Annotated in this window: 52 protein-coding genes (2 of these 52 cut by a window edge); 34 read left to right on the top strand and 18 right to left on the bottom strand. The window is 72.3% G+C overall.

All coding sequences use genetic code 11. The features are described 5' to 3' along the window. The 3 genes in view from ACIBK9_RS29515 to ACIBK9_RS29505 are tightly spaced (at most 10 nt apart) and all read right to left on the bottom strand, a layout consistent with a single transcriptional unit that may run on beyond the window. A protein-coding gene (locus tag ACIBK9_RS29515) for an AraC family ligand binding domain-containing protein (RefSeq protein WP_397162146.1) crosses the window boundary here: on the bottom strand, positions 1-147 show its 5' end (the start). The gene continues 717 nt to the left of window position 1, outside the view; 147 of the gene's 864 nt are visible here — the first part of the coding sequence; the start codon lies at positions 145-147; the stop codon falls past the left edge of the window. Beyond that, positions 144-1,877: a protein kinase gene (locus ACIBK9_RS29510; RefSeq protein ID WP_397162145.1), complete on the bottom strand. Its 1,734-nt coding sequence runs from the start codon at positions 1,875-1,877 to the stop codon at positions 144-146. The genes ACIBK9_RS29515 and ACIBK9_RS29510 overlap by 4 nt, the downstream gene beginning before the upstream one ends. Before the next feature lie 10 nt (positions 1,878-1,887). Continuing rightward, a complete protein-coding gene (locus ACIBK9_RS29505; protein ID WP_397162144.1) occupies positions 1,888-3,711 on the bottom strand; it encodes a serine/threonine-protein kinase in 1,824 nt (607 codons plus the stop codon). Positions 3,712-3,997: 286 nt separating this feature from the next. Here ACIBK9_RS29505 and ACIBK9_RS29500 point away from each other — a divergent pair, with 286 nt between their 5' ends. Next, the gene (locus tag ACIBK9_RS29500) at positions 3,998-4,888 is read left to right on the top strand and encodes a chorismate mutase (RefSeq protein WP_397162143.1); all 891 of its coding nucleotides are present in this window, start codon (positions 3,998-4,000) and stop codon (positions 4,886-4,888) included. Positions 4,889-5,109: 221 nt separating this feature from the next. On the opposite strand, the gene ACIBK9_RS29495 is transcribed toward ACIBK9_RS29500, so the two are convergent. Next, positions 5,110-6,282, bottom strand: coding sequence for an SGNH/GDSL hydrolase family protein (locus tag ACIBK9_RS29495; RefSeq protein WP_397162142.1), 1,173 nt, complete (start codon positions 6,280-6,282; stop codon positions 5,110-5,112). 153 nt (positions 6,283-6,435) lie between these two features. Beyond that, entirely contained in the window at positions 6,436-7,800 is a 1,365-nt protein-coding gene (locus ACIBK9_RS29490; RefSeq protein ID WP_397162141.1) for an amino acid permease, read from the bottom strand. A 169-nt stretch (positions 7,801-7,969) separates the two neighbouring features. On the opposite strand from ACIBK9_RS29490, the gene dnaE reads away from it, so the two are divergent. Both dnaE and ACIBK9_RS29480 read left to right on the top strand, forming a co-directional pair. Then, the gene (gene dnaE / locus ACIBK9_RS29485; RefSeq protein WP_397162140.1) at positions 7,970-11,497 is read left to right on the top strand and encodes a DNA polymerase III subunit alpha; all 3,528 of its coding nucleotides are present in this window, start codon (positions 7,970-7,972) and stop codon (positions 11,495-11,497) included. A 150-nt stretch (positions 11,498-11,647) separates the two neighbouring features. Then, positions 11,648-13,018 carry an amidase gene (locus tag ACIBK9_RS29480; protein WP_397162139.1) on the top strand — a complete coding sequence of 457 codons (1,371 nt, stop codon included), beginning with the start codon at positions 11,648-11,650 and terminating at the stop codon, positions 13,016-13,018. Here the strand turns inward: ACIBK9_RS29480 and ACIBK9_RS29475 are convergent. After that, entirely contained in the window at positions 13,015-13,419 is a 405-nt protein-coding gene (locus ACIBK9_RS29475) for a hypothetical protein (protein WP_397162138.1), read from the bottom strand. The two genes, ACIBK9_RS29480 and ACIBK9_RS29475, sit on opposite strands and share 4 nt — an antisense overlap. Before the next feature lie 171 nt (positions 13,420-13,590). Between ACIBK9_RS29475 and murA the strand changes: the two genes are divergently transcribed. Both murA and ACIBK9_RS29465 read left to right on the top strand, forming a co-directional pair. Further along, positions 13,591-14,901 (top strand): UDP-N-acetylglucosamine 1-carboxyvinyltransferase, encoded by a 1,311-nt coding sequence (murA, locus tag ACIBK9_RS29470; protein WP_397162137.1) that lies wholly within the window; start codon positions 13,591-13,593, stop codon positions 14,899-14,901. A gap of 52 nt (positions 14,902-14,953) precedes the next feature. Then, positions 14,954-17,179, top strand: coding sequence for a transglycosylase domain-containing protein (locus ACIBK9_RS29465; protein ID WP_397162136.1), 2,226 nt, complete (start codon positions 14,954-14,956; stop codon positions 17,177-17,179). Positions 17,180-17,195: 16 nt separating this feature from the next. Here ACIBK9_RS29465 and ybaK read toward each other — a convergent pair whose 3' ends face one another. Both ybaK and ACIBK9_RS29455 read right to left on the bottom strand, forming a co-directional pair. After that, positions 17,196-17,651: a Cys-tRNA(Pro) deacylase gene (gene ybaK, locus ACIBK9_RS29460; protein ID WP_358294295.1), complete on the bottom strand. Its 456-nt coding sequence runs from the start codon at positions 17,649-17,651 to the stop codon at positions 17,196-17,198. Between the two features lie 62 nt (positions 17,652-17,713). After that, entirely contained in the window at positions 17,714-18,451 is a 738-nt protein-coding gene (locus ACIBK9_RS29455) for a helix-turn-helix domain-containing protein (RefSeq protein WP_387666485.1), read from the bottom strand. A gap of 55 nt (positions 18,452-18,506) precedes the next feature. On the opposite strand from ACIBK9_RS29455, the gene ACIBK9_RS29450 reads away from it, so the two are divergent. Beyond that, on the top strand, positions 18,507-19,628 hold the full coding sequence (locus tag ACIBK9_RS29450) for an MFS transporter (RefSeq protein ID WP_397162135.1): 1,122 nt from the start codon (positions 18,507-18,509) through the stop codon (positions 19,626-19,628). Positions 19,629-19,630: 2 nt separating this feature from the next. On the opposite strand, the gene ACIBK9_RS29445 is transcribed toward ACIBK9_RS29450, so the two are convergent. The 3 genes from ACIBK9_RS29445 to ACIBK9_RS29435 all read right to left on the bottom strand — a co-directional run bounded on the left by ACIBK9_RS29445 (position 19,631) and on the right by ACIBK9_RS29435 (position 22,586). Then, complete coding sequence (locus tag ACIBK9_RS29445) at positions 19,631-21,250, bottom strand: trypsin-like peptidase domain-containing protein (RefSeq protein WP_397162134.1); 1,620 nt, start codon at positions 21,248-21,250, stop codon at positions 19,631-19,633. A gap of 91 nt (positions 21,251-21,341) precedes the next feature. Beyond that, positions 21,342-22,343, bottom strand: coding sequence for a non-homologous end-joining DNA ligase (gene ligD, locus ACIBK9_RS29440; protein ID WP_352358387.1), 1,002 nt, complete (start codon positions 22,341-22,343; stop codon positions 21,342-21,344). Between the two features lie 48 nt (positions 22,344-22,391). Then, positions 22,392-22,586: a hypothetical protein gene (locus ACIBK9_RS29435; RefSeq protein WP_387666495.1), complete on the bottom strand. Its 195-nt coding sequence runs from the start codon at positions 22,584-22,586 to the stop codon at positions 22,392-22,394. Positions 22,587-22,953: 367 nt separating this feature from the next. On the opposite strand from ACIBK9_RS29435, the gene hisD reads away from it, so the two are divergent. The 9 genes from hisD to hisF are packed head-to-tail and all read left to right on the top strand — an operon-like array spanning position 22,954 to position 28,955. Further along, on the top strand, positions 22,954-24,270 hold the full coding sequence (gene hisD, locus ACIBK9_RS29430; protein WP_397162133.1) for a histidinol dehydrogenase: 1,317 nt from the start codon (positions 22,954-22,956) through the stop codon (positions 24,268-24,270). After that, the gene (locus ACIBK9_RS29425) at positions 24,267-25,352 is read left to right on the top strand and encodes a histidinol-phosphate transaminase (protein WP_358293894.1); all 1,086 of its coding nucleotides are present in this window, start codon (positions 24,267-24,269) and stop codon (positions 25,350-25,352) included. Before hisD ends, ACIBK9_RS29425 begins: the two co-directional genes overlap by 4 nt. Continuing rightward, positions 25,349-25,942 (top strand): imidazoleglycerol-phosphate dehydratase HisB, encoded by a 594-nt coding sequence (gene hisB, locus ACIBK9_RS29420; protein ID WP_352326348.1) that lies wholly within the window; start codon positions 25,349-25,351, stop codon positions 25,940-25,942. Before ACIBK9_RS29425 ends, hisB begins: the two co-directional genes overlap by 4 nt. Next, a complete protein-coding gene (locus tag ACIBK9_RS29415; protein ID WP_358293892.1) occupies positions 25,939-26,094 on the top strand; it encodes a hypothetical protein in 156 nt (51 codons plus the stop codon). The genes hisB and ACIBK9_RS29415 overlap by 4 nt, the downstream gene beginning before the upstream one ends. Then, entirely contained in the window at positions 26,091-26,726 is a 636-nt protein-coding gene (gene hisH / locus ACIBK9_RS29410; protein ID WP_387666505.1) for an imidazole glycerol phosphate synthase subunit HisH, read from the top strand. The genes ACIBK9_RS29415 and hisH overlap by 4 nt, the downstream gene beginning before the upstream one ends. After that, entirely contained in the window at positions 26,723-27,052 is a 330-nt protein-coding gene (locus ACIBK9_RS29405; RefSeq protein ID WP_358293888.1) for a hypothetical protein, read from the top strand. Before hisH ends, ACIBK9_RS29405 begins: the two co-directional genes overlap by 4 nt. Next, a complete protein-coding gene (gene priA / locus ACIBK9_RS29400) occupies positions 27,053-27,775 on the top strand; it encodes a bifunctional 1-(5-phosphoribosyl)-5-((5-phosphoribosylamino)methylideneamino)imidazole-4-carboxamide isomerase/phosphoribosylanthranilate isomerase PriA (protein ID WP_352326353.1) in 723 nt (240 codons plus the stop codon). A 32-nt stretch (positions 27,776-27,807) separates the two neighbouring features. Further along, positions 27,808-28,197: a Rid family hydrolase gene (locus tag ACIBK9_RS29395; protein WP_352326354.1), complete on the top strand. Its 390-nt coding sequence runs from the start codon at positions 27,808-27,810 to the stop codon at positions 28,195-28,197. Continuing rightward, entirely contained in the window at positions 28,194-28,955 is a 762-nt protein-coding gene (gene hisF / locus ACIBK9_RS29390; protein WP_364331327.1) for an imidazole glycerol phosphate synthase subunit HisF, read from the top strand. Before ACIBK9_RS29395 ends, hisF begins: the two co-directional genes overlap by 4 nt. A 92-nt stretch (positions 28,956-29,047) precedes the next feature. On the opposite strand, the gene ACIBK9_RS29385 is transcribed toward hisF, so the two are convergent. The 3 genes from ACIBK9_RS29385 to ACIBK9_RS29375 form a co-directional block, all read right to left on the bottom strand. Beyond that, positions 29,048-30,409 carry a glutamine synthetase family protein gene (locus ACIBK9_RS29385; RefSeq protein WP_397162132.1) on the bottom strand — a complete coding sequence of 454 codons (1,362 nt, stop codon included), beginning with the start codon at positions 30,407-30,409 and terminating at the stop codon, positions 29,048-29,050. A 62-nt stretch (positions 30,410-30,471) separates the two neighbouring features. Continuing rightward, a complete protein-coding gene (locus ACIBK9_RS29380) occupies positions 30,472-30,633 on the bottom strand; it encodes a hypothetical protein (RefSeq protein WP_185844438.1) in 162 nt (53 codons plus the stop codon). Positions 30,634-30,796: 163 nt separating this feature from the next. Next, the gene (locus ACIBK9_RS29375; RefSeq protein ID WP_397162131.1) at positions 30,797-31,441 is read right to left on the bottom strand and encodes a TIGR03085 family metal-binding protein; all 645 of its coding nucleotides are present in this window, start codon (positions 31,439-31,441) and stop codon (positions 30,797-30,799) included. Positions 31,442-31,558: 117 nt separating this feature from the next. Here ACIBK9_RS29375 and ACIBK9_RS29370 point away from each other — a divergent pair, with 117 nt between their 5' ends. Both ACIBK9_RS29370 and ACIBK9_RS29365 read left to right on the top strand, forming a co-directional pair. Further along, positions 31,559-33,361 carry an ABC transporter ATP-binding protein gene (locus tag ACIBK9_RS29370; RefSeq protein WP_397162347.1) on the top strand — a complete coding sequence of 601 codons (1,803 nt, stop codon included), beginning with the start codon at positions 31,559-31,561 and terminating at the stop codon, positions 33,359-33,361. Then, complete coding sequence (locus tag ACIBK9_RS29365; RefSeq protein ID WP_387666518.1) at positions 33,358-35,136, top strand: ABC transporter ATP-binding protein; 1,779 nt, start codon at positions 33,358-33,360, stop codon at positions 35,134-35,136. The genes ACIBK9_RS29370 and ACIBK9_RS29365 overlap by 4 nt, the downstream gene beginning before the upstream one ends. Before the next feature lie 10 nt (positions 35,137-35,146). Here ACIBK9_RS29365 and ACIBK9_RS29360 read toward each other — a convergent pair whose 3' ends face one another. Beyond that, a complete protein-coding gene (locus ACIBK9_RS29360) occupies positions 35,147-35,536 on the bottom strand; it encodes an ATP-binding protein (protein ID WP_352358361.1) in 390 nt (129 codons plus the stop codon). Further along, entirely contained in the window at positions 35,529-36,365 is an 837-nt protein-coding gene (locus ACIBK9_RS29355) for an MEDS domain-containing protein (protein ID WP_397162130.1), read from the bottom strand. Before ACIBK9_RS29355 ends, ACIBK9_RS29360 begins: the two co-directional genes overlap by 8 nt. Before the next feature lie 133 nt (positions 36,366-36,498). On the opposite strand from ACIBK9_RS29355, the gene ACIBK9_RS29350 reads away from it, so the two are divergent. The 9 genes from ACIBK9_RS29350 (at position 36,499) to trpA (ending at position 42,946) form a co-directional block, all read left to right on the top strand. Next, complete coding sequence (locus ACIBK9_RS29350; protein WP_397162129.1) at positions 36,499-36,882, top strand: STAS domain-containing protein; 384 nt, start codon at positions 36,499-36,501, stop codon at positions 36,880-36,882. A gap of 8 nt (positions 36,883-36,890) precedes the next feature. Continuing rightward, positions 36,891-37,226, top strand: coding sequence for a phosphoribosyl-AMP cyclohydrolase (gene hisI / locus ACIBK9_RS29345; RefSeq protein ID WP_358293877.1), 336 nt, complete (start codon positions 36,891-36,893; stop codon positions 37,224-37,226). A gap of 11 nt (positions 37,227-37,237) precedes the next feature. Then, positions 37,238-37,888 carry a TIGR02234 family membrane protein gene (locus ACIBK9_RS29340; protein WP_397162128.1) on the top strand — a complete coding sequence of 217 codons (651 nt, stop codon included), beginning with the start codon at positions 37,238-37,240 and terminating at the stop codon, positions 37,886-37,888. A gap of 107 nt (positions 37,889-37,995) precedes the next feature. Further along, positions 37,996-38,697: a DUF4190 domain-containing protein gene (locus tag ACIBK9_RS29335; RefSeq protein WP_364331303.1), complete on the top strand. Its 702-nt coding sequence runs from the start codon at positions 37,996-37,998 to the stop codon at positions 38,695-38,697. 144 nt (positions 38,698-38,841) lie between these two features. Next, on the top strand, positions 38,842-39,411 hold the full coding sequence (locus ACIBK9_RS29330) for a CD225/dispanin family protein (RefSeq protein WP_397162127.1): 570 nt from the start codon (positions 38,842-38,844) through the stop codon (positions 39,409-39,411). Between the two features lie 20 nt (positions 39,412-39,431). Continuing rightward, positions 39,432-39,863 carry a DUF2752 domain-containing protein gene (locus ACIBK9_RS29325; protein ID WP_358293872.1) on the top strand — a complete coding sequence of 144 codons (432 nt, stop codon included), beginning with the start codon at positions 39,432-39,434 and terminating at the stop codon, positions 39,861-39,863. Between the two features lie 119 nt (positions 39,864-39,982). Beyond that, entirely contained in the window at positions 39,983-40,822 is an 840-nt protein-coding gene (trpC, locus tag ACIBK9_RS29320) for an indole-3-glycerol phosphate synthase TrpC (RefSeq protein WP_125630391.1), read from the top strand. 20 nt (positions 40,823-40,842) lie between these two features. Further along, positions 40,843-42,066, top strand: a complete 1,224-nt coding sequence (gene trpB, locus ACIBK9_RS29315) for a tryptophan synthase subunit beta (protein WP_397162346.1) — start codon at positions 40,843-40,845, stop codon at positions 42,064-42,066. An 85-nt stretch (positions 42,067-42,151) separates the two neighbouring features. Continuing rightward, on the top strand, positions 42,152-42,946 hold the full coding sequence (gene trpA / locus ACIBK9_RS29310) for a tryptophan synthase subunit alpha (RefSeq protein WP_358293870.1): 795 nt from the start codon (positions 42,152-42,154) through the stop codon (positions 42,944-42,946). A gap of 82 nt (positions 42,947-43,028) precedes the next feature. Here the strand turns inward: trpA and ACIBK9_RS29305 are convergent, their stop codons facing one another. Further along, positions 43,029-44,756 carry a beta-galactosidase family protein gene (locus ACIBK9_RS29305; protein WP_397162126.1) on the bottom strand — a complete coding sequence of 576 codons (1,728 nt, stop codon included), beginning with the start codon at positions 44,754-44,756 and terminating at the stop codon, positions 43,029-43,031. A gap of 106 nt (positions 44,757-44,862) precedes the next feature. On the opposite strand from ACIBK9_RS29305, the gene ACIBK9_RS29300 reads away from it, so the two are divergent. From ACIBK9_RS29300 to ACIBK9_RS29270, 7 genes are all read left to right on the top strand, one after another. Then, positions 44,863-45,702, top strand: a complete 840-nt coding sequence (locus ACIBK9_RS29300; RefSeq protein ID WP_397162125.1) for a helix-turn-helix transcriptional regulator — start codon at positions 44,863-44,865, stop codon at positions 45,700-45,702. Between the two features lie 144 nt (positions 45,703-45,846). Then, positions 45,847-46,356, top strand: a complete 510-nt coding sequence (locus ACIBK9_RS29295; RefSeq protein ID WP_397162124.1) for a MauE/DoxX family redox-associated membrane protein — start codon at positions 45,847-45,849, stop codon at positions 46,354-46,356. After that, positions 46,328-47,092, top strand: coding sequence for a DsbA family protein (locus ACIBK9_RS29290; RefSeq protein WP_387666545.1), 765 nt, complete (start codon positions 46,328-46,330; stop codon positions 47,090-47,092). Before ACIBK9_RS29295 ends, ACIBK9_RS29290 begins: the two co-directional genes overlap by 29 nt. Before the next feature lie 111 nt (positions 47,093-47,203). Continuing rightward, a complete protein-coding gene (gene lgt, locus ACIBK9_RS29285) occupies positions 47,204-48,142 on the top strand; it encodes a prolipoprotein diacylglyceryl transferase (protein ID WP_397162123.1) in 939 nt (312 codons plus the stop codon). Continuing rightward, complete coding sequence (locus ACIBK9_RS29280) at positions 48,139-48,843, top strand: VIT1/CCC1 transporter family protein (protein ID WP_387666550.1); 705 nt, start codon at positions 48,139-48,141, stop codon at positions 48,841-48,843. Before lgt ends, ACIBK9_RS29280 begins: the two co-directional genes overlap by 4 nt. Before the next feature lie 1,019 nt (positions 48,844-49,862). Then, the gene (locus ACIBK9_RS29275; RefSeq protein ID WP_397162122.1) at positions 49,863-50,870 is read left to right on the top strand and encodes a hypothetical protein; all 1,008 of its coding nucleotides are present in this window, start codon (positions 49,863-49,865) and stop codon (positions 50,868-50,870) included. Between the two features lie 160 nt (positions 50,871-51,030). Continuing rightward, positions 51,031-51,621, top strand: coding sequence for a hypothetical protein (locus tag ACIBK9_RS29270; protein ID WP_397162121.1), 591 nt, complete (start codon positions 51,031-51,033; stop codon positions 51,619-51,621). A 147-nt stretch (positions 51,622-51,768) separates the two neighbouring features. Here the strand turns inward: ACIBK9_RS29270 and ACIBK9_RS29265 are convergent, their stop codons facing one another. Continuing rightward, a complete protein-coding gene (locus ACIBK9_RS29265) occupies positions 51,769-53,310 on the bottom strand; it encodes a bis-aminopropyl spermidine synthase family protein (protein ID WP_397162120.1) in 1,542 nt (513 codons plus the stop codon). Between the two features lie 314 nt (positions 53,311-53,624). On the opposite strand from ACIBK9_RS29265, the gene gltB reads away from it, so the two are divergent. Further along, positions 53,625-56,315 carry the 5' portion of a glutamate synthase large subunit gene (gltB, locus tag ACIBK9_RS29260; protein WP_397162119.1) on the top strand. The gene runs 1,815 nt beyond the window's last position, so only the first 2,691 of its 4,506 coding nucleotides appear in the window; it begins with the start codon at positions 53,625-53,627; its stop codon lies off the right edge, out of view.

Raw genomic sequence — 56,315 nt, 5'->3', positions numbered from 1 at the left:
CACGATCAGCCCGATGGCGTACCCGTCGTGGACGTGCCGGGAGAAGCGGTGGGTGACGTAGCGGGCCTTGAGCAGGTCGGTCTCGGGAACCGCCGGATGCCGCCAGAAGCGGGCCCGTTCCCGCGCGCCGTCGTGCTCCGGCGTCATTCCGGGCGGAAGGTCTTGACGAAGGTGTCGAACCAGTGCCGGTCGGCGGCCCAGCGGGAGTCGAGGGTCTCCCAGTACAGGGCGTACGGGCGGCCGGCCGCGGTGTGGAAGCCGCGGTTGATCACGTGGATGAGCTGGCCCTTGCGCATCTGGGTGAACTCCCAGTCGGAGGCGCGCAGGCCGAGGTATTCGGTGGGGGTGATGCCGATCCGGGTGTAGTGGTCGAACTCGCCCTTGGCCTTGATCTCCTTCTCCAGGCCGAGCCAGTGCTGTTGCGGGTCCTTCCACGGGATGTCGGGGACGGTCCACTCCACGATCATCGCGCCGGGGGTGCCGGGGCCGGACAGGCGGATGCTGTCCCTGGTCGGGTTCTTGGCGGCCGTCCAGGTCTTGGGGACGGCCATGGAGAAGCGGCCGGCGGCGCTGGTGAGGGGGCGCCAGCCGGCGGGCACCGCCGGGGCCGTGGGGGTCGGCTCGCCGGTGGGTTTCTTGGTCGGCTGGGGGCTCGGCTCGGGCGTCGGGGACTTCGACGGCGGCGTCGAGGGGTCGGGGGTGGGGTCGCCGGTGGCGGGCGGCTGGGCGCCGGCCGTCGGGGTGGGCGTGGCGGACCCTGACAACTGGTCGTAGAGCAGCACGCCGCCGCCGCCCAGGAGCGCCAGGACGGCCACCGTGGCGGGCACCGCGATCCACATCGTCCGGCCGCGCCGCCGCGGGTCTCCCGGGACCGTCCGGTGCGGCGGCCGCGCGTCGCCGGTGACGGGCGGCGATCCCTGCGGCGCGGGGTAAGGGCCGCTGGGCGTGGCGTGCGGGCCGTGCGGGGCCGGGTTCTGGGGGTACGGGCCTTGGGGGGACGGACCGGGGGCGGCGGGCCCCGGGGCCGGGAAGGGGGCCGACCACATGGGGGTCTGGTCGGCCAGCAGCGGTTGCCCGGTCGCCACCTGGTGGAGCAGGCGCGCGGCCTCGCCGGCCGGCATCCTGGCCGCCGGGTCGCGCCGCAGCAGCCCCATGATGACCGGCTGCAACGCCCCCGCCCGCACGGGCGGCTCCGGCTCGTCGCGCAGCACGGCCGCCACCGTGGCGGCCCACGAGTCGCGCTTGAACGGCGGCCGCCCCTCCACCGCCGCGTACAGGGTGGCCCCCAGCGACCACAGGTCGGACTCCGGACGGGCGGCCTCGCCGTTGAGCCGCTCCGGCGGCATGTACGCCGGGGTGCCCACCAGCCCGCCGGTCGCCGTCAGCCCCGACTCGGCCTCCAGCGCGGCGATGCCGAAGTCGGTCAGCACGACCCTGCCGTCGTCGGCCAGCAGCACGTTCTCGGGCTTCACGTCACGATGGAGCACCCCGGTGGCGTGGGCGGCCCGCAGCGCGTCGAGCACCCGGCCGCCGACCATCGCCACCAGCGCCGCCGGCAGCGGCCCGCGCTCGCCGATCACCTCGGCCAGCGAACGGGACCGGACGAGCTGCATGACGATCCACGGCCGGCCGTCCTCCTCGACGACGTCGTGGATGACGATCACCGACGGGTGGTCGAGGCGGCCGGCCGCCCTGGCCTCCCTGATGGTCCTGCGGTTGAGGTCGGCCCGCTTGGCGTCGCCCACGCCCGTGTAGCGGACCTCCTTGATCGCCACCGTACGGTCGAGCAGCTCGTCGTAGGCACGCCAGACCACCCCCATGCCGCCCTCCCCGAGGGGCTCGATGAGGCGATACCGGTTGCTGACCTGCCTTTCCACGCAGGGAAGCCTACTTTGCTGGTTTGAAGGTCGCGCTGAAGCCCTCGAAGAAGTGGTAGTCCTTCTTCCAGTGGCTGTTGAGGGTGTGCCAGTAGATGGCGTACGCCCTCCCGTTCTCGGTGATGAAGCCGCGGTCGCGCACCCGGGTCTTGCCCGTGTTGGTGTTCCAGGTGAAGTCCCAGTCGGCGGCGGCCTTCATGTAGTCGACCTTCTTGATGCCGATCTTCTTGTAGCCGCCGAAGTTGTGCTTGAGCGACGGCTCCTGCTTCTTCCAGTCCTTGTACGGGTCCTTGCCGGGCTTGGCCGCCTCCTCGATCATCAGGTAGGCGTTCGATGCCGCGCCGGGGCCCTTGAACTTGACCTGCCGGCCGCCGCGGTCCCAGACGTCCCAGCCCTTGGGCAGCCCGATGGAGAAGCCGAGCTCCTTGTCCTTGTACATCTTCCAGCCGCTGGGCAGCGGGTCGGCGTCCTCGGTCTTGTCCGGCGTGGCCGAGGGCGAGGAGGACGGCGAGGACGAGGGCGTGCTCGTGGCCGGCGGCTTCGACTCGGTGCCCGACGTGGACGCGGTGGGCGCGGAGGACGAGGTGTGGGCCTTGGCCGACTGCCTGGCCTGCGGCGGCCTGGACGAGTGGTCGTCGGGGGCCGACCTCAGGCCGAGATAGCCGCCGACCCCGGCGACCAGCACGACCGCCGCGGCGGCCAGCGCGATCGGCCCGAACTTGCGGCCCTGCCGGCGGCTGCTCACCGTGGGCTCGCCGGTGGGCGCGTCGGGGAGCGCGGAGTCCCCGGTCGAGGGCGGGATCCGCCCGCCGGTCCCGACGGGCGGCGGCGTGCCGGCGGCCCTGCTCCTCGGCGTGGGCGCGGGCCTGGGCGTGGTCCGGGGCGCGGGCCTGGGCGGGGGGACGGGCAGGTCGGGGTCGGTCGGGGTGTCGTCCTCGTCCTCGACGGGGTCCGGGGCGGGGACGGCGGCGCGCAACTTCCGGCTGGGGAAGCGCCTGGTCTCCGCCGGGCTCGACGCGGTGGCGGCCTCGCGCAGCATCCGCGCGGCCTCCTCGTACGTCAGGCGCTGCACCGGCTCCTTGACCAGCAGCCCGCTGATCACCCCGGCCAGCGGCCCGGCGTGCGGCGCGGGGTCGGGCTCGTCGGTCAGGACGGCGTGCATCGTGGCCAGCGCCATGCCGCGCTCGTGCGGCGAGCGGCCCTCCACGGCCGTGTAGAGCGTCGCGCCCAGCGACCACAGGTCGGACTCACGGCGCGCGGGCAGCCCCTTGAGCCGCTCGGGCGCGATGAACGCGGGGGTGCCCGCCAGGCCCGTCACGGTGAGCTGCGTCTCGGTCTCCAGCGTGGCGATGCCGAAGTCGGTCAGCACGACCCTGCCGTCGTCGGCCAGCAGCACGTTCTCGGGCTTGACGTCGCGGTGGAGCACCCCGGCCTCGTGCGCCCGGTGCAGCGCGTCGAGCACGGCGACGCCGATCTCGGCCACCCGCTCGGGCGGCAGCGGCCCCTCCTGCTTGATCACCGCCCCCAGGGAGCGCGACTGGACCAGCTGCATGACGATCCAGGGCCGGCCGTCCTCCTCGATCACGTCGTGGACGACGATCACGTTGGGGTGCTCGAACCTGGCCGCGGCCCGCGCCTCGCGCATCGTGCGCCGGTTGAGCAGCTGCACCTCGTCGCCCAGGGCAGCGGCGTAGCGGACTTCCTTGATGGCGACGGTGCGGTCGAGGAGCTCGTCGTGGGCGCGCCAGACGATGCCCATGCCGCCCTTGCCGATGGGCTCCAGCAGCTCGTACCGGCCGGCGATGCGGCGTCCGTCCTGCTTGCGATCCGACATCAACGGCCTCAAACCCTCCCTCTCGGCCAAGAAATACTCCCATAGCGAGGGATCATCGGCGACTCGCCGGAAGGTCAGTCCGCCATATGAGAAGGAACGTCCAGCAGGTGGAGGCGGGTGTAAGGTTTCAGACATGACTTGTCGCTACACCTTTACCGAGCCGGCTCCGGGAGGGCCGGTCGTCAGCTAGCGACCACCTGGAGTCGGCACAAGGCAGAGACGCCCCGTCTCTGCCTTTTTGGTTTTCCTGCCGGCTTCGCTGGGCCGGCCCGAGTGGGGAGTCGAGATGACATCGACCTTGGAGCGGCACATGGTGACGATCGGCGGGCTGCGCGTGGGGCACGGCCCGGCCGTGGTGATCGGCGGGCGGGTGAGCCTGCGCCCGCATCGGGGGCAGGTCGACGCGCGTGAGGCGCTGGGGGAGCGGGCCACGCTGGTGGAGCCGTACTCGGCGGCCGACCTGCCGGCGATCGCGGCGCTGGCCGACGCCGTGGTGGTGGGGGCCACGTGGACGCGCGACATCCCGCTGGTGCGGGCCGCGGCCGGGCTCGGGCTGCCGGTGGTGGTCGAGCGGCGGCCGTCGGCGTCGGTGGAGGAATGGGTGGGCCTGGCCGGCTACTGCGCGGCCGAGGGGAACGACCAGGTGGTCCTGTGCGAGGGGGGCCGGCTCGACCTCGGGGTGCTGCGGGCGGCGCGGGCCGCGTCGGGGCGTCCGGTGCTGGCCGACGTCTCGCGCGACCCGGGGCTGGCGGCGGCGGCCGTGGCGGCGGGCGCCGACGGCCTCGTGGTCGCCGGTCCCGGCGGCTCCGGTGGCTCGGGCGCGTCCGGGCGGGCGGACGAGGCTGCGGACGTGCGGGCGGCCGAGGAGGCCGTGACGCTGGTCGGCGCGTTGTTGCGGCCCGAGTCGCCGGCGACGCTGGCCGAGTGCCGGGAGGCGATCGACCGGGTCGACGCGGCGCTGGCCACCCTCCTGGAGCGGCGCGCCGCCCTGGCGGGCGTCGTTCAGCGGCTCAAGCCGGTGGGCGGGTTCGCGGGGCGCGATCTGGCGCGGGAGCGGGCGCTGGTGGCGAGGATGGCGACGCGGGCGCCTCAGCTGGGGGAGGAGCGGCTGGCGGCGGTGATGAACGCCGTCATCGAGGCGGGCCTCCACCTGGCCGAGGAACGCGCCCGCCGCTGAGCCCATAACCGAGCCACCCCTGAGCCGCGGGCGGGCCGCGGGCGGGCCGCCTCTTGGCGACCGCCGAGCCGTCTCTGCGCCGCGGGCAGGCCACGCCTGAGCCGTGGGCAAGCCACCCGCCCGCTCGCGGCTCAGGGCCGCCTCTTGGTCGGCGCTGAGCTGCGGCGGGCCGTCTCTGAGTCACGCCTGAGTCGTGGGCAGGCCACCCGCCTGCTCGCGGCTCAGGGGGTGGTGAGGCGGTAGTTGTGCAGCGGGCGGCCGGGGCCGGTGGCGATCTGCTGGTTGATCAGCTCGGCGAAGCGGCGGTAGCCGTCGCCGGTGGGGTGGAAGCTGCGGGCGTTGACGGTCAGCGGGTCCATGTCCACGGCCAGGCTGTTGAGGTACGGCTGCGGCGTGCCGGCCTCGTGGCCCGTGAACGCCTCGTAGGCGTCGACGTACTCGACGCTGCCGGGGGCGCCGAGGCCGGCCAGGCCGCGGTCGTGCTCGGCCGTGACGGCGCCCACCGTGTCGTTGAGCTTGCGCGTGACGGTGTTGAGCCACCGCTGGTCGGCCACGCTCAGGTTGTCGACCGTGCGGACGGGCGAGGCGGGGAACGGCCTGGGATAGCCGAGGACGATGACCCGGGCCCCCGGCGCGCGGGCGCGCAGTTCGCCGAGCACCCTGGTCAGGCTGGGCCGCAGCTCGGCGATGCGCCGGGCGACCGTGGCGTCCTGGTCGACGCAGGCCGACGACCAGGGCAGCTTGACGATGCACCCGGTCAGGACGTCGGTGAACCCGGCGTCGTTGCCGCCGATGCTCAGGGTCACCAGGCTGGCCGACGGGCCGACCCGGGTGATCTGGGGCCGCTGGCCGTACTGGCCGGACAGGAGCTGGCGGGTGGTGGCGCCGCTGCAGGCGTAGAAGGCGCTGCCGCCGGTGAACGGGTGCGCCTTCGCCACCAGCGGGACGTAGGAGCCGCGGGCGCGGTGGCAGCGGTCGGCGCCGTCGTTGACCGGGCCGGCGTCCTGCTCGTAGACGCCCTCGCCGGAGGAGTAGGAGTCGCCGAGCGCGACGTACGTGCCGCTCAGCGCGGCCTGGACGGGCGTCAGCCGGGTCAGCCGCGGCAGGTCGCCGCGCGGCTCCTGGAGCGGCCCGCAGCCGGGGGAGAGCACGGCGCAGGCGAGCTTCGGGTAGACGCCCAGCGGCACGCCGATCAGCGCGAGCGCGGCACCCACCGCCGCTGCCGCCGCCGCGACCCGCCACCCCTGCCGCCCCCGCCCCCGCCGCTCCGCCCCGACCCCGACCGGCGCCGGCGGCTCGACGGCGGGCACGCCGGACGGCCCGGTGTCGGGCTCAGTGACGGGCCCGGTGTCGGGCTCGGCGGCGGACACGGTGAGGGGCACGGTGAGGGGCATGGTGGCGGACACGGTGGCGGGCTCGGGCCCGGTGGTGTCCGGTGGCTCGGTGGCGGGGACGGCGGTCGCCGCCCGGCCGAGCGCGGGATCGAGTGTGTCGTCCAGCTTGTCCAGTGTGGCCTCCCCCGAGCGGCGACTCCTGCCCGGACGAGACTAACCCGCCTCCCGCGCGGCCTCCCGCGTCCGGCGGCGGCGGCGTACCACCAGCCAGCCGAGCGCGATGCCCGCGACCAGGGCCGGGATGAGGAAGAAGGCCACCCGCTGATCGCGGTCGGCGAACGGCATCAGCAGGATCACCAGCACCAGGAACCCGAGCGTCAGCCAGTTGGTGTACGGCGAGCCCGGCATCGGGAACGCCGAGCGGTGCCCGGTGGCGCGCAGCCGGGTCTGGCAGTAGACCAGCACCCCCCACGTGGTGATCACCCCCAGCGAGGCGACCGCCGTGGCGATGTTGAAGGCGCGCTCGGGCAGGTAGTAGAACAGCGCCACGCCGCCGAGGAACATGGCCGCGGTGAACACGATCCCGCCGATCGGCACGTGCCGGGAGCTGAGCGCGGCGGCGAAGGCGGGGGCCTCCCGCTTGGTGGCCATCGACCGCAGGATGCGGCCGGTGGCGTACAGGCCCGAGTTGCAGGACGAGAGCGCGGCCGTGATCACCACGAGGTTCATGGCGTCGGCCGCCCAGGGCACCCCGAGCCCGGCGAAGAACGTGACGAACGGCGAGGTGCCGGCGCTGTAGGCCGTCCAGGGCAGGACCATCGCCAGCAGCAGCACCGAGCCCACGTAGAAGATCGCGATGCGCCAGATCACGCCGTTGATCGCCCGCGGCATGACCTCGTGCGGCCGGGCGGTCTCGCCGGCGGTGATGCCGACCAGCTCGATCGAGGCGTAGGCGAACACCACCGACTGCAGGCTCATCAGGACCAGCGGGAAGCCGGTGGGGAAGAAGCCGCCGTGCGCGACCAGGTTGCGCGGCCCGGCGTCGCCGACGGTGAAGACCACCAGCACCAGCGCGACCACCAGGAAGATCACGATGGCCAGCACCTTCAGCATCGCGAACCAGAACTCCAGCTCGCCGAACAGGCGGACCGACAGCAGGTTGACCACCAGCACGAACCCCAGCGCGAGCAGCGCGGTCAGCCACTGGGGGAAGCCGCCGGCCCAGTAGTGGACGTACGCGGCGATGGCGGTCAGTTCGGCGATGCCGGTGAAGGCCCAGTTGACCCAGTACATCCAGCCGCTGGCGAAGGCCGCCCACGGGCCGATGAACTCGCCCGCGTACTCGACGAAGGAGCCCGAGGCCGGACGGTAGAGCACCAGCTCGCCGAGCGCCCGCATGACGAAGAAGGCGGCCAGCCCGGCGGTGGCGTAGGAGAGCACGAGCGCGGGCCCGGTGGCGGCCAGGCGGCCGCCCGCGCCGAGGAAGAGGCCGACCCCGATCGCGCCGCCGATCGCGATCATCTGGATCTGGCGGTTGCCCAGCGCGTGGCTGTACCCCTCGTCGGACTGCGTGCGCACCCGGTGTCTCCTTCATTACTTTGCGTGAGGGAGACGATATCGAGGCCGGTGGCCGCGAGGCTTCCGGCGCGCCGGTCCCGCGGGGCGCGCGAGGCGGCTCCGGGATGTCGGTCCGGCCCACTAGAGTCGGAGCGCACCATCGCATCCAGACCCGGGGAGGCGCCGCTCCATGTCGTCCAGCGACTCGTTCGTCCATCTGCATGTGCACACCGAATACTCCATGCTCGACGGGGCCGCCCGGCTCAAGCAGATGTTCAAACAGGTCGGCGACCTGGGCATGCCCGCCATCGCGATCACCGACCACGGCAACATGCACGGCGCGTACGACTTCTACAGGCAGGCCACGGGCGCCGGCATCAAGCCGATCATCGGCATCGAGGCCTACGTCGCGCCGGAGCTGCGGCACAACAAGAAGCCCGTGCTGTGGGGCGAGCCGCACCAGAAGAAGGACGACGTCTCGGCGGGTGGCTACTACACCCACATGACGATCTGGGCGCGCAACAAGACCGGCCTGCACAACCTGATGAAGCTCAGCTCGCGCGCCTACACCGAGGGCTTCGTGCGCAAGTGGGCCCGCATGGACGCCGAGATCCTGGCCGAGCACGCCGACGGCCTGATGGCCACCACCGGCTGCCCGTCGGGCGAGGTGCAGACGAGGCTGCGGCTCGGCCAGTACGACGAGGCGCTCAAGGCCGCCGCGAAATATCAGGAAATCTTCGGCAAGGACAATTTCTTCCTGGAGATCATGGACCACGGCCTCGACATCGAGCGCCGGGTCCGCGACGGCCTGACCCGCATCAGCAAAGAGCTCGCCATCCCGCCGCTGGTGACCAACGACTCCCACTACACCTACGAGTCCGACGCCGCCTCCCACGACGCCCTCCTGTGCATCCAGACCGGCAAGCAGCTGTCCGACCCCGACCGCTTCCGCTTCGACGGCTCCGGCTACTACATCAAGACCGCCGACGAGATGCGCGCCGTCGACTCCTCCGACCTGTGGGCCGAGGGCTGCCGCAACACGCTCCTGGTGGCCGAGAAGGTCGATCCGACCGGGTTCTTCGAGTTCAAGAACCTCATGCCCACCTATCCCATCCCCGACGGCCTGACGGAGAGCGAGTTCTTCCGCAAGACCGTCTGGGAGGGCATGGACCGCCGCTGGCCCGAGGGCTACGACGACGAGCACAAGCGGCAGGCCGAGTACGAGATCGGCATCATCGAGCAGATGGGCTTCCCGAGCTACTTCCTCGTGGTCGCCGACTTCATCATGTGGGCCAAGCAGAACGGCATCCCGGTCGGCCCGGGCCGTGGCTCGGCGGCCGGCTCGCTGGTGGCGTACGCGATGGGCATCACCGACCTCGACCCGCTCCCGCACGGCCTGATCTTCGAGCGCTTCCTCAACCCCGACCGCGTCTCCATGCCCGACGTCGACATCGACTTCGACGAGCGCAGGCGCGGCGACGTGATCCGCTACGTGACCGAGAAGTGGGGCGCCGACAAGGTCGCCATGATCGCCACGTTCGGCACCATCAAGGCGAAGGCCGCCATCAAGGACGCCGGTCGCGTCCTGGGCTATCCCTACGCGCTGGGCGACAAGGTGTCCAAGGCGTTCCCGCCGGCCGTGATGGGCAAGGACATCCCGCTGTCGGGCATCTTCGACAAGGACCACCCGCGCTACAACGAGGCCGGCGAGCTGCGCCGGCTCTACGAGGAAGACGTCGACGTCAAGGCGACGATGGACCTCGGCAAGGGCCTGGAGGGCCTGATCAGGCAGACGGGCGTGCACGCCGCCGGCGTGATCATGTCCCGCGAGGTGATCACCGACCACATCCCGATCATGCGCCGCGACTCCGACGGCGCGATCATCACGCAGTTCGACTACCCGACCTGCGAGACGCTCGGCCTGCTGAAGATGGACTTCCTGGGCCTGCGCAACCTCACGATCATCGACGACTGCCTGAAGATGATCGAGTCCACCACCGGCGAGCAGATCGACCTGCTGAAGCTGCCGCTCGACGACCGGAAGACGTACGAGCTGCTGGGCAGGGGCGACACGCTGGGCGTGTTCCAGCTCGACGGCGGCGGCATGCGCTCGCTGCTGCGGCTGATGAAGCCCGACAACTTCGAGGACATCTCGGCCGTCGGCGCCCTCTACCGTCCCGGCCCGATGGGCGCCAACTCCCACACCAACTACGCCCTGCGCAAGAACGGCCAGCAGGAGATCACCCCGATCCATCCCGAGTTCAAGGAGTCGCTGGCCGAGATCCTCGACACGACCTACGGCCTGATCGTCTATCAGGAGCAGGTCATGGCCATCGCGCAGAAGGTCGCCGGGTTCTCGCTCGGCAAAGCCGACCTGCTGCGCCGGGCGATGGGCAAGAAGAAGAAGGCCGAGCTGGACAAACAGTTCGAGTCCTTCGAGAGCGGCATGAAGGACAACGGCTACTCGGCCGACGCCGTCAAGACGCTCTGGGACATCCTGCTGCCCTTCTCCGACTACGCCTTCAACAAGGCCCACTCGGCGGCCTACGGCCTGGTCTCCTACTGGACGGCCTACCTCAAGGCCAACCACCCGGCCGCGTACATGGCGGCGCTGCTGTCGAGCGTCAAGGACGACAAGGACAAGTCGGCCCTCTACCTCAACGAGTGCCGCCGCATGGGCATCAAGGTGTTCCCGCCCGACGTCAACGACTCCGACTTCGACTTCACCCCGCGCGGCACCGACATCCGCTTCGGCCTGTCGGCGGTGCGCAACGTCGGCGGCAACGTCGTCGACGGCATCATCTCGGCGCGCAAGTCCAAGGGCCGCTTCGCCGACTTCAAGGACTTCCTGCGCAAGGTGCCCGCGATCGTGTGCAACAAGCGCGTGATCGAGTCGCTGGTCAAGGCCGGGGCCTTCGACTCGCTCGGCCACGTGCGCAAGGGCCTGGTCATGGTGCACGAGCAGGCCGTCGACGCGATCATCGACATCAAGAAGAACGAGGCCATCGGCCAGGACTCCCTGTTCGGCGCGATCGACGGCGGCGAGGACCAGACCTTCGACGTGCAGATCCCGCCCGGGGAGTGGGACAAGAACACGCTGCTGCAGTTCGAGCGGGAGATGCTCGGCCTCTACGTCTCCGACCACCCGCTGTTCGGCGTGGAGCACATCCTGGCCGCGGGGGCCGACTGCTCGATCGCCGCCGTCCAGGACGAGAGCCGGGCCGACGGGCACGTCGTGACGCTGGGCGGCATCCTGAGCGGGGTGCAGCGCAAGGTCACCAAGAAGGGTGACACGTGGGTGCTCACCCAGCTCGAGGACCTCGAAGGCGCGATCGAGGTGATGATCTTCCCGTCGGCGTACCAGCTGTGCTCGACGATCCTGGCCGAGGACGCGATCGTCTTCGTCAAGGGGCGCATCGACAAGCGGGAGGACGTCGCGAAGGTCATCGCCATGGAGGTGACCGCGCCCGACCTCACCCAGGAGGCGGGCGGGCCGCTGCTGGTGAGCCTGCCGCTGACCCGGTGCACGCCGCCGGTGGTCGGGCGGCTGAAGGAGATCCTCACCACGCATCCGGGCACCTCGGAGGTGCACCTCCAGGTGCACAACGGGCCGAAGACGACCGTCATGCGGGTCGACGACCGCCTGCGGGTGTCGCCGTCACCGGCGCTGATGGGCGACCTCAAGCAACTCCTCGGCCCGGCCTGCCTGGGCGCCTGACCCTCCGGAGCCTCGCCGCCCCGGCCCGCCTGGGCGCCTGACCGCGCCGGGGCTCGCCGGACCGGCTTGTGAGCGGGTGCCAAGGCGGGCGGGGGAGGTGGGCAAAGGTCGCCGTCGTGTCCCGGCGCGCGGGTGGGGCAGGATCGCAGGGTGAGCGAACTGCACTACCTGACCGCGACCGAGATGGCCCGCCTGATCAGGGCCGGGCAGGTGAGCGCCGTGGAGCTGCTCCAGGCCCACCTCGACCGCATCGAGCAGGTCAACCCCCAGGTCAACGCCATCGTGACGCTGGTGGCCGAGCGGGCGCTGGAGGCGGCCAGGGCGGCCGACGCGGCCGAGCCCGAGGGGCCGCTGCACGGCGTCCCGGTGGCCCACAAGGACCTGGTGGACACCGCGGGCATCCGCACCACGTACGGTTCGCCGCTGTTCGCGCGGAACGTCCCCGACAAGGACGACCTGATCGTGCGCCGCCTGCGTGCCGCCGGGGCGATCACGATCGGCAAGACCAACACGCCCGAGTTCGGCACCGGCTCGCACACCGTCAACGAGGTGTTCGGCGCCACCAGGAACCCCTACGACCTGGCCAGGTCGGCCGGCGGCAGCAGCGGCGGGGCCGCGGCGGCCCTGGCCACCGGCATGGTCCCGCTGGCCGACGGCTCCGACATGGGCGGCTCGCTGCGCAACCCCGCCTCGTTCTGCAACGTCGTGGGCCTGCGCCCCACGCCGGGCCGCGTCCCCGATCCCTCCGACACGGCCGCCTGGTACACGCTGGCGGTGCCGGGGCCGATGGCGCGCACGGTCGACGACCTCACGCTGATGCTCGGGGCCGTCGCCGGGTTCGACGCCCGGTCGCCGTTCGCGATCAAGGAGGAGTTCGCGCCCGAGCCCGAGCAGGGGGTGCGCGGGCTGCGGGTGGCGTGGAGCCCCGACCTGGGCGGGCTGCCGGTCGACCCGCGCACGGCCGCGGTGACCGCGACGGCGCCGGCCGTGTTCGAGGAGCTGGGGGCGCACGTCGAGCAGGTCGCGCTCGACCTGTCCGACGCCGAGGACGCCTTCCGGATCTACCGCGCCTGGTACTACGCCCTGTCCTTCGGCGACCTGACCGGCCTCGGCCCCAACACGAGCTGGAACGTCGAGCGGGGACGCACGGTCACCGGCGCCGACCTGGCCCGCGCCGAACGGCTGCGCAGCGGCCTCTACCAGCGCATGGCCGGCTTCTTCGACGACTACGACGTGCTGCTCGCGCCGGTCAGCCAGGTGCCGCCGTTCCCGGTGGAGCAGCCGCACGTGAGCGAGATCAACGGCGAGCGGCTGCCCGACTACCTGGCCTGGATGCGTTCGGCGTACTGGATCAGCGTGCTGCACGCGCCGGCGGCCTCGGTGCCGGCCGGGTTCACGCCCGAGGGGCTGCCGGTCGGGGTGCAGATCGTCGGGCGGCCGTTCGCCGACGCCAGGGTGCTGCGCGTGGCCCGCGCGTTCGAGCAGGCCACCGGCCACGGCCTGCGCCGCCCGCCGGTCTAGGGCTCGATGCCGTACGGGTGCCGCAACGGCGACTCGCGGTAGCCGTGCATGCCCTCCAGGAGGCCGAACAGGCCGACCGCGAGCAGCGGCCAGGCCACCAGCACCCCCTCGGCGGTCAGCTTCAGCGCCCCGGGGACGATCCGCACCCCGGGCTCGGCCGCGGCCTCCACCACCACCGCGCCGACCGTGAACGTGGACCCGGCCCACAAGGTGAGGAAGCTGCCCGCCACCCCGCCCGCGCACAGCCCGAGCAGCACCGCCAGCATCCAGCGCCGCCCGGCGAACCACGCCAGACCGCCGCAGAGCAGCCCCAGCGCGCCCGTGATCACCGCGAACCAGCCGTCGGCCGCGATCAGCGCCTGCGTGGTGAGGTCGGCCAGCACCAGGCCGTGCTCGGTCACCTGGTAGGGAGCTCGCGGCGAGATCGCGGACCAGCTGAGCCCAGCGGCGACCCCGAGAGTGGCGAGTATGAGGACAGTTACCGCAAAAGCGCGTACTTCCCTCGTCACGCCATTCCCCCTCACAACTGCATCCGAACCAGCTCGATGGTATCTCCCGGTTAGGCTCGCTTCGTGATTGCAGAAGAGGTCTGGTTGATCGAGCCCTCCGGCCCCCTCCGCGGGGACGTCGTCGTACGGGGCTCCAAGAACGGTGTGTCCAAGCACATGGTCGCCGCCATGCTGGGCAACGGCGAGAGCAGCATCCACAACGCCCCCGACGTGGGCGAGGTGGGCATCACCGCGGCGATGCTGGAGGCGCTCGGCATCCACGTCGAGATCGCCGGTTCCGAGATCCGCATCGAGCGCGGGGCGGAGATCAGGCCGCGGGTGCCCGACGCGTTCACCGGGCTCAACCGCATCCCCATCCTCATGCTCGGGCCGTTGCTGCACCTGGCGGGGGAGGCGTTCGTGCCGCTGGTCGGCGGCGACCCGATCGGGCGGCGGCCGGTGAACTTCCACGTGGAGGCGTTGCGCTCGATGGGGGCCGAGGTGGAGGTGGGCGACACCGGCATCTCGGCCAAGGCCAAGCGGCTCAACGGGGCCCGGCTCGAACTGCCGTACCCGAGCGTGGGGGCGACGGAGACGATCCTCATGTCGGCGGTGCTGGCCGAGGGCAAGACCGTGCTGAAGAACGCCGCCATGGAGCCCGAGGTGGTGGAGCTGGCGCTGTTCCTGCAGCGCATGGGCGCCCGGATCGAGCTGTCGCCCGACCGCCGGATCGTCATCGAGGGCGTCGACCACCTGCGCGGCGCCTCCACCTGGCTGACCGGCGACCGCATCGAGGCGTTCTCCTACCTGGCGGCCGGGCTGGTCACCGGGGGAGAGGTGCGCGTGCACGGCTGCCCCCAGGACCGCCTGGTCACCGCGATCACCACGCTGGCCAGGATGGGCGCCCGGTTCGACATCAACGACGAGTACCTGTGCGCCACCGCCCCGCCCGAGGGGCTGCGCTCGGCGGCCGTGCAGACCGACACCCACCCCGGCTTCATGACCGACTGGCAGACGCCGCTCATGGTGCTGTTCACGCAGAGCCAGGGCATGTCGGTGCTGCACGAGACGGTCTTCGAGAACCGCCTGGTCTACGTGCCCGCGCTGCAGCGGATGGGCTGCGAGATCGAGGTGTTCGACCAGTGCCTGGGCGGGCCGGCCTGCCGTTACCACGACACCAACGCCCGGCACTCGGCCGTGGTGCGCGGCGTCTCCAAGCTCAGGGGCGCCGACGTGACGCTGCCCGACATCAGGGCCGGGTTCTCGGCCGTGCTGGCCGCGGCGGTGGCCGACGGGACGTCCACGCTGCGCGGCGTGCACCACATCGAGCGGGGCTACCACCGGCCGTACGAGCAGTTCGCCTCGCTTGGTCTGAACATCCGAAGAGAACGGTAAAGACCGGGGAAGTGGGCGTTTGCCGATGATCTGCTGGTTGCAGATCATCTGCGTGACCGTACTCAGATCCATCGGTGGCCTCGCCATGGCGGGGGCGCTCGGCGGGGTGCTGGCGGCGGCACTGGCCGTTCCCGTGGTGAGCGGCGGCGGCCTGGCCGCCAAGAACGTCGCCGACACCTTCGTCGACCTGCCGCCCGCGCCCCGCGAGGAGCCCCTGGCGCAGGTGACCAGGCTGCTGGACAAGGACGGCAGGCAGTTCGCCCAGTTCTACGAGGCCAACAGGACGGCCGTGCCGCTCGGGGCCGTGGCGCCGCTGATGCGCAAGGCCATCGTGGCCATCGAGGACGCCCGCTTCTACGAGCACGGCGGCCTCGACGTCCGGGGCACGTTGCGGGCGCTGCTCACCAACACGCAGGCGGGCGGCATCCGGCAGGGCGGCTCGTCGCTGACGCAGCAGCTCGTCAAGAACATCCTGGTCGAGAGCGCTCGCACCGATGCGGAACGGGACAAGGCGCGCGCCCCCAACCTGGCCCGCAAGATCACCGAACTGCGGTACGCGATGGCCCTGGAACACAAGTACCGCAAGGACGAGATCCTTGAGCGCTACCTCAACATCGCCTACTTCGGCGCCGGCGCCCACGGCGTGGAGGCGGCGGCCCGGCGCTTCTTCTCCACCACCGCCTCCAAGCTGACGCTGACCCAGGCGGCCACGCTGGCGGGGGCGGTGCGGATGCCGTACTCGACCGACCCCTCGCTCGGCCGCTCGCACCAGGCGCGGCTGAAGGAGCGGCGCGACCTCGTGCTGGACCGGATGGCCGGGCTCAAGCTGATCACGCAGGCCCAGGCGAGCGCCGCCAAGAGCACGCCGCTGGCCCTGCGGCTGAAGCCCGAGCCGGGCGGCTGCGGGCAGAGCGCGTACCCCTACTACTGCCTGTACGTCCAGAACGAGATGTTGTCGAACCCGGCGTTCGGCAACACCCCGGCCGAGCGGCGGGTCAGGATGGCGAGGGGCGGCCTGGTGATCAGGACCGGCCTGGACCCGGTCGCGCAGCGCGCGGCCGAGCGCGCGATCCGGCGGCACGTCTCGCCGGAGGACACCGAGGTCGCCGCGGAGGCCATGGTCGAGCCCGGCACCGGCCGGATCAGGGCGATGGCGGCCAGCAAGGAGTTCGGCCGCAACCGCGGCAACAAGAAGAACGGCCCGCGGACCACCTTCAACCTGCCCGCCGACGTGGCGCACGGCGGCGGCCAGGGCTTCCAGGCGGGCTCGACGTTCAAGGTCTTCACCCTGGCCACGGCGTTGCAGCAGGGCTGGCGGTTCGGCGACGGCTTCCAGACGCCGGGGGAGCTGGTGCCCGCGCAGGGCTACCGCAACTGCGCCGGCCGGCCGGTCAACGACCCCGGCACGCGCATACTCAACGCCAGCGGCGAGGGCTCGGGCGGCCCGCACAGCATCGAGACCGGCACCTGGAAGTCGGTGAACATCTTCTACATGATGCTGGAGCGCAAGGTCGGGCTCTGCAACGTGGTCAAGACGGCCAGGGCCCTCGGGGCGGTGCGGGCCGACGGCCGGCCGCTGCGCGAGGTGCCGACGTTCACGCTGGGCGTCAACGAGATGGACCCGGTGACGGTCGCGGGGGCCTTCGCCACGTTCGCGGCGCGCGGCTTGCACTGCCGGCCGCTGGCGATCGTGGAGATCACCGACCGCAGCGGCCGGCGCGCGCACGTGCCGCCGTCCTGCGAGCAGGTGATGGAACGGCCGGTCGCCGACGCCGTCAACCACGTGCTGTCCGGGGTGTTCGACAAGGGCACCATGCAGGGGCAGAGCATCGGCCGCCCGGCCGCCGGCAAGACCGGCACCAACAACGGCTACACCTCGGCCTGGTTCGCCGGGTACACGCCGGACCTGGCGGCGGCGGTGAGCCTCGGCGACATCCGGGGCTCCTACCGCTACCCGCTGCAGGGCGTGCAGATCGGCGACCAGTACTACGGCGCCGTGCAGGGGGCGTCGCTGCCCGGCCCGATCTGGGTCGAGTCGATGCAGCAAGCCCTGGACCACACCGAGCCGAGGGGCTTCCCCGGGCCGGACATGGGCCGGTTCGGCGGCGGGTTCACGCCCGGCCTGAAGGAGGCCGAGGCGCAGGAGGAGGACAAGAAGAAGAACCGGCGGCAGGGCGAGCGCGCGTTCTTCCGGCATCACCGGCGGCTGTTCGAGTGGCTGCTCGGGCAGGGCCCGCCCGACCCGTCGTTCCGCCGGCCGCGCCACCGCTCCCGGTAGCCGCCCGTCGGGACGCTCAGCCCGCCTTGCCGATGGGGGCGGTGACCGCGCGGGTGAGGGTGATCAGGTTGTCGGGGGCGGTCTCGATCTGGAGCCCGCGCCGGCCGGCCGAGAAGTAGATCGTCTCGTGGTCGAGCGCCGAGGAGTCGACCACGGTGGGAAGCTGCTTGCGCTGGCCGAGCGGGCTGATGCCGCCCACCACGTAGCCGGTCACCCGCTCGACCTTGGCCGCCTCGGCCATGGCGGCCCGCTTGCCGCCCAGCGCCGAGGCCAGGGCCTTGAGGTCGAGCTTGCCCGACACCGGCACGACCGCCACCGCGAGGCCGCTCTCGGTCTCGGCGACCAGCGTCTTGAAGATGCGGTCGTAGGGCACGCCGAGCGCGTCGGCGGCCTCCTCGCCGTAGGCCTGGGCGCTCGGGTCGTGGTCGTAGGGGTGGAGCGTGAAGTCGGCCTTGGCCTTGGTCAGCGCCATGGTGGCCGGGGTGCCGCCGCCCTTGCCTTTCGTTTTGCTCACGTCTGACAAGTGTAGCGAATCTACATTGTAAAGGCGCGGCCCGGCGTGTACCCGAGCGCCCGCCGGAAGACGTCGATGAACGCGCTGGCCGAGGCCCAACCGCAGCGATGGGCGACCACGGTCACCGGCAGGCCGTCGGCCAGCAGCAGCAGCGCCTGGTGCAGGCGGAGCTGGGTGCGCCACTGGGGGAAGCTCATGCCGAGCTCGCGGCGGCACAGCCGGGCGAGCGTGCGCTCGCTGGTGCCCGCCAGGGCGGCGAGGGTGGCCAGGGTGCGTCCGTCGGCGGGGTCGTCGTGCAGGGCGGCGCAGACGGCGGCCAGGCGCGGGTCGCGCGCGGCGGGCACGTGGAAGGGCTGTTCGGGGGCGCGTCTGAGCCGGTCGAGCAGGACGGCGAGCAGGCGTTCGCGCTCCTCGCCCACGGGGGCGTCGTCGTCGGTGTAGGCCATGACGAGCTCGCGCAGCAGCGGGCCGACGGCGAGCACGGCGGGCCGGTCGAGGCCGAGCGGATTGTCGGTGAGCCCGACCAGGCGCAGGTCGGTGCTGCCGTGGGCGCGGTGTTCGTGCACGGTGCCGGCGGGCACCCAGATGGCGCGGTTGGCGGGGGCGACCCAGGTGCCGGCGTCGGTGGTGACGGAGAGCATGCCGGCGCAGGCGTAGGCGATCTGGTGGGTGTCGTGCCGGTGGGCGTCGATGCCCGTGCCGGGGGCCAGGGGGCGGCGGCCGGTGGGCGCCACGGGGGTGTGGCGGATATTCGGCATAGATTGGCATTTTATCGGAAGCAGGCCAGGTCGGGCCGGGGACATCATCGGTGGCGTGAACAGGATCCGGTCGCTGGCGGCGGGGCACGCGTGCGTGGACTTCTACCAGGGCGCGGTGCCCGCGTTGGTGCCGTTCCTGGTGTCCGGGCGGGGGTACGGCTACGTGGCGGTGTCGGGGATCGTGCTGGCGGCCACGTTGTCGTCGTCTGTCGTGCAGCCGGTCTTCGGGCTGCTGACGGACCGGTGGCGGATGCCGTGGCTGATCCCGTCGGCCATGGTGGTGGCGGGGGCGGGGGTGGCGTGCGCCGGGGTGACGGGGTCGTACGCGGTGACGTGGCTGGCGGCGGCGGTGTCGGGGCTGGGGGTGGCGGCCTACCATCCGGAGTCGGCGCGGCTGGCCAGGATCGCCAGCGAGGGCGGTCATGTGCGGATGAGCTGGTTCTCCTTGGGCGGGACACTGGGGTTCGCCTCGGCGCCGGTGCTGGTGACGCCGCTGTTGTCGGCGTGGGGGCTGGGGGCCTCGCCGCTGCTGGCCGTGCCTGCGGTGCTGGGGGCGGTGCTGACGCTCCCGGCCGTGCGGGCCCTGGCGGGCGGCCGGGGCGGGGCGCGTCCGGCGGTGCGGGTGGCGGGCCGTGACGACTGGCCGGGGTTCGCCCGGCTGACGTCGGTGATCGTCTTCCGGTCGGTGGTGTACGTCGGTCTGAGCGCGTTCGTGGCCCTGTACGTGGGCGGCGGCGCGGCGGGCGCGGTGGCGTTGTTCGTGCTGTTCGCGGGCGGGGCGGCGGGCACGGTGCTGGGCGCCCGGCTGGCGGCCCGGTGGGGGCGGGTGCCGGCGATGCGGGCGGCGTACGCGGCGGCGGTGCCCGCGGTGGCCGGGGTGGTGCTGGCGCCGGGCCCGCTGGTCTACGTCTTCGTCGCGGCGTCGTCGGTCGCCCTGTACGTCCCGTTCTCCCTGCACGTGACCCTGGGGCAGGATCTGCTGCCGAACCGGGTGGGCACGGCGAGCGGCGTCACGCTGGGGCTGGCGGTGAGCGTGGGCGGCCTGACCAGCCCGCTGGTGGGCGCGGTCGCCGAGGCCGCCTCGCTCAGGACGGCGCTGGCCTGCCTGATCGTCTTCCCGGTGCTGGCCTGGCTGCTGGCGCGGACGTTGCGGGAGCCGGCGCCGGCCGCTGCCTAGCCCTAGCCGGCGGCGGTGCGCAGGCGCAGGACGGCGGAGTTGTCGCGCTGGGCGGGGTCGAGGCGGGTGGAGGTGACGTGCATGGTGACCGGCAGGGCGGCGTCCGCGTCGCGGCCGACGGAGAGCTTGGCGGAGATGCGGACCGGCCGGCCGGGGTGGATGACGTCGATCACGCATTCGGCCCGGTGGTCGCCGTGGCGGCAGGTGGCGCCGTCGACGGAGGTCAGGGTGGCGCCGGTCGGGAGCGTGAGGGTGACGGGCACCTGGGCGGCGGCCATGAGCCCGCGCATGGTGACGGTCGCGGTGACGGTGGCGGCGCCGCCGCGGCGGACGGGCGCGCCGGGGCCGGCGGCGTCGAGGGAGAGTGAGTCGTAGACGCCTTTGGGGTCGGCCTGGCGGACGATCGCGCCGTAGCCTTCCGCGTTGAGCGCGGTGGCGACGGAGTTGCCGTCGGGCTCGCCGTCCTCCTTGCCCGCCGACAGCACGCCGACCAGGTCGTCGCTGCCGCGGACGACCCATGGCCCGCCGCTGTGGCCCTTGGCCAGGTGGCAGTTGTAGGTCTCCATCCGTCCGGCCGGGTCGCCGGCGCCGGCCAGCCGGGCGGCGAGCATGTCGCCGGCGGTGTTCTCGCCGCGGGCCTGCTGGGTGCGGCCGAGGCACCAGAGCTGGTCGCGGCCGTCGTAGGGCCGGCGGCCGAGCACGCCGGGGTAGCCGGAGGTGGCGATGGTGAAGCGGCCGCCCTCGTTGCGCAGGGGGGTGAAGGCGCCGACGGTGTCCTGCAGGGTGCGGTTCCGGCCGCCGACCTCGACGAGCGCGACGTCGTAGACGGAGTTCCAGTCGCCGCCGGTGCGTCCGGTGTAGGCGTCGGGCTTCCAGGCGCGCCGTCCGCCCCATCTGCCGTACGGCTCGCGCTGCGCGGCGGTGGCGGCGCGGCCGTCGTAGGCGGGGACGAAGGCGAAGTTGGTGTGCCAGGTGCCGGACGTGGAGCCGTCGGGGCTGCTGTAGACGCAGTGGGCGGCGGTGATGACCAGCAGCCTGCTGGCCGAGCGGACGACGGAGGCGCTGCAGGAGTCGTCGCGGCCGGTGGCGTTGACGAAGAACAGGCGTCCGGTGGCGCGGCTGTTGCCGTCGGCGGTGTACGGCCGGCGCACGGGGGCGTAGCCGTTGGCGTCGCCGCCGGGGGTGAGCCGTTTGGCGCCGGGCACGCTGCGCCGCTCGGCCGCACTGCTCTGGACGGCGCTGTTCTGGGCGGCGCCGTGGTCGGCGGTGCTCTGGGTGGCGGTGCTCTGGGCGGCCGTGTTGTGGGCGGCCGTGTCGTGGCCGGTCGTGCTGGGCGGGAGGGCGACGGCCTTGGCCTTGGCCTGTTTGCCGGGCGTCCAGTAGCGGGCGGCGCGTCCCGGGCGCATGAGCGGCGACGACGCGGCGCCGGGACTGCGGTCCCGGCTCTGCACAGGGCGCTGGGCGGGCCTCTGCGCGGGGCGCTGCGCGGTGGCGGCCTTGAGCGGGGGCGGTTCGGCGGTGGCGGGCGCGGTGACGAGGGCCGTGGCGGGCGCGGTGGTGAGCGCGGTGGTGAGTGAGACGCCGGCGAGCGCGGCCAGCGTGGTGACCAGAGTCTTCGACACGATGTCCCCCTGGGCGGTCCGAAGCGATTCCGATCACTGTAAGTCATGACTTCATCACTTACCGTGCCCAAGCGGGACGTGTCGCGCCCGGTCAGCCAGCCGCGGCGTCCCCCGGGGCGAGGAACTCGGCGGTGCTCGCCTCGCCGGGTTCGCGGTCGGGGCGCAGGCCGCGCCAGGAGGGGTGGCGCAGCCGGCCGTCGCCGGTGACCTCGGCGTACTGGACCTCGCCGACGACGCGGGGCTCGACCCAGTGCGCGTGGCGGGCGTGCTCGCGCGGGACGGGCTCGTCGAAGGGCGGGCCGGGGCGTTCCAGGGGCGTGAGGAGGTCCTGGAGGTCGCGCAGCATCTGCTGGGTGAAGCCGGTGCCGACGTGCCCGACGTAGAGCAGGCGGCCGCGCGGGTCGTAGGCGCCGAGCAGCAGCGAGCCGATCATGCCGGACCGTCGTCCGCCGCCGGGGTGCCAGCCGCCGATGACGACCTCGGCGGCGCTGACGTTCTTGACCTTGGTCCATTCGCCGCTGCGCCGGCCGGGCCGGTAGGGGGAGCCGAGCCGCTTGCAGACGATCCCTTCGAGCCCGAGCTGGCGGGAGGAGTCGAAGGCGCGGTCGGCGTGGTCGGCGAACCACACGGGCACCTCCCAGCGGAAGCCGGGGCGCAGGGTGTCCTCCAGGAGCTCGCGGCGCTCGCGGTAGGGGCGGCCGATCACGCTGTCGGCGTCGAGGTGCAGGATGTCGAAGGCCATGAACGTCACCGGCACCGCCCGGGTGAGCTCGGCGACGGTGGCGGGGTTGCGCTGGTGCATGCGGGGCTGGAGGGCGGCGAAGCTGGGGCGTCCGGTCTCGTCGAAGGCGACGATCTCGCCGTCGATCACGGCCGCGTGCCGGCCGGTGGAGCCGGCCATGAGCTGCAGCTCGGGGTAGGCGGGGGTGATGTCCTTGTTGTTACGGGACATCAGGCGGACCGAGCCGCCCTCGACGTAGGCGAGGGCGCGTACGCCGTCCCACTTCATCTCCACGGCCCAGCCCTCGCCCTGGACGGAGGTCAGGGTGCCCAGCTGGGCCATCATCGGCGCGTAGGCCGGCAGCCCCACCATGGATCATGCCGTACCCCGGGGGGTTGATCGACAGTGGCGGGCCGGGGTCTACAAATGGTCAAGCGAGGTGTCTTCCACCAGTTCGCCGAGGTCTACACCGTGTTCGTCCAGTTCGGACACCGTCTTGCAGTAGCCGCGCAGGTACGTCCGGCCGTTGACGCGGTGGGAGACGCGCAGCAGTGGACGATCATCGAGGATGATCGCCTCCACCAGGATGCCGCCGGGGGCTCGCCACTGTCCCATGCCGCCCAGGGTAGGCGAGTGGACATAATGGACATGTAATGCGAAAGGCGTTACGAACCGCCTACGCCGCGCCGAGCGGGGCAAACAGCCGCAAGGTTATTTTTAACTCACCGAGAGTTTTCTTTGCCGCAGGGTGTTAGACGCCTGCCGGGCCGGGCAGAAGGGGGCCAGGCCATTCCCCCGGCCGTGACCGCGCCCCCGTGGCGGCCACGGCCACTCGGCCCCGGCTTGGCCCGGTCCGGGGCTCCGGCGGCCGCGGGCGCGGTGTCGGCGAACGCCGCGCTCGCGGCCCCCGTAACGCGTCCGGCCTGCGTCCCGCATTCTGGACAGAAGCGGATCCGGGGTCCGGACTCCGTAGACTGTCAGGGTGATTTCCCGTATTGACATGCGCGGTTCCCTTCCTGCGGACCTGCGCGACGTGCTGCCCCGCGCCGAGCTCGACGTCGAGGCCGCCCTGGAGAAGGTGCGGCCCATCTGCGACGACGTGCGCCATCGCGGGGCGGCAGCCGTACGGGAGCTGACCGCCAGGTTCGACGGTGTCGAGATCGCCTCCGCCCGCGTCCCCGTCGACGTCGTCCGGCGGGCGCTCGACGAACTCGACCCCCGGGTCAGGGCCGCGCTGGAGGAGTCGATCAGGCGGGCCCGGCTGGTCCACCGCGACCAGCGCCGCTCCGACGTCACCACGCAGGTCGTGCCCGGCGGCACGGTGACCGAGCGCTGGGTGCCGGTCGACCGGGTGGGCCTCTACGTGCCCGGCGGGCGTGCCGTCTATCCCTCCAGCGTGGTCATGAACGTCGTCCCGGCCCAGGAGGCGGGCGTCGCCTCGCTGGCCGTCACCAGCCCGGCCCAGAAGGAGTTCGGCGGGCTGCCCCACCCCACCATCCTGGCCGCGTGCGCGCTGCTCGGCGTCGACGAGGTCTACTCCGTGGGCGGGGCGCAGGCCGTGGCCATGTTCGCCTACGGCACCGAGGAGTGCCCGCCCGCGACCATGGTGACCGGCCCCGGCAACATCTGGGTCGCCGCCGCCAAGCGCCTGCTCAAGGGCCGCATCGGCATCGACTCCGAGGCCGGCCCCACCGAGATCGCCATCCTGGCCGACGAGACCGCCGACCCGGTGCACGTCGCCGCCGACCTGATCAGCCAGGCCGAGCACGACACGATCGCCGCCGCCGTCCTGGTCACCACCAGCCTTGAGCTGGCCGAGGCGGTCGAGAAGGAGCTGCCGGGCCAGGTCTCGGCCACCCGCCACTCCGAGCGCATCACCGAGGCGCTGGGCGGCCGGCAGTCGGGCATCGTGCTGGTCTCCTCGATCGACGACGGCATCAAGGTCGTCGACGCGTACGCGGCCGAGCACCTGGAGATCCACACCGCCGGCGCGGCCGAGGTCGCGGCCCGGATCCGCAACGCCGGAGCGATCTTCGTCGGCCCCTACGCGCCGGTCTCGCTCGGCGACTACCTCGCCGGGTCCAACCACGTGCTGCCCACCGGCGGCTGCGCCTGCCACTCCAGCGGCCTGTCGGTGCAGTCGTTCCTGCGCGGCATCCACGTCGTCGACTACACCCGCGACGCGCTGGCCGGCGCGGCGGCCCACGTGTCGGTGCTGGCCGACGCCGAAGACCTGCCGGCGCACGGCGCCGCGATCCGCGCCCGCTTCGACTGGCGAGTCCCCACGGAGTCAGAGTGAACCCCGCCGATGTGACCCTCGACGACCTGCCGATCCGCGACGACCTGAAGGGCCGCTCGCCCTACGGCGCGCCGCAGATCGACGTGCCGGTCCGGCTCAACACCAACGAGAACCCCTATCCGCCCTCGCCCGCGCTGGTCGCCGACCTGGCGCAGGCCGTCGCGGCGAACGCGGGCGAGCTCAACCGCTACCCCGACCGCGACGCCACCGGGCTGCGCGCCGACCTGGCCGCCTACCTGGGCCACGGGCTGAGCCCCGAGCAGGTGTGGGCGGCCAACGGCTCCAACGAGGTGCTCCAGCAGATCCTGCAGGCCTTCGGCGGCCACGGGCGCACCGCCATCGGGTTCGAGCCGTCGTACTCGATGCACCCGATCCTCACCACCGGCACCAGCACCGAGTGGATCAGCGCCGCCCGCGAGGACGACTTCTCCCTCGACCCCGGCAAGGCCGTCGCGGCGATCGAGGAGCACCGGCCCGACATCGTCTTCCTGGCCTCGCCCAACAACCCGACCGGCACCGCGCAGCCGCTGTCGACGATCGAGGCCGTGCTGGCCGCCGCGCCGGGCGTGGTGGTGATCGACGAGGCCTACGCCGAGTTCGCCCGCCAGGGCACTCCTTCGGCGCTCACGCTGCTGCCGCGGCACCCGAGGCTGATCGTCACCCGCACGATGTCCAAGGCGTTCGCCATGGCCGGCACCCGCCTCGGCTACCTGGCCGCGCACCCGGCCGTGGTGCAGGCGCTGCTGCTGGTGCGGCTGCCGTACCACCTGTCCACGCTCACCCAGACGGCCGCGCGGGTCGCGCTGCGCCACCGCGCCGAGCTGCTCGGCACGGTCGACGCGCTGCGCGCCGAGCGTGACGCCACGGTCGCCTGGCTGCGCGGCAAGGGGCTGTCGGTGGCCGACTCCGACGCCAACTTCGTGCTGTTCGGGCGGTTCCCCGACCGGCGCGAGGTGTGGGAGGGGCTGCTGGCACGCGGTGTGCTCATCCGCGAGGTGGGCCCGCCAGAATGGCTGCGTGTGTCGATCGGCACCGGCGAGGAGATGGCGGCCTTCCGCGCCGCGATGGAGGAGGTTCTGTGAGTCGCGTAGGGCGCGTGGAGCGGGCAACGAAGGAGACCTCGGTCCTGGTCGAGGTGGGCCTCGACGGCACCGGCCTGGTCGACGTCTCGACCGGGGTGGGCTTCTTCGACCACATGCTGGCCCAGCTCGGCAAGCACGGTCTGTTCGACCTGACCGTCAAGACCGAGGGCGACCTGCACATCGACTCCCACCACACGATCGAGGACACCGCGCTGGCGCTGGGCGCGGCCTTCCGCCAGGCGCTGGGCGACAAGTCCGGCATCCGGCGGTTCGGCAGCGCGTCGTGCCCGCTGGACGAGTCGCTGGCCCAGGTCACGGTCGACCTGTCCGGGCGGCCGTACCTCGTGCACACCGAGCCCGCGGGCATGGCCCCGATGATCGGCCCCGACTACGACACGACGATGACCCGGCACATCCTGGAGTCCCTGGTGGCCCAGGCGGCCATCTGCCTGCACGTGCACGTGCCGTACGGGCGCAACGCCCATCACATCGTCGAGGCCCAGTTCAAGGCGCTGGCCAGGGCGATGCGCGAGGCGTCCGAGCTCGACCCGCGCGCCTCGGGCGTGCCGAGCACCAAGGGTGTGCTGTGACCGACAACCTCATCGCGGGCGTCATGGTGTTCCTCGGGCTGTTCCTCGGCGGCGGCGTGTTCTCGCTGGCCAAGCAGGGTCTCAAGGTGGGCGCCGCGGTCTGCGCGCTCGGCGCGGCGATGGCGATCACGGCGGGGGTGTTGTGGTGGTGAGCAAGAACATCGTGGTGCTCGACTACGGCTCGGGCAACCTGCGCTCGGCCGAGCGGGCCCTGGCCAGGGTGGGCGCGGACGTCACCGTGACCGCCGACTTCGACGCGGCGCTCAACGCCGACGGGCTGGTCGTGCCGGGCGTCGGCGCGTTCGCGGCCTGCATGGCCGGGCTCAAGGGCGTGCACGGCGACCGGGTCATCGGCCGCCGCCTGGCCGGCGGGCGTCCGGTGCTGGGCATCTGCGTCGGCATGCAGATCCTGTTCGCGCGGGGCGTCGAGCACGGCGTCGAGACCGAGGGCTGCGGCGAGTGGCCCGGCACGGTCGAGCGGCTGGAGGCGCCCGTGCTGCCGCACATGGGGTGGAACACGGTCAAGGCGCCCGCTGAGAGCGTGCTGTTCGCCGGGCTCGACGCCGACACCCGTTTTTACTTCGTGCACTCCTACGGCGTGCGCGAGTGGGAGCTGCAGCCGGCCGACCCCGGTTTCGCCGCGCCCGTGGTGACGTGGGCCGAGCACGGCGTGCCGTTCGTGGCCGCCGCCGAGAACGGCCCGCTCATGGCCACCCAGTTCCACCCGGAGAAGTCCGGCGACGCCGGAGCCGCCCTGCTGAGGAACTGGCTAGAGACGGTATGAGCAAGGAGCGGGCGCGCCGGCGGGCCGAGCGGGAGGCCGAGCGGGCGCGCGCGATCCGGCTCAACGAGGAGCGGCAGGCACGCCGCGCCCGGCGCCGCGCCCTGATCGCCCGCCTGATCCCGCGCCCGGTCCGGTTCGCCCGGCAGGGCGGCCTGATCGCCCGCCGCCATCGTGCCCAGAACGTCGCGGTGGCGCTCGGCTTCCTGATCGTGCAGGCGATCGTGTGGCTGGTCTGGGGCTCGCCCGCGGTGAGCCTCGCCGTGTTCGTCTTCTCCCTGCTGCTCGCACCTGTTGTCGTGACCCTCGCTTTCGACCGGAGGACCTGAATGTCGCTCGTATTGCTTCCCGCCGTGGACGTCGCCGATGGCCAGGCCGTGCGCCTCGTCCAGGGTGAGGCCGGGACCGAGACCGGCTTCGGCGAGCCGCTCGCCGCGGCGCTGGCCTGGCAGGAGGCGGGCGCCGAGTGGATCCATCTGGTCGACCTCGACGCCGCGTTCGGCAGGGGCTCCAACAAGGAGCTGATCAGCGAGGTGATCGGCAAGCTCGACGTCAAGGTGGAGCTGTCCGGCGGCATCCGCGACGACGAGTCGCTGGCCGCCGCCCTGGCCACCGGTTGCCGCCGGGTCAACATCGGCACCGCCGCCCTGGAGAACCCCGACTGGTGCCGGAAGATCATCGCCGAGCACGGCGACCGGATCGCGGTGGGCCTCGACGTGCGCGGCACCACGCTGGCCGCCCGCGGCTGGACCAAGGAGGGCGGCGACCTGTGGGAGGTGCTCGACCGCCTGGAGGCCGACGGCTGCCCCCGCTACGTCGTCACCGACGTGACCAAGGACGGCATGCTGCAGGGGCCCAACCTCGACCTCTACCGGCGGATCTGCGCGCACACCGACAAGCCCGTGATCGCCAGTGGCGGCGTGTCCAGTCTTGACGACCTGGTGGCACTGGCTTCTCTCGTCCCGGACGGAGTGGAGGGAGCCATCGTGGGCAGGGCCCTGTACGCTCACGCGTTCACTCTTGAGGACGCGCTGGCCGCGGTACGCGTTTAGCTTCGCCGGGAGGGGGCGGAATGAGCGTCAGCATGGAAAGCACCGGTCCGAGGGTGTTCTCGGGCGGCATCTGGGAGGAGAAGTACGGGTACGCCCGCGCCGTGGTCGTGGGCGAGCGCGTGATCGTCTCCGGGTGCACGGCCACGATCGACGGCGAGGTACGCCATGTCGGCGACGCCTACCGGCAGAGCCTGACCGCCATCGACATCGCGCTGGACGCCGTCGAGGTCGGCGGCCTGACCCGCGAGGACGTCGTCATGGTCCGCTACTACGTGGTGGAGCAGCGCCACTTCGACCTCGTCGGCCGGGCCATCTACGAAGTCTTCGGGCACGTGCGGCCCGCCTGCACAGGAGTGAGGGTCGCCGGGCTGGTCGACCCTCGAATGCTGGTCGAGATCGAAATCGAGGCACTGCGAGCATGACCGTAGCGGTAAGAGTGATCCCCTGTCTCGACGTCGACGCCGGGCGGGTCGTCAAGGGCGTCAAGTTCGAGAACATGCGCGACGCGGGAGATCCGGTCGAGCTGGCCAGGCGCTACGACGAGGAGGGCGCCGACGAGCTGACCTTCCTCGACATCACCGCCTCGTCGGGCGAGCGGGAGACCATGCTCGACGTGGTGCGCAGGACCGCCGAGCAGGTGTTCATCCCGCTCACCGTGGGCGGCGGCGTGCGCGCGGTCGACGACGTCAACCGGCTGCTGCGGGCCGGGGCCGACAAGGTGTCCCTGAACACCGCGGCCATCGCCAGGCCCGAGCTGCTGACCGAGGCGTCGCGGCGGTTCGGCGCGCAGTGCGTGGTGCTGTCGGTCGACGCCCGCCGGGCGCCGGGCATGCCCAGCGGGTTCGAGGTGACCACCCACGGCGGCCGGCGCGGCGCCGGCATCGACGCGGTGGAGTGGTCGGCGCGCGGCGAGGAGCTGGGCGTCGGCGAGATCCTGCTCAACTCCATGGACGGCGACGGCACCCTCGACGGCTACGACCTGGAGCTGCTGCACGCGGTGCGCGCGGCGGTGCGGGTGCCGGTGATCGCCAGCGGCGGGGCCGGCCGGCTGGAGGACTTCCCGCCGGCGATCGAGGCCGGTGCCGACGCCGTGCTGGCCGCCAGCGTGTTCCACTTCGGCACGCTGAAGATCGGCGACGTCAAGGAGACACTGCGGATGGCGGGCCACCCGGTCCGCTGAGGCCACTCGCCTCTTGAGGCCGCCAGGTCCGTTGAGGCCGCCCGTCCGTTGAGGCCGCCTGCCGGCCCCGCCCGCGCGGGGCCGGCGGGCGGTCAGAACACCCGCAGGTGGTGGAAGAGCTCGTAGGAGGCGTCCTTGGCGGCGAACGCGGCCGCCTCCGAACGTTTGACCGCCAGGTACGCGCTGCGCCGCAACGGCCCGAGCGCCTCCATGAGCACCTCGTCGGCCTCCAGCGCGTCGAGCGCCTCCTCCAGGGAGCCGGGCAGGCGGGGATAGCGGTCGGGCACGGTGTCGGGATCGATGTCCACGGCCTCGCCCGGGTCGAGCTTGCGGCGGATGCCGTCGAGGCCCGCGTGGATGACCGCGCCGAGCGACAGGTACGGGTTGGCCGAGGAGTCCGACGGCTTCAGCTCCAGGTTCGGCTCGCCGCTCTCGCCCAGCGGCGAGCACACGCGCACGGCCGCCTCCCGGTTGTCGGGGCCGTAGACCGCGTACGCGCTGGACCACATGCGGGGTGACAGGCGCCGGAAGCTGTTGACGCTGCCGCAGGTCAGGGCGGTCAGGCCGGGCAGGTGGGCGAGCAGGCCGCCGATGAAGTGCGCGCGTTCCGCGCCGTCCTCGGCGAACAGGTTGTGGGTGTCGCGCCACAGCGACAGGTGCAGGTGGGCGCCGTTGCCGGCCTGGTCGGCCAGGGGTTTGGGGGCCAGCGAGGCCCACATCGACATGCGCATCGCCACGCCGCGCACGGTCTCCCGGTAGAGCACGTGGTTGTCGGCGGCGCGCAGCGGGGGCGCGTGGTGCACCGACAGCTCCTGCTGGCCGGGGCCGAGCTCGGGGTGGTAGTGCTCGACGCGCAGGCCCTGGGTCTCCAGCGCGCGCATGAGCCTGATCGTGTAGTCGTGCGCGGTGTCGAAGCCCGTGCCGGCATAGCAGAGAGAGTCGTCGAGCGGCACCAGCCGGTCGGGGCCGCCATTGGGGTCGGGCAGGCGGCGGCCGAGCGTGAACTCGGGCTCGAAGGCCGCCTCGATCCGGTAGCCGTCGCCGGCCAGCTCCGCCACGGCGTCCTTGAGGAACGTGCGGGCGCAGGCTTCCCACGGTGAGCCGTCGGGCCGCCGCAGGTCCGACAGCATCGCGGCGGCGCCCGGTGCATGGGGCAACGGGACGAACGTGGCCGGGTCGGGGACAATGCGAACCTCGCCCACCGGACCCAGGTGCTCGACCTCCTGAAGCTGGTCGAGCATGTTCATCGCCATCATGGCCACCGTGTGCCCGATGCCCGAGTTGAGCCGTTCGGCCAACCGGGACCGGGACGCCGCCTTGCCACGGACCACGCCACCGTGGTCGGCGTACAGGAAACGGATCAGCTCGATGCCCTCAAGCTCTGCCCGTTCGAGGACGCGCCGGGCCTGCGGATCGAGCTGATTGATCTTGTTGCCGCTGGGGCGATCTCTCATCCTGCCTGCGTAACACGATCTGTCAGCGCGTGGAAGCACCTAGCGCGGACAGAACGCGAACATCAGGTCAGAACATTCGTAAAGAAGACCGCCAATTGGTTGGCTCCTTGGACAATTCCGTCAAACACGCCGTTGACCGCGGCCGCCGCCTGGGCCGGCCGGGTGAACAGGTAGAAGACCACGAACGCCACCAGAACGTACGTAGCCACCTTCTTGACCTGCATGGGGGGCCTCCTGCAGTCCATTCCCAGCCGTATATACCCGGATCTGGGCGATCACGGTCATCTTCTGTGAAGATGTCCAAGATCCTAACCGGGGGGCTTCTTTCCTGTGCCATCGTACGGGCTGGAGGTTTAAGACGAGGGGTTTCTGGGCCGAGGGTTTCGGTCAGAATCCGAGCCGGGCTTCGGTTGCCCGGCTCACCGCCGCGTCGTCGCCGGTCAGCTCCACCCTGGCGTGCTCCTGCCGGCCGAAGCAGAACAGCAGCAGCTCCTGGGCCGTGCCGGTGACCTGAACCTTGGCCCCCTCCCGCGCCCCGCCGATCGCCACCCCGCCGCCTGCCGTCCCGCCTCCCGCGCGGCGCAGCACCAGGCGCACCGGCGAGCGGCGCAGCATGATCCGGGCGCCCGCCGACACCCGCTTCCAGATGAGCTCGTCGAGGTCGGCCGGCAGCTCGCGCGGCTCCCATCCGGGCTGCGCGCGGCGCACGTCCTCGTGGTGGACGAAGAACTCCAGCGTGTTGACCGCCTTGTCCAGGAAGGGCAGCAGCCCGTAGACGCCGCCCGGCCGGCGCACGATGCCCACCAGCTCGGGGTAGGGGTGTCTGGCCTTCAGGCCGTTCTGGACCGAGGCGGTGTAGCCCGCCAGCGCGCTGATCCCGATGCCGCCCATGGCGTCCGGCCGGCGCTCGCGCAGCACGAGGTGGGCGGCCAGGTCGTAGGTGGTCCACCCCTCGCACAAGGTGGGCGCGTCGGGGCCGAGCCGGTCGAACAGGTCGCAGAGCGCGGTGCGTTCGCCACGAGCGTGAGTCACCTGATCAAGCCTACCTGTGGGAATAAGGAGACGACCGGCCGTGATAGGGACATAGATAGAAATATCGACGTTTGAAGGGAAAAATACCGAGTGGCGAGCAAGGTCACCTCGGCCGTCATGCGTCAAGGACTGCGGGTCCTTGGGGTGGCCATTCGCACGGAGAGAGCCGTGTTCGCGATGGCCGCGCTGGCCAGCGCGGTCTACGGCGGCATGACCGTCGCCTCGGCCTGGGCACTGGGCTGGGCGACGCAGAACGTGGTGCTGCCCGCCTTCGACCAGGGCCGGACCTCCGCCGGCGCCATGTGGACCGGCGCGCTGCTGATCATCGGCACCGCGCTGCTCAAGGCGATCGGCGTGGCGGGGCGGCGCATCCTGGCCGGCGTCGTGCAGTACCGCATGCAGGCCAGGTCACGCAGGGACGTGACCAAGCAGTACCTGCGGCTGCCGCTGTCCTGGCACCACCGGCACCCGACCGGGCAACTGCTGTCCAACGCCAGCGCCGACGCCGAGGCCGCCTGGGCGCCGCTCGCGCCGCTGCCGATGGCCGTCGGCGTGCTGGTCATGCTGTTCACCGCGGCCGTCGCCATGCTGTTCACCGACCTCGTGCTCGCGCTGGTGGGCTTCCTGATCTTCCCGGCCATCGCCGTGCTGAACCTGGTCTACCAGCGGCGGCTCAGCCCCCTGGCCACCCGCGCCCAGCAGCTGCGCGCCGAGGTGAGCGAGATCGCGCACGAGAGCTTCGACGGCGCGCTGGTCATCAAGACCCTCGGCCGCGAGGAGCTGGAGACCGACCGGTTCCGCCGCCGCGCCCACGAGCTGCGCGACGCCAACATCGCCGTCGGCCGGGTGCGCGGGCTGTTCGACCCCATGCTGGAGGCGCTGCCCACGATCGGCGTGCTCGCCGTGCTGGGGGTCGGCGCGCTGCGCCTGTCCACCGGCTCGATCGACTCCGGCGACCTGGTGCAGGTCGCCTACCTGTTCACGCTGCTGGCCTTCCCGATCAGGGCGCTGGGCTGGGTGCTGGCCGAGCTGCCGCGCAGCGTCGTGGGCTGGCAGCGGGTGCAGGCCGTGCTCGACGCCGAGGGCTCCATGGACTACGGCGACGCGCCCGTGGCCTCGTCCGGGCCCGCCGAGCTGAAGGTGGCCGGCGTGTCCTACGCCTACGACCAGGCCGAGGTGCTGCACGATGTCACCTTCGACGTGCCGCCCGGCCGTACCGTGGCCCTGGTGGGGCCGACCGGGGCGGGCAAGTCGACGCTGGTCCAGCTCCTGGTCCGGCTCGTCGACCCCGGCTCCGGGCAGGTGCTGCTCGACGGCGTCGACGTGCGCGACCTGCCCTACGGCGCCATCGCCGGCTCGGCCGCGCTGGTGCCGCAGCAGACGTTCCTGTTCGACGACACCGTGCGCGGCAACGTCGCGCTCGGCCTGGACGCCGGCGACGAGGACGTGTGGGCGGCGCTGCGCCTGGCCCAGGCCGACGGCTTCGTCGGCCGCCTGGGCGACGGGCTCGACACCCGCGTCGGCGAGCGCGGCGCGTCGCTGTCCGGCGGCCAGCGCCAGCGCATCGCGCTGGCCCGCGCGGTGGTCCGCCGCCCGCGCCTGCTCATCCTCGACGACGCCACCTCCAGCGTGGACCCCCAGGTCGAGGCCAAGATCCTGCACGGGCTGCGGGACACCGCGCAGGCCACGACCGTCGTGGTCGTCGCCTACCGGATGGCCACCATCGCCCTGGCCGACGAGGTGGTCTACCTCGACCACGGCCGGGTCGAGGACCGCGGGACCCACGAGGAGCTGCTCGTGCGCTGCCCCGGATACCGCAACCTGGTGACCGCCTACGAGCGCGAGGAGGCCGAACGGGCCGCCATCGACCTGTCGCCGGCCCCGGACGCCGAAGAGGAAGAGGAAGAGGTCAGCGCATGAGCGAGGCGCTCCAGGGCAACGTCGAGCGGTCGGCGCTGGCCACCATCTGGCACGGCCTGTCGCTCACCCCCGAGTTCCGCAAGGGGCTGGCCGGCACGCTCGGGCTGGCCGTCGTGGCGACCATCGGCAAGATCATCGTACCGATCGCGGTGCAGCAGACGATCGACACCGGCATCAAGAGCGGCACGCCGGACCTGCCGTACATCACCCGGGCCGTCCTGGTGTGCGCCGCGGCCGTGCTGCTGACCGCGCTGGCCGGTTACATCATGAACGTGCGCCTGTACAAGGCCACCGAGTCCTCGCTGGCCAGCCTGCGCGTGCGCGGGTTCCGGCACGTGCACGACCTGTCGGTGCTCACCCAGAACAGCGAGCGGCGCGGCGCGCTGGTCTCGCGGGTCACCAACGACATCGACCAGATCAGCACGTTCATGCAGTGGGGCGGGCTGATGATCATCGTGGCGTTCGGCCAGCTCTTCGTGGCCAGCGTGCTCATGCTGGTCTACTCCTGGCAGCTCACGCTGCTGGTGTGGGTGTGCTTCGTGCCGCTGATGATCGCGCTGCCGCGGTTCCAGCGGCTGTTGTCGCGGGCGTACACGACCGTGCGCGAGCGGACCGGCGACATGCTCGCCGCGGTCAGCGAGTCCGTCGTCGGCGCCGCCGTCATCAGGGCCTACGCCTCCGAGCGGCGTACCGCGGACCGCATCGACAAGGCCGTGGACGCCAACAGGGCCGCGCAGATCAAGGCGCAGACCATCGTCGGCTTCGTCTTCCCGCTGACCGAGATCGTCGCCGCGCTGGCCATCGCCGGGATCGTGCTGCTCGGCGTCCGGCTCGGCGTGTCCGGCGACATCACCGCGGGCAAGCTGGTGGCCTTCCTCTTCCTGGTCACGCTGTTCGTCTCGCCGCTGCAGACCGCCACCGAGGTGCTGAACGAGGCCCAGAACGCGGTGGCCGGCTACCGCCGCATCCTGGGCGTCCTGGACACCCCGCCGGACGTCGCCGACCCCGGCGAGAAGGGCGTGCGGCTGCCCAGGGGCCCGATCTCGGTCGCGTTCGAGAACGTGCACTTCTCCTACCCGGGCGGCCCGCCCGTGCTGCGCGAGGTCTCGCTGGAGATCCCGCCGCGCTCGCGCGTCGCCGTCGTCGGCGAGACCGGGTCGGGCAAGACCACGTTCGCCAAGCTGCTGACCCGGCTCATGGACCCGGTCGGCGGCCGCGTCACGGTGGACGGCCACGACCTGCGCGACGTGCGCTTCTCCTCCCTGCGCGAACGCATCGTCATGGTCCCCCAGGACGGCTTCCTGTTCGACGGCACCCTGGAGGACAACGTCCGGTACGGCAGGCCGCCGGCCACCCGCGAGGAGATCCAGCTCGCGATGACCGAGCTGGGACTGGCCGACTGGGTCGAGGGCCTGCCCGCGGGCCTGGACACGCCCGTCGGCCAGCGCGGGGAGTCGCTGTCGGCGGGCGAGCGCCAGCTCGTCGCCCTGGCCCGCGCCTACCTCGCCGACCCCGACCTGCTGCTGCTGGACGAGGCCACCTCGGCCGTCGACCCGGCCACCGAGGTGCGCCTGGCCCGCGCGCTGGAGGGCGTCACCAGGGGCCGCACGGCCGTCTCGATCGCCCACCGGCTCTCGACGGCGGAGAACGCCGACGAGGTGCTGGTGTTCGACGCCGGCCGCCTGGTGCAGCGCGGCCCGCACGCCGAGCTGGTCACCCAGCCCGGCGTCTACGCCGATCTGCACGCCTCCTGGGTCTCGGCGGCGCACTCCTGAGCGCGCGTTCCTAGTCGAGGGCGGCGGCGAACGTCACGCTCGTGCCCGCGGGGCCGGACACGATCGTGATGTGGTCGCACAACATCCGGGTCAGCCACAGCCCCCGCCCGCGGAACTCCAGCCCCGCGGGCGGGCGCGCCTCGCCCATCCAGCCGGGCGGCAGTCCGGGGCCCTGGTCGGTGACCTCGCACCACAGCCGTCCCTCGCCCGACCACAACCGCAGCCGCCCCTGGCCGCCGCCGTGCAGGACCGCGTTGGTGGTGATCTCGTTGACCGCCAGCACGAAGTCCTCCAGCCGCCGGCCGCTCAGGCCCTCGTAGGCGGCCTGCTCGGCCACGGCCCTGCGCAGGAACGTGATGCGCCCGCGCGCGAAGGTCGCGCGCAGCACCTGCCTACCCATCGCCCACCCGGCGGACGACGACGTGCGTGTCGGCCCTGACCAGCCGGAGCACCCGGGCCACCCGTTCGGCGCAGACGACCACGGTCGAGCCGTACGGCCTGGCCGCGGCCGTGACGGTCAGCAGCCGGGCCGATCCGGCGTCGATGAAGTCGAGGTGGGAGGCGTCGATCACGACCTGCCCCGGCTCCTTCTGCAGCGGCGACAACACCGAGCCGAACGCCGGCCTGTTGGTCAGGTCGACGTCGCCCCACACCCGCAGCCCCGGCGGTGAGGAGGTGCTGGCGAAGCGCAGCAGGGCCTGCTCGGGCGCGATGGGGTGCACCGCGGTGGCCCGCTCGATGGCGTCGAGAGGGAACAGCTCGCGGTCGTACTGGCACACCGCGGCCAGCCAGCGCTCGCCGAACAGCTCGTTGGCGGTGGCCTCGAACGCCGCCTGGGCCTGCGCGTCGCGCGCTCCCCAGGAGGCGTCGATCAGCGCGTAGACGCCGTGCTGGCCGTGCCTGCGCGCCCGGTGGTGGGCGTCGGCCAGGGCGTGCAGCAGGCGGTCGGGGTCGAGGCGGCCGTCGGTGAAGTGCGTGTCGGCGCAGGACAGGATCTCCACCTGCCCGGCCGCCTCGGCGTCGTCGAGCCCCGGGACGAGCGGCGCCAGCCAGCCCCGGGTGCGCTCAGGGGTCTCCGCATGGGTGATGATCATCACCTTGGTCCGGCGGCGCAGCCCGTTGAGTGTGAACTGCCTGGTCGTCGTCATGCGCTCCCGCTCGCCCTCGAACGGCAGGCAGACGTGGTCCCCCAGATCCGGGTCGAGGACCGAGCCCGCGACGTGCACCACGATGTGTCCTCCCTAGCACGCGTCGCCTAGAAATTACCGTGATGCCCGCGATCACGTAGCGCGTTCTCGGCAAAACACACCGTCACCCGTTCCCGCCGGTGTACGTTTTCGGCGGGGCCGCCCAGGAAGGGTCATGAAAGGCATGGGCGTGGACGTACTGGAGACGACGCACAGCAGGCACGGGGAGATCGTGGTGGTCGCCCTCGCGGGCGAGGTCGACGTGGACAACGTCGCCCGGGTCAGGAGGTGTCTCGACGAGGCGATGGCGGCCGACGGCACGCGGCTGGTGGTCGACCTGACCGGGCTGACCTTCATCGACACCACCGGGCTCGGGGTCCTGGTGCGCCAGCTCGCCGCGTTGCGCGACAGGGACGGGACGATGGCGCTGGTGGCCTCCGACGGCCAGGTGCTGCGGCGGCTGCGCAGGACGAACCTGGCGGCCCTGTTCCCCATCCATGACACCTTGTCGCAGGCGCTGGCCCAGCCGGAGGCGGGAGCACGGGGGAGGGCTGGTTGAATGGCACCATGTCCCTCGACCCCGAGATCGCCGCACGGCTGAAGCGCAACGCGGACGGCCTCGTGCCCGCCATCGCCCAGCAGCACGACACCGGCGAAGTGCTCATGATGGCCTGGATGAACGACGAGGCGCTGCACCTCACGCTCACCACCGGCCGGGCCACCTACTGGTCGCGCAGCCGCGACCGGCTGTGGGTCAAGGGCGACACCTCCGGGCACGTCCAGCACGTCAAGAGCGTGGCCCTCGACTGCGACGGCGACACCATCCTGCTCAAGGTCGACCAGGTCGGCGCCGCGTGCCACACCGGCGACCGCACCTGCTTCGACGCCGGTCTGCTCGGTTAGCGGCTCCCGGCATGACGTCTGGTGAGGTTTCCGGCAAGGGCTCGGGGAACGGGCGGCGCGAGTTGTGGGCGTGGCTGGCGCTGACCGTCCTGGGGAGCTGCCTGGTGCTGCTGGCGGCCGGTCAGGTCTGGGTGCGGGTGCTCGGCGCGCAGGCCGCCGACGCGGCCGCGCCGACCGGCGGCGACCTGAGCCCCGTGCTCTCGCCGCTGGCGCTGGCGGGGCTGGCGGGCGTAGTGGCCGTGCCGGCGACCAAGGGCGCGGGGCGCCGGGTCGTCGGCGCGCTGGTCGCGCTCTGCGGCGCGGGCGCGGCGGCGGGCACGTGGGCGGGGCTGGCCTCGGCCACCGTGACCGGCTGGCTGCGCGAGCACAACGCGGTCCGCGCGGTGGCCGGCCTGCCCTGGGAGCCGGTGCCGGGCTGGCCGGTCGTGGCCGGGCTCGGCGCGTTGCTGCTCCTGGCCGGCGGCGTGCTGGCGGCGGTGCGCGGCGGCAGGTGGGCGGGCATGTCGTCGCGCTACGACAGGGCCGCTGACGCGACGGACGAGCGGGCGGGCGGCAGGCCGGGCGCGGTCGCGGCCACGGCCCGCAGGGGCCACGAGGACCGCGAGTTGTGGGACGCCCTCGACCGCGGCGACGACCCGACGGAGTCCCCGGAACCCCGCTGAGGTCGGTAGTTACGAAATCTCCACGGTTCTGAACCTCTGTCTGCTTGGCAAACGTTTTCTCAATAAGCTGCCGTTGCAACTCGCCAAAAGACAAGAGGAGCCAGCTCATGAGCTACGGGGACCAGGGCGGCAGCGGGGGCCACGGCGCGCAGCCCCCCGGCGGAGGTTACGGCCAGCAGCCGCCCACCGGCGGCGGCTACGGCCAGGGCCCGGCCTACGGCCAGCAGCCCCAGAGCGGCGGCTACGGCCAGCAGCCCCAGCACGGCGGGGGTTACGGTCAGCAGCCGCAGAGCGGTGGCGGCTACGGCCAGCAGCCGCAGAGCGGCGGCGGCTACAACCAGCAGCCGCCCAGCGGCGGCGGTTACGGCTACAACCAGCAGCCGCCGAGCTACCCCCAGGAGCCTTTGGGGTACGGCCAGCAGCCCCAGCCCCCGAGCGGCGGCTACGCCCAGCCGGGCTACGGCCAGCAGAACTACGGGCAGCAGGGCTACGGCCAGCCCGGCTACGGCCAGTACGGCGCCCCGCAGCAGCCCCGCTCCACCAACGGCATGGCGGTGGCCTCGCTCATCCTGGGCATCGTCGGCCTGGTCACCTGCGGCGCGACCAGCATCGTCGGCGTCGTCCTCGGCCACATCGCGCTCAACCGCATCAAGCGCACGGGGGAGGAGGGGCAGGGCATGGCGATGGGCGGCCTGGTGACCTCCTACATCATGGTCGTGCTGTTCGTGCTGTTCTGGATCTTCTTCGGCGGGTTCTGGCTGACCCTGATCGGCATCGGCTCGGCGGCCTCCGTCAGCGACTACTCGTGAACGGGCGGGGCGCAGCGTGACGCCCCGCTTGCGGTGTGATTACGAATTGTCCGCAACGTGGGCGTTAGTCCACGTAGGGAATGCTTTATCGCTAGGCTGCCGCGCGCAACTCGCTTCACGCTGACGACATGAGGAGTCACGAGCATGAGTTACGGAAACCAGGGCGACGGTGGTTACGGCGCCCAGCCGCCCGGCGGCGGTTACGGGCAGCAGCCGCCGAGCGGTGGTGGCGGCTACGGCCAGCAGCCGCCCAGCGGCGGCGGTTACGGCGGCGGCTACGGCCAGCAGCCCCCGAGTGGCGGCGGCTATGGTGAGCAGCCCCCCGGTGGCGGCTACGGCCAGCAGCCCCCGAGCGGTGGCGGCTACGGCCAGCCCCCTGGCGGCGGTTACGGGCAGCCGCCCGGTGGCTACCCCGGTGGCGGTTACGGCCCCGGTGGCGGCACCCCGCCGGACAACCAGCTGGTCCCGGCGATCCTCACCACCCTGTTCTGCTGCCTGCCCCTCGGCATCGTGGCGATCGTGAAGTCGTCGCAGGTCAACTCCAAGTGGCAGGTCGGCGACATCCAGGGCGCCATGCAGGCGGCCGAGGAGGCCAAGACCTGGTGGAAGCGCAGCCTGATCTTCGGCGCCATCGCCATCGTCCTGCTCATCATCTTCTACGTGGTGGTGTTCGTGCTGCTCGCCGCCTCGACGAGCAGCTACGGCTCGTACTGACGGACTGGGATACTGACGGCATGGACATCGCAACAACCGGGCGGCGGGGGACGGGGCGGCTGAAGGGCCTGCTCGCGCCGCTCGGTGTTGCGGCCGCGGCGGGGGCCGTGGTCGGCGTGGTCGGCGTGGTCGACCCCAACCAGCCCGGCCACTACCCGACCTGCCCGTTCCTGTGGGTCACCGGCCTCTACTGCCCGGGCTGCGGCACGCTGCGCACGATCCACGCGCTGGCCCACCTCGACCCGCTGGCCGCCCTGGGGCTCAATCCGCTGGCCGTCGCCATGATCCCGTTCCTGCTGTTCTGGTGGGGCCGGTGGGTCGTACGGGCGTGGCAGGGCAGGCCGCGGCGCACCACTTTGGCCCATCCGGCGTGGCTGTGGGCCTTCCTCGGGGTCGTGATGGTCTACTGGGTCGTCCGAAACCTCCCCTTCGGGGCGTTCCTCGCGCCGTAGTACGGGCCCTGTGGCGAGGTGACCCCGGTGGGGCCGATACCATCGCAGGACAAGGCCGAGAGCGGACGCGAGGCGAACTCTCTGCCACCCCCACTGTCAACCGGAGGGACCCCAAGCGCGTGAGTGAGCGGACGGAAGGACCGAGTGTCCTCGACGACATCCTCGAAGGGGTGCGCGCCGATCTCGCCGCACGTCAGCAGGCCGTGTCGATCGACGAGCTCAAGCGGCGAGCCGAGCGGGCCCAGGGGCCCAGAGACGCGATGGCCGCCCTTGGGGGTGACAGGATCTCGGTGATCGCCGAGGTCAAGCGGTCGAGCCCGTCGAAGGGCGCGCTCGCCGCCATCGCCGACCCCGCCGCGCTCGCGGCCGACTACGAGGCCGGCGGCGCCCACGTGATCAGCGTGCTGACCGAGCGGCGCAAGTTCGGCGGCAGCCTGGAGGACCTGGCGGCCGTCCGCGCCCGCGTCGACATCCCCATCCTGCGTAAAGATTTCATCCTCACCTCCTACCAGCTCTGGGAGGCCCGGGCCCACGGCGCCGACCTGGCGCTGCTGATGGTCGTCTGCCTGGAGCAGGAGGCGCTGGTGTCGCTGATCGAGCGGGCCGAGTCCATCGGGCTCACCCCGCTGGTCGAGGTGCACACCGAGGAGGAGCTGGAGCGGGCGGTCGCCGCCGGGGCGCGGGTCATCGGGGTCAACGCGCGTAATTTGAAGACTCTTGAGGTCGACCGCGACGTCTTCGCGAAGCTGGCGCCGAAGATCCCGGATAATGTGATCAAGATCGCCGAGTCGGGCGTGCGCGGCCCGCACGACCTGCTCGCCTACGCCAGGGGTGGCGCCGACGCCGTCCTGGTGGGGGAGAGCCTGGTCACCGGCAAGGATCCGCGCAAGGCCGTGGAGGCGCTGGTGACCGCCGGCGCTCACCCGTCGACGCGCCCCGACCACTCAGCAGAGGGATAGCAGTGGCTAACGAAGGCTCCATCCTCAGCGCCGCCGACCTGGCCGGCGGCGCGGCGTACGGCAACGACCCCGACCTGCACGGCAAGTTCGGCATCTTCGGCGGCCGCTACGTGCCCGAGGCGCTGATCCCCGCGCTCGACGAGGTGGCCGCCGTCTACGACAAGGCCAAGACCGACCCCGAGTTCCTGCGCGAGTTCGACCACCTGCTGCGCACCTACGCCGGCCGGCCGACCACGCTGACCGACGTCGCGCGCTTCAGCCAGGAGGCCGGCGGCGCGCGTATCGTGCTCAAGCGGGAAGACCTCACCCACACCGGCGCCCACAAGATCAACAACGTGCTCGGCCAGGCGCTGCTGACCAGGCGCCTGGGCAAGAAGCGGGTGATCGCCGAGACCGGCGCAGGCCAGCACGGCGTGGCCACGGCCACCGCGGCCGCCCTGCTCGGCCTGGAGTGCGTCATCTACATGGGCGCGGTCGACTGCGAGCGCCAGGCGCTCAACGTGGCCCGGATGAAGCTGCTCGGCGCCACCGTGGTGCCCGTCCACAACGGCTCCAAGACGCTGAAGGACGCCATCAACGAGGCGTTCCGCGACTGGGTGACCAACGTCGACACCACCCACTACCTGTTCGGCACCGTCGCCGGGCCCCACCCGTTCCCCGAGATCGTGCGCGACTTCGCCCGCATCATCGGCGTCGAGGCCCGTCGCCAGATGCTGGAGCTGACCGGCGGGCTGCCCGACGCGGTGTGCGCGGCGGTCGGCGGCGGCAGCAACGCCATCGGCATCTTCCACGCCTTCATCGGCGACGAGGGCGTGGCCCTGCACGGCTACGAGGCGGCCGGCCACGGCCTGGAGAGCGGCGAGCACGCGCTCACCCTCACCGCCGGTTCGGTGGGCGTGCTCCACGGCTCGCGCACGTACGTGCTCCAGGACGACGAGGGCCAGACGATCGAGTCCCACTCGATCTCGGCCGGCCTCGACTACCCGGGCGTCGGCCCCGAGCACGCCTGGCTGAAGGACTCCGGCCGCGCCACCTACCACGGCATCACCGACGACGAGGCCATGGCGGCGTTCTCGCTGCTGGCCAGGACCGAGGGCATCATCCCGGCCATCGAGTCCTCCCACGCGCTGGCGGGCGCGCTGAAGCTGGGCCGCGAGCTCGGCCCCGACTCGACGATCCTGGTCAACCTGTCCGGGCGCGGCGACAAGGACATGGGCACCGCCATGAAGTACTTCAACCTCTGACGCCCCCGGCAGCGCGGCGCGGGTGACCGGACGACGGCCTGCGGCAGGGCATCATGGTGGGACTCGACCTTCGAAACGGACAGACATGACGACTCTTCAGACGGTTTTCGCCAAGGCGAAGGCGGACAACCGGGCCGCGCTCGTCGGCTACCTGCCTGCCGGCTTCCCGTCCAAGGACGGCGCGATCGCCGCCGCCGCGGCCCTGGTCGAGGCGGGCTGCGACGTCATCGAGATCGGCCTGCCCTACTCCGACCCGCTCATGGACGGGCCGACGATCCAGGACGCGGTGCACCGCTCGCTGCTCAACGGCACCCGCATCGCCGACGTGATGCGCACCGTCGAGGGGGTCGCCGCCACGGGGGCCGCCACGCTCGTCATGACGTACTGGAACCCGATCGACCGCTACGGCGCCGACCGGTTCGCCCGTGACCTGGCCAACGCGGGCGGCGTGGGCACGATCACGCCCGACCTGACGCCGGAGGAGTCCGAGCCGTGGCGCACCGCCTCGGCCGAGGCGGGCATCGACACGGTGTTCCTGGTGGCGCCCAGCTCCACGGAGGAGCGCATCAAGGCCGTGGTCGACTGCTGCACCGGCTTCGTCTACGCCGCCTCGCTGATGGGCGTCACAGGCGCCAGGGAGAGCGTGAACTCGGCGGCCGAGGGCCTGGTCAAGCGCACCCGCGCGCACACCGACCTGCCCGTCTGCGTGGGCCTGGGCGTCGGCACGGGCGCGCAGGCGGCCGAGGTGGCCCGCTACGCCGACGGCGTGATCGTGGGGTCGGCGTTCATCCGCCGCATCCTCGACGCGCCCGACGAGGCCGCCGGGCGCGAGTCGATCATGGCGCTGGCCGGCGACATGGCCCGCGGCGTGCGCCGCTGAGCCCTCTGCGGGCTGTCCCGATCATCACGAAGGCGCGTCCCCTGAGCAGGGGGCGCGCCTTCGTCATGTCGTGCCGGCGAGGTCAGCCCAGGTCGGGTTCCGCGCGCAGTTCCAGGGCCGGGCCCACCTGGTCCAGCTCCAGGACGACGATCTCGTTCGTCCCGGCGCGCAGCAGCGGGGCCGGGACGTAGAGGGTGCGCTGCGGGCCGCGGTCCCAGTAGCGGCCCAGGCAGAAGCCGTTCACCCAGACGTACCCCTTGCCCCAGCCGGGCAGCGCCAGGAACGTGTCGGCGGGCTCGTCCACCTCCAGGACGAACCGGAAGAACGACCTGGGCCCGGCCTGCGAGCCGTCGGCGAACGGCACCGCGGAGACGTCCTGCAGCGGGATCGGCCGCGCGCTCCACCCGTTCAGGTACTGCTGGTGGTGCAGGACGCCGCCGGTCAGGCCCTTGCTCTCGCCGGTCAGCGGCCCGTAGTTCGTCCGTCCCATCGACTCCACCAGCAGCTCCACCGTGGCGGGGCCGGACACCGTCACCTCCGGCTCCTCGGCGTCGCGCTCGAACACCCCGGCGAGCCGGCCGTCCACGAACACGTGCGCCCGGTCGCGCAGCCCGGGCAGCCGCAGCCGGTACGCGCCGCGCGGCCCCGGCACCTCCGCCCGGTACAGCACCAGCCCGTGCTCCAGCCCCAGCTCCTCGAACGACGGCGGCACCGGCGCGCTGGTCCCCGGCCCCGCCACCGCCTCCAGCGCGTCGCCCAGGGACACCGACTGGACCGGCCGCAGCGTCGCCGGCGGCAGCGCGGCCGGGACCGGCGGCACCGCGGGCGGCTCGCCCGCGTACCGCGACAACACCTCGCGGAAGCGCCAGAACTTCTCGGTGGGCGCCCCGCGCTCGTCGATCGGCGCGTCGTAGTCGTAGGAGGTGACGGTCGGCCGCCAGTCGCCCATCGCCCGCTCGCCGGCCTGGTTGGCGCCCGCCCAGGTGCCGAAGTTGGTGCCGCCGTGCGCCATGTACAGGTTCACCGACGCGCCGAGTTCGAGGATGCGCTCCAGGACGGCGGCCGCGTCACCGGCGTCGCTGGTCATGTGCTTGTGGCCCCAGTGGTCGAACCAGCCGCACCAGAACTCCATGCAGAACGGCGGGTCGTCCGGCCGGTGCTCGCGCAGCGCGGCGAAGGCCCGGTCGGGGTCGGAGCCGAAGTTCACCGTGGCCAGCACGCCCGGCAGGGTGCCGCCGGTCAGGTACCAGTCGGCCGGGCCGTCGGAGGTGAACAGGGGCACCTCGACGCCCCTGGCCGTCAGGCCGTCGGCCAGGTGGCGCAGGTAGGCCAGGTCACTGCCGTAGGAGCCGTACTCGTTCTCCACCTGGATCATGATCACATTGCCGCCGCGGGTCACCTGCCGCTCGACGACCTGCGGGAGCAGCCGGTCGAAGTAGCGGTCCACGTGGCCCAGGTACTCGGGGTCGCAGGTCCTGATCCGGCCGGTGAGCCAGGCGGGCAGGCCGCCGTTGTCCCATTCGGCGCAGATGTAGGGACCCGGCCGGACGATCGCCAGCAGCCCCTCCTCGGCCGCCGCGTCCAGGAACGCGCCCAGCTCCTCCATCCGGCGGAACTCGCCCCTGCGCGGTTCGTGCAGGTTCCACGGCACGTACGTCTCGACGGTGTTCAGCCCCATCGCCCGCAGCATCGCCAGCCGGTGCCGCCACTGCCCGGGATGCACCCGGAAGTAGTGCATGGCGCCCGACAACACCCTGAACTCCGCACCGTCGAGCCGGAACACTCCGTTCTCGACCGAGAAAACACCCATAACTGTTCCTCCGATAGGATTTCGCGCCCCGCAACCCTGCCAAGACCGCAGGTCAACGGCCATGGACAAACCCAGACAACCTGTTGGACTCACCCGCGGAGACCGGATGACCCCGCCCTACGACAAGTGGATGCAGTACCTGACCCCCGGGCCCGCCCATCGCGGGCTCGGCCTGGTGTGCCTCGGCGTCGGACGGCAGGAGGGGCGGCTGCCCACGGTCGGGCCGCGCACCCTGCAGCACCACGTGGCCGTCCTGGTGACCGCGGGCCGCGGCTGGTTCTCCCAGGGGGAGGGGCCCGTCGTCGACGTCGTCGCGCCCGCCGTCATCTGGCTCCTGCCCGGCGTACGCCACCACTACGCGCCCGACGAGGCCGGCTGGGACGAGTGGTTCGTCGACTTCGCCGGCCCCGCCGCCACCGCCTACCAGGACCTCGGCTTCGTGGACGCCGGCAACCCGGTCACCCCGCTCACCACGGCGGAACCGGCCGCCCACGCCATCGGCCGCATCGCCCAGGCGTGCCGCAGGGGAGGCCCGTACCTGGAGGTGGAGACCTCGGCCATCGTGCACGAGGTCCTGGTCGCCCTCAGGCGCAGCCGCGCCGACGAGGACCCCTACGGCGACCCGGTGCTGGCCGGGCTGGCCAGGGACGCGTGCCTGCCGGTGCCGGTCGCCGAGCACGCCAGGCGCCTCGGCATGCCGCTGACCGAGCTGCGCCGCGCCGTGCGCCGGCTGGCCGGGTGCAGCCCCAAGGACTACGTGCTGTCCATCAGACTCAACCGGGCCAAGGACCTGCTGGCCACCACCGACCTGCCGGTCGCCGCCGTGGCCCGGCGCGTCGGCTACGACGACCCGGCCTATTTCACCAGGTTGTTCACCCGCCGCGCCGGTCTGCCGCCGAGCGAATTCCGGGCGCAGCAGTATCGTGGACTTCCTACCATTTCATGAACGGGACTCTGCCTTAGCCGACGCTTATCCCGAGCGTGATCGGATGATGTCCCGGTACTGTGCGCATTCCCGGCGCAGAGAAAGAGGAGATCACCCGTGGCCGCGTCACAACCGTCACACAACGGCAGATCGGCGATACCCTGGGTGACGACCGTCGCCCGGCTGATCCTGGGGGGCGTGCTGATCGCGGCGGGGGCGCTGAAGATCGGCAAGTCGTCCGACTCCGTGGTCGCGGTCAAGGCGTACCAGCTGCTGCCCGAGTCGATCGCCGAGATGGTGGGCCACGTCCTGCCGATCCTGGAGATCGTCGTCGGCGTGCTGCTGGTCGTCGGTCTGCTGACCAGGGTGGCAGCGGTGATCGCCGCGCTGCTCATGTTCGCCTTCGTGTTCGGCATCGCCTGGGCCTGGGCGCACGGCCTGCGGATCGACTGCGGCTGCTTCGGCGGCGGCGGCCAGCTGGAGACAGGACAGGAGCCGGCCTACCTGCTCGACATCCTGCGCGACTTCGGCCTGGTGCTGCTCGGCGCATGGACGGCCCGCTTCCCGCCGGGACGGTTCGCCCTCGACGGGGCGCTCGGACTGGCGGGTGCCGTGGAGGACACAGGTGACGAAGAGGAGATCGAGGATGAGCAAGGCGCAGCGCACCAAGTCTGACGGGAACATGTCGGCGCGCGAGAAGATCAGAGAGCAGCAGGCGGCGGCCCGCGCCCAGGAGAAGCGCAAGAAGCTGGTGACCTACACCACGGCGGCGGTGGTCGCGGTGGCCGCGGTCGGCCTCGGCGCGTGGTGGTCGATCAGCTCCTCCAAGTCGGAGCAGGCCGGGGCCGACCTCGCGCCGATCACCCTGCAGCCCGACGGCAGCGCCGTGATGGCCAAGGCGGGCGTGACGCAGCCGGTGGTCGACATCTACGAGGACTTCCAGTGCCCGGTCTGCAAGGAGCTGGAGCGGGTCAGCGGTTCGACCTTCAAGAACCTGGCCGCCGAGGGCAAGGCCAAGGTCGTCTTCCACCCGATCACGATCTTCTCCAGGGAGCCGACGAAGGGCAACTCCGTACGCGCGGCGGCGGCCGCCCGCTGCGTCGCCGACGGCAAGCAGTGGATGGCCTTCCACGACCTGATCTACAAGAACCAGCCGGCCGAGACCGTCGAGGGGTTCAAGACCGACCAGCTCGTCGAGTGGGGCAAGGAGGCCGGGGTCACCTCGCCCGATTTCGAGAGTTGCGTCACGTCCCAGAAGCACGCTCCCGCCGTGCTGACCGACAGCTCGAAGATCATGTCGGCGCAGTCGATCGAGGGCACGCCCACCGTGAAGCTCAACGGCACCAGCATCGGCGAGGCGGCGTTCTCGCCGCAGCAACTTCGCGATGCGGTCACGAAGGCCGCCAAGTAGCCGCAGGCTGCGCTACCCTCACCTGACATGCCCCTAGCCTCGATTCCCAGCCCTTCCCAGGGGGTCTGGTATCTCGGAATCATCCCGATCCGGGCCTATGCCCTGTGCATCGTGCTCGGCGTCGTCGTCGCCGTCTGGCTGAGCGAGCGGCGCTGGGTCGCCCGCGGCGGCCAGAAGGGGACGATCATCGACATCGCCGTCCCCGCGGTGATCTTCGGTCTGATCGGCGGCCGGCTCTACCACGTCATCACCGACTGGCAGACCTACTTCGGCAGCCGTGCGATCAAGGAGCCGTACCAGGCCCTGTTCATCTGGGAGGGCGGGCTCGGCATCTGGGGCGCGATCGCGCTCGGCGGCGTCGGCGTGTGGTGGGCCGTGCGCAAGCGCGGCATCTCCATGAGCGCCGTCGCCGACACGGTCGCGCCGGGCATCGCCTTCGCGCAGGCCATCGGCCGCTGGGGCAACTGGTTCAACCAGGAGCTCTACGGCGGCCCGACCACGCTGCCGTGGGGCCTGGAGATCGACGTCGACCACGGCGGCGAGCCGGGCGTGCTGTACCACCCGACCTTCCTGTACGAGTCGCTGTGGGACGTCGCGCTCGGCTTCCTGCTCATCCTGGCGGGCAAGCGGTTCGCGCTGCGGCACGGGCGGCTGTTCGCCCTCTACGTCGCCGGGTACACGCTGGGCCGCTTCTGGATCGAGGGCCTGCGCATCGACCCGGTCGGCGGGGTCGACCACGCGGTGACCTTCCTCAGCCTGCGGCTCAACCAGTGGACGTCCATCGTGCTGTTCGTCGGCGCGCTGGTCTACCTCTGGCTGACCAGGAACAAGGACACCGAGGAGCGGGTCGTGCCGCTCGACCTGGCGGTCGATCCGGCGCACGAGAGCGGCCAGGCCGATCCCGGCTCGTCCGACGCGCCGGCCGCCGTGGCGGCCGAGCCCGCCGAACCCGGCGAACCCGCTGAGCCCGGCGAACCCGCTGAGCCCGGCGAACCCTCCGACACCGACGCGGACGACGATGCCGCGACGAAGGAGAAGAACCCGCGATGACCGGCGGCGCGGAGATCCACCATCGCCATCGCGACGTCAGCGGGGGCTGGTTGCGGCCCTCGGTGTTCGGCGCGATGGACGGCCTGGTGTCGAACTTCGCGCTCATCGCCGGGGTCGCGGGCGGCACCGCCACCACCAAGGTCGTCGCCCTCAGCGGCGTGGCCGGGCTGGCCGCCGGGGCCCTGTCCATGGCGGGCGGCGAGTACGTCTCCGTGGCAAGCCAGCGCGAACTGGCCCAGGCCGAGATCGCCGTCGAGCAGCGGGAGCTCGCCGGCAACCCGGAGGCGGAGCTGGCCGAGCTGGCTCAGTCGTTCGTGGACAAGGGGGTGGAGCCCGACCTCGCCGCGGCGGTGGCCGGGCAGATCTCCCGCAATCCCGAGCGGGCCCTTGAGATCCACACCCAGAACGAGCTGGGTGTCGTTCCCGGCGCGCTGCCCTCGCCGAAGGTGGCGGCGGTGTCGTCGTTCCTGTCGTTCAGTGTGGGGGCGGTGCTGCCGCTCCTGCCGTACCTGTTCGGAGTCGAGGGGCTTACCTTGTCGGCCGTGGTGTCGTGCGCGGCGTTGTTCGGGGCGGGCGCGCTGGTGTCCGCCGTGACGGCGCGCAGCTGGTGGTACTCGGGGTTGCGTCAGCTCGTGGTGGGCGCGGTGGCCGCGGGGATCACGTACGGGCTGGGCAATCTGATCGGGGCGTCAGGACTGTGAGATCGGGACGACGCTCCGGCGACTCCGCCGACTCCTCCGGCACCGGCCCCAACACTCCGGGCACCGGCGGCGCCTCCGGCGGGTATGGCGGTGCTCCTGGCACCTATGACGCTTCCGGCCGTTCCGGCGGTGGTCCTGGGGCTTATGACGGTTCCGGCCGTTCCGGTGGTGGTCCTGGGGCTTATGACGGCTCCGGTCGTTCCGGCGGTGCTCCTGGCGCGCCCGGTGCTTCCGGCGCTGCTGGCGGGGTCGGTGGCGGCGGGCGAGCCGGTGGTTCGCGTGGCGGGCGTGGCGCGGGGTCCGGGAGGGCTCGTCGCCGTTCCGCTGCTCGCGCCGCTGAGGCCGCGGCCCCCGAGCAGCCGGCGACCGGTGGCGACGGCGGCCAGAACCTCTGGGCGGCCCGCCGCGCCGCCCGCCCCCAACAGCCCGCCGACGCGGGCTGGGCCGCCCGCCCACCCGCCCCCCAGGGGCCCGACGCTTCCTGGCCCTCTCAACCCGCCCCTCAGGGCTCCGACGCACAGTGGGCGGCTCGTTCCGGGTCACAGGGCTCGAACGCGCAGTGGCCCGCCGGTCCCGCCGCCTCTCAGGGGTCGAACGCGCAGTGGCCTGCTGGTTCCGGCTCGCAGGGGTCTGACACGCAGTGGCCCGCCGGCTCCGGCGCGCAGGGGTCGGACACGCAGTGGGCGGCTCGTGGTGATGTGCAGGGATCCGACGCTCGGTGGGCGGCTCGTGGTGAGCGGAGTGACGGTCATCGGCCCGCGTCCCCGGCTTCCGATGCCGGATGGGCCGCGCAGCCCGCCGCGCCGGAGGCGTCCACGCCCGCCGACGACGCCGACGCACCGCGCGGCAGACGTTCCCAGCGGGGCAGACGTTCCCAGGCAGCCGCGGAGTCCGGCCGGGGCAGGCGTGCCCAGGAGGGCGGAGAGGCGTCCCGGGGGAGACGCGCCCACGACGGTGGGGAGACGGCTCGCGGGAGGAGGCGGGCGCCGGACAACGACGACTCCGTCTGGGCCGCGAGCATGGACGACCTGGCGGAGGCCGCCCGTACGGGCCGTCGCAGCACGGCCACCGACGGCGGCGAGCAGTCGCATCCGGGACGCCGGAGCGCCCCCGCGGACGGCGGCGGGCCCGACGACGCAGCCGAGGGCTTCGCCGCGTTCGGGGCGTCGGGATCGTCCGCGGAGTCCGGAAGGACCGGGGAGTCCGCGGAGTTCCCGACCGGCTCCGGGTCACGCAAACGGCGCCGCACACCGCGCTCCGACTGGCAGTTCCCCGTGCTCACCGAGTGGGGCCTGCGTCCGGAGCAGCAGCGGCTGATCGTCATCATCGCCACGGTCATCGGCGTCGTCGCGGGCGCGACGGGGCTGGTGGCGGTCGTCAGCTCGCTCGGCGACTACGCCCCCGAGCGGGAGGCCAGCGCCGCCGTCCTCGGCCCGGACGCCGCCATGCCCATGTCCTACCAGGGCTGGAGCTCGCCCAAGCTGTTCGCGGCCCTGGCCGACCGGGCCAAGGACAGCCGGGAGCTCACCGACAAGGAGGTGTTCGGGCAGAGCGAGCTCGCGGTCTCCAAGAAGCTCACGCTCAAGCTCGCCGCCAAGCGCATCGACGCCGACTGCTCGGCCGCCCTGTGGGGCACGGCCCTGCTGGAGAAGGTGGCCGACGCCGACTGCCTCCAGGCGGCCCGCGGCCTGTACGTCAGCTCCGACGGCCGCTACGTCGGCCAGTACACGCTGCTCAACCTCAAGGACGGCCAGTCGGCCGGCGACCTGGTCGAGTCCCTCAAGACGCTCTACCGGGGCGGCTGGGCACGGCCGTTGACCTCGTCGAAGGCGGCCTTCCCGGCGGGCGGCTACTCCGAGGGCGGCGGCTACGCGCTCGGCCACTACGTCGGCCTCGTCTGGCTCGGCAAGACCGACGGACTCGACCCCACCGCCCGGGACGACTTCGTCTCCGTCACCCTGGCCCTGCGCGGCGCCGAGAAGTCCGTCTACCGCCGCGTCGTCGCGATCACGGGCCCGGCCTCGTGACGTCGCCTCGCGCGGCCGCGATCAAGGGAGCGGCCCTGATGGCCCACGTCGGGGGTGCGGTCGTGCTGTCCCGCGTCGGGGGTGCGACTCTGATGTCCCGCGTCGGGGGTGCGGTTGTGCTGTCCCGCGTCGGGGTGGGGTTCGCGGAGGCGGTCGCGTGATGTCCCGTCGTGTGGTCGTGGTGGCGGGGGTGGCCGTGGGGGTGCTGGCGGTCGCCGTGGCCGGGTGGTTGTGGCTGCGTCCGGGGGAGCCGCGGCCGGCCGCCTTCCGGGGCGAGCCCACCTCGGCCTTCTACGCGGCCGTCGACTCCCGTCAGGCCGACGCCGCGCCGCTGACCGCGCAGGAGGTCTTCACCGCTGAGACGCAGGCGCTCGGCGCGCTGCGGCGGGTCTCCACGCAGGAGCACGACGACTGCGACGAGGTGCTGTGGGGAGCGTCGGCGTCCGGGTGCACGCAGGTGCTGGCGGCGGCGTACGAGGGCGACGGGCTGGCCGGGCAGTTCGCCATCTTCAACCTGCCCGACGGGCGCGCGGCCGACGCCCTGGTGGCGGCCCTGGGCAAGGACGGCTTCGTCCGGCAGGACGCCGCGTTCGACGCCGCCCGCAGCCGTGCCCAGGCGCGGGCCATGGGCCACTACGTGACGGTCAGCTGGGCGGGCGGCACGGTCTCCGCCGACGGCCTGGTCACGGCCCTGGTCGCCCTCGACGGTCTCGGCCGCGTGGTCCAGAACCGCATCCTCGCCGCCACCTGACCGTCCACCCCCCCCATCCGGCCACCTGCCCGCTCGAAGGGGCGCCGCGGGTCGCCTGCTGCTCGGAGGGTCGCGGTCGTCCGGCGGTTCGGCCGTCCTTCCGCCGCCCACCCACGACGCCGCTTCCGTCAGACGCCTTGCGCGGAGTCAGGGGGTTGTGGTGGTGAGGGCGGTGACGGTGGTGGCGACGGCGGCGGGGAGATCGGCCAGGCGGTGGAGGGGGGCTTCCAGCGGGGTCAGGTCGTCGGACCAGGGAGCCGTCTGGCGGATGAGGGTGCGGGCCTCGTTCTTGGTGAGCGCCGTGCCCTGGTCGCGGGCCGCCGCGATGAGGGCCTCCCGCCAGGTGTTGGCGAGTTTGGCGTGGCCGTTGTCGAGGATCCTGCGCAGCACCGCGTCGGCCGATCCGGCGGGTTGCGGGCGGCGTACGGCGTCGAGCGCCCCGCCCGTCCGGCGGAGCTCGTAGACGCCGGACAGCGCCTCGGGCAGCGGCGGCAGGTCGGCCCCCCACACGCGCACGTGCCCGGCGCGGGTGGCGAGCAGCACGCGGGGAAGCGCCGCCTCCAGCCCCGGCGGCAGCGCGACGGCGACCCGCTCGACGGCCGCCGCGTACGGCTTGGCCAGCCAGGTCGCCAGCCGCACCCGGGGCTGGGGCAGCTCCTTGGGCCACTCGCCCACCAGCAGGTCAGCCTCGAACCCGGCCAGATCGGACGCCGGGGCCGCCGCCGGGGCCGACTCGACCGACTGGGGGCCCTGGGTGTAGATGGCCGTGGCCTGACGGCCCAGCCGGGCGTTGACCGCCGGGCGGGTCTTGGTCGTGGGACGCAGCAGGTAGAGGTCGGCCGCCGAGCCGATCGCCTCCGCCCCGAAATAGCGATTGAAATCCGGATAGATCGCCTCGTAGGCGAGGTTGAGCTCCGACAACGCCTGCTGGACCTTGAAGGCCAGCATCGGCGTACGCTCGCTGGCCCCGTACGCCACCAGCACCCGCCCGTCGTCCTTCAGCCCCTCCACGGCGCGCGCCGTGAACAGCCCGATCCCCTCCGGCGTGTACGGCGGGTCGGTGAACGCCAGGTCGTGCTCCCGCGCCGAGGCCGGCAGCCCGAGCCGCAGGTCGGCCCAGCGCGTGCGGACCCCGAGCCCCTGCTCGTCGATGTAGGCCAGGATGCGCTCGTCGACGTCGACCACCGTGACGTCGGTCTCGGGATGGACCAGCTTGACGGCCAGCGAGGTCAGGTCGTGGTCGCCGACGCACAGCAGCCGCGCCCCGGGCAGCCAGAACCGCGCCCCGAGCAGCAGCGCGCGCCGCAGGGCCGTCTCCGGGGTCGCCGAGACGTGGTCGAGCACGTGACGGGCCCGCGGCGCGCCCGCGACCAGCGCGGTCAGGCGTTCGAGCACGCCGGGGTAGTGGGGGAGCAGGTGGGCCACCGGGTCTTCGGGCGGCGGCGCCATGGCCAGCAGGTCCTGGTAGGCGGGCGTGTCGCCGGGCGGCACCCGGAACCTCTCGCCCGAGCGCTCCAGGCGCACCTCGCGCAGCAGGGCCTCGACGGTCCGCCTGGAGGTGGCGGTCTCCCTGACCAGGCCGGCCAGGGACCACCACTGGCCGTCGCACAGGAGGGTGAGGGCGTGCCGCAGCCGCCTGCCGTCGACGCCCGCCTCGGCGAGCAGGCGCTCCACGCCGTCACGATCCATGCGCCAACCCTATCGAGGGGCGGGCCCGGCTCCGGCCGCCCGCCGGGGAGGGCCGGGCTCGTCCGCAAGGAGCTTTCCGGGGCTCGTGAGGGCCTTGGGACAACAGGGGCGTGACCTGGGAATTCTGATGGCCGGGTCCGGGGTTTGGGATGGGGAGTTCGGATGCTGGAACCGTGCGCAATGTTCGCAATGCGGACGTGGCGGGCACCATTCCGGCATCGTGCGGTAATCTCTACCCACGATATGCAGCAGGGCCAACGTCGTCCCCGCCTGTAGAGCAGTTCTTGACAGACGAAGACGACGGGAGGGATTCAATGCCTGCTGCCCACCTCGGATTCCCCGAGCCTCAGGGCCTCTACCACCCCGCCAACGAGCATGATGCCTGCGGTGTCGCCATGGTCGCCGACGTCGCCGGACGCCGTGGGCACACGATCGTGGTCAAGGCGCTGACGGCGTTGTGCAATCTCGATCACCGGGGAGCCAAGGGTAGCGAGCCGGACACCGGCGACGGAGCCGGGATCCTGACGCAGATCCCCGATGGGTTCTACCGCGCGAGCGTGCCGTTCGCGCTGCCCGAGGCCGGCGCGTACGCGACCGGCATCGCCTTCCTGCCGGCCGACGAGCAGGCCAGGGCCGTCGCCGTCGGCCTGATCGAGGAGATCGCGGCCGAGGAGGGCCTCACGGTGCTGGGCTGGCGGGACGTCCCCGTCGACCGCGCCCTGCCGGGCCCGAGCGCCCGCGCCGTCATGCCGCACTTCGCCCAGCTCTTCGTGTCGAGCCCCGGCGGCGAGCAGGGCCTCGACCTCGACCGGCTGGCCTTCTGCCTGCGCAAGCGGTCCGAGCACGAGGCGGACGTCTACTTCCCCTCGCTGTCGGCCCGCACGGTGGTCTACAAGGGGATGCTCACGCCCGACCAGGTGGAGCCGTTCTTCCCCGACCTGAGCGACGAGCGTTACGAGAGCGCGATCGCGCTGGTGCACTCGCGCTTCTCCACCAACACCTTCCCGAGCTGGCCGCTGGCCCACCCCTACCGGTACGTGGCGCACAACGGCGAGATCAACACGGTCAAGGGCAACCGCAACTGGATGCGGGCCCGCGAGGCGATGCTGGCATCGGCCCACATCCCGGGCGACATCTCGCGGCTCTTCCCGATCTGCGACCCCGACGGCAGCGACACCGCCAGCTTCGACGAGGCGCTGGAGCTGCTGCACATCGGCGGCCGGAGCCTGCCGCACGCGGTGCTGATGATGATCCCCGAGGCGTGGGAGAACCACACCGAGATGGATCCGGCGCGCCGCGCCTTCTACGAGTTCCACTCCTCCCTGATGGAGGCGTGGGACGGCCCGGCCTCGATCACGTTCACCGACGGCACCCTGGCCGGGGCCGTGCTGGACCGCAACGGGCTGCGTCCCGGGCGGTTCTGGGTGACCGCCGACGGGCTGGTCGTGCTGGCCTCGGAGGCCGGCGTGCTGGACTTCAAGCCCGAGGACGTCGTCCGCAAGGGCCGCCTGCAGCCGGGCCGCATGTTCCTCATCGACACCGCCCGCGGCAAGATCATCGAGGACGACGAGATCAAGGCCGAGCTGGCCGCCGCGCACCCGTACGAGGAGTGGCTGCACGCCGGGCTGGTCAGGTTCGAGGAGCTGCCCGCGCGGCAGCGGGAGATCCCCACGCACGAGGCGCTGGTCAAGCGGCAGCAGACCTTCGGCTACACCGAGGAAGAGCTGCGCATCATCCTGTCGCCGATGGCCAGGTCCGGTGCCGAGCCGATCGGCTCGATGGGCACCGACACGCCGGTCGCGGTGCTGAGCGAGAAGCCGCGGCTGCTGTTCGACTACTTCACGCAGCTGTTCGCCCAGGTCACCAACCCGCCGCTGGACGCCATCCGGGAGGAGCTGGTCACCTCGCTGGCCAGCGTGCTCGGCCCCGAGGGCAACCTGCTCGACCCGGGCCCGACCTCCTGCCGCCAGCTCGTGCTGCCGTACCCGGTGATCGACAACGACGAGCTCGCCAAGATCATCCACATCAACGACGAGCACGACCTGCCGGGCTTCCACCCGCACGTCATCAGCGGCCTGTACGAGGTCGCCGGCGGCGGGCAGGCGCTGCTCGGCCGCCTTGAGGAGATCAGGGCCGAGGCGTCCAGGGCCATCGCCAACGGCGCGCGCATCATCGTGCTGTCCGACCGCGGCTCCTCCGACACGCTCGCCCCGATCCCGTCGTTGCTGCTCACCGGCGCGGTGCACCACCACCTGATCCAGGAGAAGACCCGGACCAAGATCGGTCTCGTCATCGAGACCGGCGAGGCCCGCGAGTGCCACCACATGGCGCTGCTCATCGGCTACGGCGCCGGCGCGGTCAACCCGTACCTGGCGATCGAGACCGTCGAGGACCTGGTCGACACCGGTGTGCTGCAGATCGGCAAGCACAAGGCGGTGCGCAACCTGATCAAGGCGTACGGCAAGGGCGTCATCAAGGTCATGTCCAAGATGGGCGTGTCCACGGTGGCCTCCTACACCGGCGCGCAGATCTTCGAGGCGCTCGGCCTGAGCCAGGAGGTCATCGACGCCTGCTTCACCGGCACGACGTCCCGCCTGGGCGGCGTCGGCTTCGACGTGCTGGCCGAGGAGACCGCCCAGCGCCACCGCCACGCCTACCCGCGGGCGGAGAACGCCCACCGCAGGCTCCAGGTCGGCGGCGAGTACCAGTGGCGGCGCGAGGGCGAGCCGCACCTGTTCAACCCCGAGACCGTCTTCAAGCTGCAGCACGCCACCCGCACCCGCCGCTACGAGATCTTCAAGGAGTACACGAGCCTCGTGGACTCCCAGGCCGAGCGGCTGATGACCCTGCGCGGCCTGTTCAAGCTGCGCAAGGGCCAGTCGATCCCGATCGACGAGGTCGAGCCGGTCGAGAGCATCGTCAAGCGCTTCTCCACGGGCGCGATGTCGTACGGCTCGATCTCGATGGAGGCGCACGAGACGCTCGCCATCGCGATGAACCGGCTC

Origin of the sequence: Nonomuraea sp. NPDC050227, assembly GCF_044459705.1 — a bacterium.
In the GTDB taxonomy this organism is placed as follows: domain Bacteria; phylum Actinomycetota; class Actinomycetes; order Streptosporangiales; family Streptosporangiaceae; genus Nonomuraea.
This window is presented reverse-complemented; position numbering and strand designations above follow the sequence as displayed.

Coding starts and splice junctions, on each gene's coding strand:
- ACIBK9_RS29505 (WP_397162144.1), bottom strand. CDS start 3,711: ATGTCGGATCGCAAGCAGGACGGACGCCGCATCGCCGGCCGGTACGAG.
- ACIBK9_RS29500 (WP_397162143.1), top strand. CDS start 3,998: ATGACATCGACCTTGGAGCGGCACATGGTGACGATCGGCGGGCTGCGC.
- ACIBK9_RS29495 (WP_397162142.1), bottom strand. CDS start 6,282: ATGCCCCTCACCGTGCCCCTCACCGTGTCCGCCGCCGAGCCCGACACC.
- dnaE (WP_397162140.1), top strand. CDS start 7,970: ATGTCGTCCAGCGACTCGTTCGTCCATCTGCATGTGCACACCGAATAC.
- ybaK (WP_358294295.1), bottom strand. CDS start 17,651: ATGGCGCTGACCAAGGCCAAGGCCGACTTCACGCTCCACCCCTACGAC.
- ACIBK9_RS29455 (WP_387666485.1), bottom strand. CDS start 18,451: ATGCCGAATATCCGCCACACCCCCGTGGCGCCCACCGGCCGCCGCCCC.
- ligD (WP_352358387.1), bottom strand. CDS start 22,343: ATGGTGGGGCTGCCGGCCTACGCGCCGATGATGGCCCAGCTGGGCACC.
- ACIBK9_RS29435 (WP_387666495.1), bottom strand. CDS start 22,586: ATGGGACAGTGGCGAGCCCCCGGCGGCATCCTGGTGGAGGCGATCATC.
- ACIBK9_RS29405 (WP_358293888.1), top strand. CDS start 26,723: ATGAGCAAGGAGCGGGCGCGCCGGCGGGCCGAGCGGGAGGCCGAGCGG.
- priA (WP_352326353.1), top strand. CDS start 27,053: ATGTCGCTCGTATTGCTTCCCGCCGTGGACGTCGCCGATGGCCAGGCC.
- ACIBK9_RS29395 (WP_352326354.1), top strand. CDS start 27,808: ATGGAAAGCACCGGTCCGAGGGTGTTCTCGGGCGGCATCTGGGAGGAG.
- hisF (WP_364331327.1), top strand. CDS start 28,194: ATGACCGTAGCGGTAAGAGTGATCCCCTGTCTCGACGTCGACGCCGGG.
- ACIBK9_RS29385 (WP_397162132.1), bottom strand. CDS start 30,409: ATGAGAGATCGCCCCAGCGGCAACAAGATCAATCAGCTCGATCCGCAG.
- ACIBK9_RS29380 (WP_185844438.1), bottom strand. CDS start 30,633: ATGCAGGTCAAGAAGGTGGCTACGTACGTTCTGGTGGCGTTCGTGGTC.
- ACIBK9_RS29370 (WP_397162347.1), top strand. CDS start 31,559: ATGCGTCAAGGACTGCGGGTCCTTGGGGTGGCCATTCGCACGGAGAGA.
- ACIBK9_RS29365 (WP_387666518.1), top strand. CDS start 33,358: ATGAGCGAGGCGCTCCAGGGCAACGTCGAGCGGTCGGCGCTGGCCACC.
- ACIBK9_RS29360 (WP_352358361.1), bottom strand. CDS start 35,536: ATGGGTAGGCAGGTGCTGCGCGCGACCTTCGCGCGCGGGCGCATCACG.
- ACIBK9_RS29350 (WP_397162129.1), top strand. CDS start 36,499: ATGAAAGGCATGGGCGTGGACGTACTGGAGACGACGCACAGCAGGCAC.
- hisI (WP_358293877.1), top strand. CDS start 36,891: ATGTCCCTCGACCCCGAGATCGCCGCACGGCTGAAGCGCAACGCGGAC.
- ACIBK9_RS29340 (WP_397162128.1), top strand. CDS start 37,238: ATGACGTCTGGTGAGGTTTCCGGCAAGGGCTCGGGGAACGGGCGGCGC.
- ACIBK9_RS29335 (WP_364331303.1), top strand. CDS start 37,996: ATGAGCTACGGGGACCAGGGCGGCAGCGGGGGCCACGGCGCGCAGCCC.
- ACIBK9_RS29330 (WP_397162127.1), top strand. CDS start 38,842: ATGAGTTACGGAAACCAGGGCGACGGTGGTTACGGCGCCCAGCCGCCC.
- ACIBK9_RS29325 (WP_358293872.1), top strand. CDS start 39,432: ATGGACATCGCAACAACCGGGCGGCGGGGGACGGGGCGGCTGAAGGGC.
- trpA (WP_358293870.1), top strand. CDS start 42,152: ATGACGACTCTTCAGACGGTTTTCGCCAAGGCGAAGGCGGACAACCGG.
- ACIBK9_RS29305 (WP_397162126.1), bottom strand. CDS start 44,756: ATGGGTGTTTTCTCGGTCGAGAACGGAGTGTTCCGGCTCGACGGTGCG.
- ACIBK9_RS29300 (WP_397162125.1), top strand. CDS start 44,863: ATGACCCCGCCCTACGACAAGTGGATGCAGTACCTGACCCCCGGGCCC.
- ACIBK9_RS29290 (WP_387666545.1), top strand. CDS start 46,328: ATGAGCAAGGCGCAGCGCACCAAGTCTGACGGGAACATGTCGGCGCGC.
- ACIBK9_RS29280 (WP_387666550.1), top strand. CDS start 48,139: ATGACCGGCGGCGCGGAGATCCACCATCGCCATCGCGACGTCAGCGGG.
- ACIBK9_RS29275 (WP_397162122.1), top strand. CDS start 49,863: ATGGACGACCTGGCGGAGGCCGCCCGTACGGGCCGTCGCAGCACGGCC.
- ACIBK9_RS29270 (WP_397162121.1), top strand. CDS start 51,031: ATGTCCCGTCGTGTGGTCGTGGTGGCGGGGGTGGCCGTGGGGGTGCTG.
- ACIBK9_RS29265 (WP_397162120.1), bottom strand. CDS start 53,310: ATGGATCGTGACGGCGTGGAGCGCCTGCTCGCCGAGGCGGGCGTCGAC.